The 57,671-nt window shown below is 60.7% G+C and carries 45 protein-coding genes; 18 read left to right on the top strand and 27 right to left on the bottom strand.

Translation table 11 applies throughout. The features are described 5' to 3' along the window. Positions 1–627: 627 nt before the first annotated feature. Both NZ740_06610 and NZ740_06605 read right to left on the bottom strand, forming a co-directional pair. Positions 628–1,059, bottom strand: a complete 432-nt coding sequence (locus NZ740_06610) for a DUF721 domain-containing protein (GenBank protein ID MCS6771683.1) — start codon at positions 1,057–1,059, stop codon at positions 628–630. Between the two features lie 10 nt (positions 1,060–1,069). Beyond that, positions 1,070–1,285, bottom strand: a complete 216-nt coding sequence (locus NZ740_06605; GenBank protein ID MCS6771682.1) for a DUF4032 domain-containing protein — start codon at positions 1,283–1,285, stop codon at positions 1,070–1,072. Between the two features lie 186 nt (positions 1,286–1,471). Between NZ740_06605 and NZ740_06600 the strand changes: the two genes are divergently transcribed. The 4 genes from NZ740_06600 to NZ740_06585 all read left to right on the top strand — a co-directional run bounded on the left by NZ740_06600 (position 1,472) and on the right by NZ740_06585 (position 6,997). Next, positions 1,472–4,429, top strand: a complete 2,958-nt coding sequence (locus NZ740_06600) for a hypothetical protein (protein ID MCS6771681.1) — start codon at positions 1,472–1,474, stop codon at positions 4,427–4,429. Further along, positions 4,426–5,124: a prepilin-type N-terminal cleavage/methylation domain-containing protein gene (locus NZ740_06595; GenBank protein MCS6771680.1), complete on the top strand. Its 699-nt coding sequence runs from the start codon at positions 4,426–4,428 to the stop codon at positions 5,122–5,124. The genes NZ740_06600 and NZ740_06595 overlap by 4 nt, the downstream gene beginning before the upstream one ends. 96 nt (positions 5,125–5,220) lie before the next feature. Further along, positions 5,221–6,156, top strand: coding sequence for an AEC family transporter (locus NZ740_06590; GenBank protein MCS6771679.1), 936 nt, complete (start codon positions 5,221–5,223; stop codon positions 6,154–6,156). A 64-nt stretch (positions 6,157–6,220) separates the two neighbouring features. Continuing rightward, on the top strand, positions 6,221–6,997 hold the full coding sequence (locus NZ740_06585) for an HD domain-containing protein (protein MCS6771678.1): 777 nt from the start codon (positions 6,221–6,223) through the stop codon (positions 6,995–6,997). Positions 6,998–7,113: 116 nt separating this feature from the next. On the opposite strand, the gene NZ740_06580 is transcribed toward NZ740_06585, so the two are convergent. After that, on the bottom strand, positions 7,114–10,113 hold the full coding sequence (locus NZ740_06580) for a vitamin B12-dependent ribonucleotide reductase (GenBank protein ID MCS6771677.1): 3,000 nt from the start codon (positions 10,111–10,113) through the stop codon (positions 7,114–7,116). 407 nt (positions 10,114–10,520) lie between these two features. Here NZ740_06580 and NZ740_06575 point away from each other — a divergent pair, with 407 nt between their 5' ends. Further along, a complete protein-coding gene (locus tag NZ740_06575; protein MCS6771676.1) occupies positions 10,521–11,336 on the top strand; it encodes a hypothetical protein in 816 nt (271 codons plus the stop codon). Here NZ740_06575 and NZ740_06570 read toward each other — a convergent pair. The 4 genes from NZ740_06570 to NZ740_06555 all read right to left on the bottom strand — a co-directional run bounded on the left by NZ740_06570 (position 11,314) and on the right by NZ740_06555 (position 16,436). Continuing rightward, on the bottom strand, positions 11,314–13,023 hold the full coding sequence (locus NZ740_06570; protein ID MCS6771675.1) for a glycosyltransferase family 39 protein: 1,710 nt from the start codon (positions 13,021–13,023) through the stop codon (positions 11,314–11,316). The two genes, NZ740_06575 and NZ740_06570, sit on opposite strands and share 23 nt — an antisense overlap. Before the next feature lie 90 nt (positions 13,024–13,113). Further along, positions 13,114–14,496, bottom strand: a complete 1,383-nt coding sequence (locus NZ740_06565; protein ID MCS6771674.1) for a sigma-54 dependent transcriptional regulator — start codon at positions 14,494–14,496, stop codon at positions 13,114–13,116. Then, positions 14,493–15,698 carry an ATP-binding protein gene (locus NZ740_06560; GenBank protein MCS6771673.1) on the bottom strand — a complete coding sequence of 402 codons (1,206 nt, stop codon included), beginning with the start codon at positions 15,696–15,698 and terminating at the stop codon, positions 14,493–14,495. The genes NZ740_06565 and NZ740_06560 overlap by 4 nt, the downstream gene beginning before the upstream one ends. A gap of 66 nt (positions 15,699–15,764) precedes the next feature. Continuing rightward, a complete protein-coding gene (locus NZ740_06555; GenBank protein MCS6771672.1) occupies positions 15,765–16,436 on the bottom strand; it encodes a hypothetical protein in 672 nt (223 codons plus the stop codon). A 170-nt stretch (positions 16,437–16,606) separates the two neighbouring features. Between NZ740_06555 and NZ740_06550 the strand changes: the two genes are divergently transcribed. The 6 genes from NZ740_06550 (at position 16,607) to NZ740_06525 (ending at position 22,152) form a co-directional block, all read left to right on the top strand. After that, on the top strand, positions 16,607–17,041 hold the full coding sequence (locus NZ740_06550) for a hypothetical protein (GenBank protein ID MCS6771671.1): 435 nt from the start codon (positions 16,607–16,609) through the stop codon (positions 17,039–17,041). Further along, a complete protein-coding gene (locus NZ740_06545; GenBank protein ID MCS6771670.1) occupies positions 16,999–18,195 on the top strand; it encodes a hypothetical protein in 1,197 nt (398 codons plus the stop codon). The genes NZ740_06550 and NZ740_06545 overlap by 43 nt, the downstream gene beginning before the upstream one ends. 129 nt (positions 18,196–18,324) lie before the next feature. Beyond that, a complete protein-coding gene (locus NZ740_06540; GenBank protein MCS6771669.1) occupies positions 18,325–18,963 on the top strand; it encodes a hypothetical protein in 639 nt (212 codons plus the stop codon). Between the two features lie 14 nt (positions 18,964–18,977). Continuing rightward, complete coding sequence (locus NZ740_06535) at positions 18,978–19,871, top strand: thrombospondin type 3 repeat-containing protein (GenBank protein MCS6771668.1); 894 nt, start codon at positions 18,978–18,980, stop codon at positions 19,869–19,871. A gap of 90 nt (positions 19,872–19,961) precedes the next feature. Further along, positions 19,962–21,227 carry a bifunctional phosphopantothenoylcysteine decarboxylase/phosphopantothenate--cysteine ligase CoaBC gene (coaBC, locus tag NZ740_06530; GenBank protein ID MCS6771667.1) on the top strand — a complete coding sequence of 422 codons (1,266 nt, stop codon included), beginning with the start codon at positions 19,962–19,964 and terminating at the stop codon, positions 21,225–21,227. Positions 21,228–21,714: 487 nt separating this feature from the next. Beyond that, entirely contained in the window at positions 21,715–22,152 is a 438-nt protein-coding gene (locus tag NZ740_06525; protein ID MCS6771666.1) for a hypothetical protein, read from the top strand. 144 nt (positions 22,153–22,296) lie between these two features. Here NZ740_06525 and NZ740_06520 read toward each other — a convergent pair whose 3' ends face one another. The 8 genes from NZ740_06520 to NZ740_06485 are packed head-to-tail and all read right to left on the bottom strand — an operon-like array spanning position 22,297 to position 30,192. Continuing rightward, positions 22,297–23,319 carry a phosphotransferase gene (locus tag NZ740_06520; protein MCS6771665.1) on the bottom strand — a complete coding sequence of 341 codons (1,023 nt, stop codon included), beginning with the start codon at positions 23,317–23,319 and terminating at the stop codon, positions 22,297–22,299. Next, on the bottom strand, positions 23,316–24,569 hold the full coding sequence (locus NZ740_06515; GenBank protein ID MCS6771664.1) for an aminotransferase class III-fold pyridoxal phosphate-dependent enzyme: 1,254 nt from the start codon (positions 24,567–24,569) through the stop codon (positions 23,316–23,318). The genes NZ740_06520 and NZ740_06515 overlap by 4 nt, the downstream gene beginning before the upstream one ends. Then, a complete protein-coding gene (locus NZ740_06510; GenBank protein MCS6771663.1) occupies positions 24,566–25,267 on the bottom strand; it encodes a cysteine hydrolase in 702 nt (233 codons plus the stop codon). Before NZ740_06510 ends, NZ740_06515 begins: the two co-directional genes overlap by 4 nt. Before the next feature lie 8 nt (positions 25,268–25,275). After that, on the bottom strand, positions 25,276–26,052 hold the full coding sequence (gene fabG, locus NZ740_06505) for a 3-oxoacyl-ACP reductase FabG (protein ID MCS6771662.1): 777 nt from the start codon (positions 26,050–26,052) through the stop codon (positions 25,276–25,278). 31 nt (positions 26,053–26,083) lie between these two features. Further along, the gene (locus NZ740_06500; GenBank protein ID MCS6771661.1) at positions 26,084–26,905 is read right to left on the bottom strand and encodes an ABC transporter permease; all 822 of its coding nucleotides are present in this window, start codon (positions 26,903–26,905) and stop codon (positions 26,084–26,086) included. Next, positions 26,902–27,897 carry an ABC transporter permease gene (locus NZ740_06495; GenBank protein ID MCS6771660.1) on the bottom strand — a complete coding sequence of 332 codons (996 nt, stop codon included), beginning with the start codon at positions 27,895–27,897 and terminating at the stop codon, positions 26,902–26,904. Before NZ740_06495 ends, NZ740_06500 begins: the two co-directional genes overlap by 4 nt. Next, on the bottom strand, positions 27,894–29,003 hold the full coding sequence (locus tag NZ740_06490) for an ABC transporter ATP-binding protein (protein MCS6771659.1): 1,110 nt from the start codon (positions 29,001–29,003) through the stop codon (positions 27,894–27,896). Before NZ740_06490 ends, NZ740_06495 begins: the two co-directional genes overlap by 4 nt. Positions 29,004–29,016: 13 nt before the next feature. Beyond that, positions 29,017–30,192, bottom strand: a complete 1,176-nt coding sequence (locus NZ740_06485) for a PotD/PotF family extracellular solute-binding protein (protein ID MCS6771658.1) — start codon at positions 30,190–30,192, stop codon at positions 29,017–29,019. 291 nt (positions 30,193–30,483) lie between these two features. Between NZ740_06485 and NZ740_06480 the strand changes: the two genes are divergently transcribed. After that, on the top strand, positions 30,484–33,432 hold the full coding sequence (locus NZ740_06480) for a PD-(D/E)XK nuclease family protein (protein MCS6771657.1): 2,949 nt from the start codon (positions 30,484–30,486) through the stop codon (positions 33,430–33,432). Further along, on the top strand, positions 33,422–36,508 hold the full coding sequence (locus NZ740_06475) for a UvrD-helicase domain-containing protein (protein MCS6771656.1): 3,087 nt from the start codon (positions 33,422–33,424) through the stop codon (positions 36,506–36,508). Before NZ740_06480 ends, NZ740_06475 begins: the two co-directional genes overlap by 11 nt. A gap of 710 nt (positions 36,509–37,218) precedes the next feature. On the opposite strand, the gene NZ740_06470 is transcribed toward NZ740_06475, so the two are convergent. The 5 genes from NZ740_06470 to NZ740_06450 form a co-directional block, all read right to left on the bottom strand. Beyond that, the gene (locus NZ740_06470) at positions 37,219–39,138 is read right to left on the bottom strand and encodes an O-antigen ligase family protein (GenBank protein ID MCS6771655.1); all 1,920 of its coding nucleotides are present in this window, start codon (positions 39,136–39,138) and stop codon (positions 37,219–37,221) included. Further along, positions 39,107–39,838, bottom strand: a complete 732-nt coding sequence (locus tag NZ740_06465; protein ID MCS6771654.1) for a polysaccharide export protein — start codon at positions 39,836–39,838, stop codon at positions 39,107–39,109. Before NZ740_06465 ends, NZ740_06470 begins: the two co-directional genes overlap by 32 nt. Before the next feature lie 4 nt (positions 39,839–39,842). Further along, positions 39,843–41,975 carry a polysaccharide biosynthesis tyrosine autokinase gene (locus tag NZ740_06460; protein MCS6771653.1) on the bottom strand — a complete coding sequence of 711 codons (2,133 nt, stop codon included), beginning with the start codon at positions 41,973–41,975 and terminating at the stop codon, positions 39,843–39,845. A gap of 91 nt (positions 41,976–42,066) precedes the next feature. Continuing rightward, positions 42,067–43,257, bottom strand: a complete 1,191-nt coding sequence (locus NZ740_06455; protein MCS6771652.1) for an outer membrane beta-barrel protein — start codon at positions 43,255–43,257, stop codon at positions 42,067–42,069. Between the two features lie 72 nt (positions 43,258–43,329). After that, positions 43,330–43,980, bottom strand: coding sequence for a hypothetical protein (locus tag NZ740_06450; protein ID MCS6771651.1), 651 nt, complete (start codon positions 43,978–43,980; stop codon positions 43,330–43,332). Between the two features lie 204 nt (positions 43,981–44,184). Here NZ740_06450 and NZ740_06445 point away from each other — a divergent pair, with 204 nt between their 5' ends. Further along, positions 44,185–45,108 (top strand): ParB/RepB/Spo0J family partition protein, encoded by a 924-nt coding sequence (locus NZ740_06445; GenBank protein ID MCS6771650.1) that lies wholly within the window; start codon positions 44,185–44,187, stop codon positions 45,106–45,108. Positions 45,109–45,121: 13 nt separating this feature from the next. Here NZ740_06445 and NZ740_06440 read toward each other — a convergent pair whose 3' ends face one another. Next, positions 45,122–45,967 carry a ParA family protein gene (locus tag NZ740_06440; GenBank protein MCS6771649.1) on the bottom strand — a complete coding sequence of 282 codons (846 nt, stop codon included), beginning with the start codon at positions 45,965–45,967 and terminating at the stop codon, positions 45,122–45,124. Positions 45,968–45,982: 15 nt separating this feature from the next. Continuing rightward, entirely contained in the window at positions 45,983–46,924 is a 942-nt protein-coding gene (locus NZ740_06435) for a KTSC domain-containing protein (GenBank protein MCS6771648.1), read from the bottom strand. Between the two features lie 209 nt (positions 46,925–47,133). On the opposite strand from NZ740_06435, the gene NZ740_06430 reads away from it, so the two are divergent. Together NZ740_06430 and NZ740_06425 are read left to right on the top strand one after the other, a co-directional pair. Beyond that, positions 47,134–48,828 (top strand): FHA domain-containing protein, encoded by a 1,695-nt coding sequence (locus NZ740_06430; protein MCS6771647.1) that lies wholly within the window; start codon positions 47,134–47,136, stop codon positions 48,826–48,828. Beyond that, positions 48,828–49,412: a shikimate kinase gene (locus NZ740_06425; protein ID MCS6771646.1), complete on the top strand. Its 585-nt coding sequence runs from the start codon at positions 48,828–48,830 to the stop codon at positions 49,410–49,412. The genes NZ740_06430 and NZ740_06425 overlap by 1 nt, the downstream gene beginning before the upstream one ends. Before the next feature lie 102 nt (positions 49,413–49,514). Here NZ740_06425 and NZ740_06420 read toward each other — a convergent pair whose 3' ends face one another. The 3 genes from NZ740_06420 to NZ740_06410 form a co-directional block, all read right to left on the bottom strand. Further along, positions 49,515–49,859 carry a CBM20 domain-containing protein gene (locus NZ740_06420; protein MCS6771645.1) on the bottom strand — a complete coding sequence of 115 codons (345 nt, stop codon included), beginning with the start codon at positions 49,857–49,859 and terminating at the stop codon, positions 49,515–49,517. 83 nt (positions 49,860–49,942) lie between these two features. Next, complete coding sequence (locus tag NZ740_06415; GenBank protein ID MCS6771644.1) at positions 49,943–50,965, bottom strand: metallophosphoesterase; 1,023 nt, start codon at positions 50,963–50,965, stop codon at positions 49,943–49,945. Between the two features lie 27 nt (positions 50,966–50,992). After that, entirely contained in the window at positions 50,993–51,862 is an 870-nt protein-coding gene (locus tag NZ740_06410) for a hypothetical protein (GenBank protein ID MCS6771643.1), read from the bottom strand. 224 nt (positions 51,863–52,086) lie between these two features. Here NZ740_06410 and gcvP point away from each other — a divergent pair, with 224 nt between their 5' ends. Further along, positions 52,087–54,978 carry an aminomethyl-transferring glycine dehydrogenase gene (gene gcvP / locus NZ740_06405; GenBank protein ID MCS6771642.1) on the top strand — a complete coding sequence of 964 codons (2,892 nt, stop codon included), beginning with the start codon at positions 52,087–52,089 and terminating at the stop codon, positions 54,976–54,978. A gap of 211 nt (positions 54,979–55,189) precedes the next feature. Here gcvP and NZ740_06400 read toward each other — a convergent pair whose 3' ends face one another. Next, positions 55,190–55,852 (bottom strand): hypothetical protein, encoded by a 663-nt coding sequence (locus NZ740_06400; protein ID MCS6771641.1) that lies wholly within the window; start codon positions 55,850–55,852, stop codon positions 55,190–55,192. Continuing rightward, positions 55,821–56,540 carry a prepilin-type N-terminal cleavage/methylation domain-containing protein gene (locus tag NZ740_06395; GenBank protein MCS6771640.1) on the bottom strand — a complete coding sequence of 240 codons (720 nt, stop codon included), beginning with the start codon at positions 56,538–56,540 and terminating at the stop codon, positions 55,821–55,823. Before NZ740_06395 ends, NZ740_06400 begins: the two co-directional genes overlap by 32 nt. Positions 56,541–56,562: 22 nt before the next feature. Here NZ740_06395 and NZ740_06390 point away from each other — a divergent pair. Next, positions 56,563–57,671: MBOAT family protein (locus tag NZ740_06390; protein ID MCS6771639.1), on the top strand; the 1,109-nt coding region annotated here is incomplete at its 3' end.

Here is a 57,671-nt window from a genome sequence, read left to right as displayed (position 1 = left end):
CATATCCGAGAGCCATGTCAAGAAGGCTTTCTGCTTTGTCATGAGCGGTATACGCCGCTCGCGGAGTGGCGATACATACGCGCCCGCAGAGGGTCTGACCACATCGCCTCTCGCTTCGCACTTTAGCGGTCGAGGTGAACCAGATAAGGACGACTTGGCGGGCACGGTTCCATCCGGGCGATAGGTGGCGGGCGCGGTTCCACCCGCGCCCCTCGTGAAGGGTATTGTCCTATATAGGATTTGCGGACGCCGTGGAAGGCGTCCTTCCAGTCGGAATGGAGGGCACGGTTCCACCCGGGCCGTTTGTGGAGGGCGCCGTTCCACCGGCGCCGTTGCGTGCGGTCGGGGTGGAATCCTACCAAGTAAATGTCAGATCGGTCGGAGTGGAACCCGAGCCTCCGGATGGGACTTCGTCGGGGTGGAACCTGTCACTCCAAAATCGTGGCTTAACATGGGATAACAGGCTTCCCGGGCCTTCTCGGCATTTTCAAGTGATCTCGGCCAAAACGAGTAACGCGCGAGCCTACGGCGTAAGAAACGCCGGCAGTGAAGTGGGTCGAGTGGGGCGGACCTGCAACTTCGATTTCGCCAAGGAAATCGTAGCGCCAAGATTGCGGGAGCTGAGAATCAGCAATCGCCACGTTTCGAACGATCAGGACCGCGGAGGTCCGGGTCCGGCGCAAAGCGGATTCTCGTGATACGGCCGGCGCCAAACCGTGCCTGCAACTTTTTGAGCAACTCGGCCTGGCCGAACCGCTGGAGCTCCTGCTGCCACACGGCATTGCTGACAAAGACCGTCAACACGCCCTTTTCGAGGGAGCCGGGCCGGGCCCTCCGGGCAATCGCGGGCCCCACCAAGTCGGCCCACTCATTCAAGAGAGCATGAGACCACATACGGGATTCGAGGCCCGCCTCCGAAAGCACAGCGGCGGTCAGATCTCCAATGGAGACGGCTTCGCCAGCCTGAACAGGTGGACAATCGGGCGGCAATTGAAAGCGTTCCCGCTCCACCTGCCATCTGCCGGGCGACAGGCGGCGGGTCCGACCGAATCTGTTCATGCCGGCGTGTTCAGGAGGAGGGCGGAAGATGGCGCCGGCAACCGTAGCGCACCAGCCAGTCCACTGAAGCGCGCTCCCATCCAATGTCGTAACCGGCGCGTTCGCTTTCGTACCACTTGTGCAGCAGGATTTCCTGCTTAATCCGCTCCCATTGCTGGACGACCAAGGTCCGACGAACCCACGCCTCAACGTCCGATGAACAATGATTAGGGTCCTGATTCGCCATATTCAAAAGTTGCCGCATCGTAAGCAAACGATTTGAAAAATGTCAAGCGGCTTCAGCTCCGCCCCTTTGCCATGCACCCCTCATGCAGCAGTCAACCGTTTTATACGAGAAATTTCTGCAAAAAAGCTAGCTAACGCGTAAAGATTATGTAAGCTAATTAATACGTTTTTATTCAAAGGAGTCATCATGCCGACCAAGTACCAAGAATTGATGGCCGCTCTGATCTTCAGTGGGTTTTTCATGTCCGTCGCATTAGCGACCCCACCGCTAACGCCATCGCTGGATGGTCGTATTCTCGAATATGACGACGAAGATGTGCGTGCTTCGTACACGGGCGGCGGGGGTGCATTCGGCCCCGGCAATTCGATTTCCAACCTTATCGTGACCTGGGATGCAGATTTTCTGTACATCGCGCTGCAGGGCGCTGAGGTCGATAACAAACTCGTCGTGATGCTCGACGTGGATCCGGGTAATGGAACCGGCGCCCACACGACGACCAACTGGTCGGGCGTCGGACCGTCCTACATCGAATACAATGATGTCGGCTGGCGGAAATCGGCTGCGACCGGCGCCGTCGCATTTGGACTCGACTACCAAATTGCATCGGAAGGCTTCTTCAACAACGTGATCCAAATTCTGTACGACGGCGTGGCCGTGCCGAATTCGAATACGGTCGTCTCACTGTTCGACGCCGGAAACGGATCGTCGCCGCTAGGCACTCCAGTAGACATGGCCGTCCGCGGCGGGGCCCCGGCCTGCGCGCTGGTGGGCTTTGAAGCCCGGATTCCGTGGTCGGTGCTATATCCCATGACGGGTCCGGCGTCGAATCGATTCGGGACGGTCTTGCCGGGCGAGAAGATCCCTCGCGGCGCCAAGCTGAGGATGTTCGCGAATATCCACAACAACAACCCGGCCAGCGCCTATAGCTCGAACGACGCCATTCCGCAACAGACCAGTCCGAACGCCTCGTGGACAAACGGGCTGCTCGTGACCGACACCTATCTCGACATCGAGTTGGATCTAAATAACGACGGATTGCCCGATCTCGCTTCGGGCGATGTGAACGCGCCGTTCATCGAATACGCGGCCGGACGGCAGAACTCCTTCACCGTCTTCGTTGGCCTCAGCGAGTCGGTTGCGGCAGCGTGGATGACCAACGCGCAACACTGGCGCATCGGCGGAGTCGCGCCGGCTCTGGTCACCCCGTTGGACTCCAAAAGTGCTCTGCTCACAGCTTCAACACCGCTGCCATCCGCCGGAAACGTGGTCCTCGTGACCGCCACGAATCTTCGGGACTCCGCCAACAACCACCGCCTGACCGCCTATTGCCTGGAAACCACCGCATCCGGACTGACCAATCCGCTGACCGTCCGGTTCGTCCTCGAGACGGCCTCAGGCTTGGGTATTTCCCCGGGGGCATCGAACTTCTTCGTCAATGGCGGCTCGTATCCGCTTTCATTCGGCTATCCGCCTTCGACGAACAATCCCCTCGCTCCGTTGAGCGGCACACTCTATTACCGCGACGTGACCTTCCCACCCGGCACGCCTCTCGAGTTGTTCTACAAGTACAGCGGCATTCTCGCCTCCACGGGCACCAACACGTATGAGGCGGTCCGACTTGTCGACTTTGCGAATGCCGCCCGAAAACTGACGCTACCGACCAATGTGTCTTACCTTGTCGTTACCGACCATCTTGGCGCGGCGGCTGCCCCTTACCGTGCGCCGGGCAATTCAGCCGACTACATCTCTCTCTACACCGATCCTCGCCGCGGAGATGCCGGCGTCCGCCAGCGGACGCTGGTCACCTTCCAACTCGATTTGTCGGCGAGGAACCGCTCGGGCGTATCGCGCGTGCTGGTGCAGGGGTCCGATCCGCTTCGCGGCTTCAATTACGACGGTTTTGTGTCCGACTGGGCCGGCAGCGGAGCCGTGGGGTGGAACGTCGGCGGCATCGAGCTTTTTGACGATGGCACACGCGGCGACCTCGTCGCCAACGACGGAATTTATTCTCGAGCGTGGGCGTGGACGGAGGACGGCACGGACTCCGCCATCGTGCCCGGTTTCCCCTACTCGCTCGTCGGCGGAGACCTGGCCACGTTACCCTACGCGGGCAACGGCTGGCTCGATGGGCGGTCCCCGCGCAGTGTCATCTACAAATTTTATGTCGTCAAAATGGACAACACGGCGCTCGAAAGCCCATCTTCGAACCTCGAGCTTTTCCTCGAGAATCCATCCGTCACGAACCTGATCTTGCCGCCCTTTGTTTGGGACAATAACGATCTGCCCCCGCCTCCGCCGTCAAACGCACCATCCATGTTGGCCGCGGTTCGGCTAACGGGCAACCTCGTACGAGTAGTCTTTAGTAATCAGCCAGGCGAAACGCAGCACGGCCTGCTGATCTCGACGAATCTCGTCCACGGCTGGATGGATTTCGGCCTCCGTGTAACCAACGGTGCGGGCGGCGTTTGGACGAGCATAGTCCAAGGCGCCAACCCTTCCCACGAGTTCTATGCCGCCTATGCCGGCCCCGCCAAAACCAATATCGGAATTTGGTTCACGCCTAACCCGCTTCCTGCTACCGGCGGAGTCCTGCGCGTCTGGTATCGGCAACACAGCCGCTCGCTTGCCGGTGCTCGCGATGTTGGGTTGACAGGAAACTGGAACAGTTGGGGACCCGGGCTGCCTATGACCTTTGTCGGCGACGGCGTATGGTATTATGACCTGGCCGTTTCCCCCTCCGCCCCTACCGCCATCATCTTCAAGGCGCGCACGGTCTCTGAGAACTGGGACAACGGCCCTGATGTGTACGCCTACAAAGGCAATGGACGCGCCACGTGGACGCCGAATTCGCCGACGAATGGCGGGCTGCTAACCATCACGTACGATTCGTCGACGGGGCCGCTCAACGGCTCGCCCACTGTGAGCGCATGGGTGGGCTTTGACGAACCCTGGCATGGCGTCTCAGCGATTCCCATGACGAATATCGGCCCGAATCTGTGGCAGCTCGCGATCACGGTCCCGACCAATCGCGTCTTGAGCGTTAACTGGGTCTTCCGCAATGCGGCGGGCACCACCTGGGACAGCGAATCGACTCCCGGCGGGCGCCAGTACCGGGCCTTCATCAGTCCACCTCCGTACCCATGAAACAAATCAACCGCATATCATCGGGCTTCACGCTCATCGAGCTGCTCGTGGTGATCGCAATCATCGCGATCCTCGCCGCGCTGCTCACGCCGATGGCCTCTTCGTCCATCGAAAAAGGGCGCCGTTCCGCCTGCCGCTCGAACATTCGCGACCTCGGTCTCGCGTTCATGCTGTGGGCTCGCGATCATGAAGACTGGCTGCCGCTGAAAGACAACTACCCCGCGTACACGGGCGGGAATCTGACCGGCGAATGGCCGATGCGGAACCATGTCCTCAAGCTCGCGTCAAACCAGTACGTGCGGTCCACGAAACAATGGCTCTGCCCCAGCGACAAAGTCGACGGACCGGGCGGCTCCATCCAAGTCCGTGATCCCAAAACTTTCTTTGGAACCGGCGCGGACACGTACAACACACGCGGGCATTGCAGCTACATGTATGTGGCCGGCTACAATCTGATGTCCACGCCGGAGGTTCTGTCCACCGCACCCGTCCTCGCGGATGAATCGAACGAAATTGAAAACGGCGCCGCCACACCCGGCAACATGCCGCCGATCGGTCCGAGGGACAACCACGGCGCCAATTATCGGAATGTGCTTTACCTCGACGGCTCTGTCCGCGCGCACGAAACCGCAGACGCGGCCAATTCGATCTTCAACGCGCTGGTCCAGCCCAACCGACTTCAGAGCGTCGACTGAATATCGCCCCGGAGCCGTCGCTGGGGCTCGACGCCGCCCGTGTCGTGCCGTACAACGCGTGGAATGACGGCCAGCGGATGGGAATTGGTTTCGCGCATGGGGATTCTAGTCGGCATAATCGCTGCGGGCTGGTGGTCCCGCAGGCGCTTGATTGTGGGCGATGAGTCGACCCGACTGCTGAGCCGCTTCTGCACAGATATTTGTTTCCCCGCGCTGACGTTCACGCAAATGCTCCGCATCATCGGCGAATGGCCGGCAACGCTACAGGCAACGTTGATCGGCCTCGGCGTTTTCCTTCTGGCTTTGTCCATCGGGGCCGCCGGATGGCTGACCCGAGGCCTTCCCGCAGACGCACGCCGTACGGCCTGGCTCTCTGCAGCCATCCCGAACTGGATATTCCTCCCTTTGCCGATTGCGGGCTTGCTCCACGGGCCGGACGGCGTGGCCACTGTTCTCCTGGTGAATGTCAGCGCGCAAATCCTGCTGTGGACGGTCGGCGTCGCCATTCTCCGCGGCTTTCGCAAAACCGCGAGCTCCGGCGTCGCGGCGATCGCGAATCCCGGGCTGGTCGCCACAGTTCTCGGCGTGGCGGTGGCCGCGGGGATTCCAGAGAGCCGGGGCTGGTTCGATCAGCCGGGTCCTGCAGGCTCCGCCCTCCGGCTGCTGGCGGCGTTTGGCGGACTCACGATTCCGCTGTCGATGTGGGTCACGGGCGCCCAGCTCGGCGCGATCGCCGCGCCATGGCGAATGGACCCGCCACTGCGCCGCGTACTATGGGCGCGGCTCGTACTCATCCCCGCGATCACTACCGCCGCACTCGCCACGGCCAGCGCCTTCCACCCCCTCTCAACCGCCGTATTCCAGACGTCCGTCCTTATCGCCGCGATGCCGACGGCGATCTCCTGCGGGGTACTGGTCGAGCGGTACGGCGGCGATCGCGACCTCGCGGGTCGGGCGATTTTTGCATCGACCCTGCTTGGGCTCGCCAGCGTCCCGCTGCTGCTAGGTTTGACCCACGCATTATTCCGCTGATTGGCCCCGACCGCTCGCCGGAATCAAGTTGTCTGCCGGCGACTCGCAGAGTAGCGTTGCGATCATGAGCTTTCACGTTCCCGCCAGAGACAATTCCAAACTCAAGATGCTGCTGGAACGGATCAACGCCGACGTCGAGCTGAAGCAGCTCTGGAAATGCGCGAATGTCAACGCCGTCGATCGAAGCGGAATCAGCGATCATGGCGAAGTACACATTCGGATTGTCGCGAATGCGGCGTTGAAAATCCTACGGCTGCTCGTCGACGGCGGCATCGCGCCGAGCGTCGTTCGGAACCACGGCCTGACTCGAGACGATGCCGAGGTGATCGTCGTGCTGGCTGCATGCCTACACGACATCGGGATTTCCGTCCACCGCGATGACCACGAGAAATATTCGCTCTGGCTCGCATACCCGAAGGCGCGCGCGCTACTGGCCGGCATCTACGAGGAGCCCGCCCTCACGATCGTGACGCAGGAGACCCTGCACGCGATCATCGCGCACGACGCCGATCAGCGCTGCCTCACCATCGAGGCAGGCGTCGTCAAGGTCGCCGACACGACCGACATGACCGAGGGGCGCTCGCGTATCCCGTTCGAGGCAGGCCAGGTGAACATCCACTCCGTCTCGGCGCTCGCGATCAAGGACGTCAAAATCGACAAAGGCGAGTCACGACCCGTCCGCATTTCCGTCACGCTCTCCAATTCGGCCGGGATCTTTCAACTCGACAACCTCCTCAAGCACAAGCTGAAGAACTCCACGCTGGCGCACCTCGTCGAGGTGGTTGCGCAGATGGAGGAAGGCACCGCGGAGAAACGACTCTTCGAGGTGTACACGCTTTAGCGGACTGGAAGAATCGGTCAGCCTGCCTCGCATGGCTGAAAATGGAGGAGGCGGGACGGAGATCCCTCCGGCCCGCCTACCTGCACATCAGAGCCCGATTCCGCCCGTTCAGCGGGTCAGGAACAACCCATCGAATTGCCGCAATTGTAGCACTTGTAGCATGCGCCACTTCGGACGGTGATGGCCCCGCAGTTGTCGCAGGCGGGCGCGTCGCCCTGGAAGTGCTCGAACTGTTCGTCGAGCCGCTGGAGAGCGCCCGATCGGGACTCGCGTGTGGGCGTGGAGGCGGGAGCAGCAGCGGGCGCACTTGTGGTCTGCGGGACCGCCTGCGCCTGCCGAGGCTGACTGGTCGGCGGCAATTCGCCGTGGTGCGTATCGCCGGAATCAAGGGTCAGCGGGCGCGCCGCCGCCGGCTCCTTGTATCCGTCGAGGAAGGTCATGCCGAACCAGCGGAAGATGTAGTCGGGAATCGACTTCGCGATCGGAATGTCTGGGTTTTTCGTGAAGCCGCTCGGTTCGAAGCGGGTATGCGCAAATTTCTCGACGAGCGATTTCACCGGAACGCCGTATTGCAGGCACATGGAGATGGCCGTGCCAAAGGCGTCCATCAGGCCGCCGACCGTGCTGCCTTCCTTGGCCATGGTGATGAACAGTTCGCCGGGCGTCCCGTCGTCATACAGGCCGACGGTGAGGTACCCTTCGTGGCCGGCGATATCGAATTTGTGGGTGATGGAGCGGCGCGTGCTGGGCATGCGCCGGCGAAGTGGGCGAACCTTGGCTCCGTTCCCGCCCTGAGCCGTTTCGGCGGGGGCGGCCGCCCGGACCGCATCCGCTTTTTTCTCCTCCTTGCCGGTGCTGACCGGCTGGCTTCGTTTGCATCCGTCGCGATAGATGGCGAGGGCCTTAAGGCCGAGCCGCCACCCCTCAATATAGGTCTGCATGATTTCGTCAACCGTCGCCTCATTCGGCATGTTAACGGTCTTGGAGATCGCGCCGGACAGGAACGGCTGGACGGCTGCCATCATCTTGATGTGAGCCGGATAGGGAATGAATCGCTTGCCGTTCCGCGGCTTGAACGCGCAGTCAAATACCGGCAGATGCTCTTCCTTCAGCCCGGGCGCACCCTCGATCGTGTCGTTCTGATCGATATATTTGACGATGTCTTCGATGGTTTTCGCGTCATATCCCAGTTTGCGCAACGCCTGGCTGACCGTTCGGTTGACGATCTTGAGCATGCCGCCGCCGGCCAGCAGCTTGTATTTGACAAGGGCGATGTCCGGCTCGACGCCTGTCGTATCGCAGTCCATCATGAATCCGATGGTGCCCGTGGGCGCGAGAACAGTCACTTGCGCATTGCGGTAACCGAACTGGCGGCCGAGTTCGAGCGCCTCGTCGGCGCAGCGCTGCGCGGCCTCGCGCAGGTAGCCAGGGCAAGAGGGCCCGATTTTACGCGTCGCCTCGCGGTGCATCTCGATCACGCGCAACATCGGTTCTCGGTTGCGGGCGAAAGCTTCGAACGGACCCATTTTTTCCGCAAGCCGCGCGGATTGGGCATAGGCATGGCAGTGCATAATGGCCGTGATGGCCGCGGCCATTGCACGACCCTCCTCGCTGTCGTAGGGGAGGCCCTGCGACATCAGGAGGCTACCGAGGTTGGCGTAGCCGAGCCCGAGCGTCCGGTAAATGTGGCTATTCAGCGCGATATCGCGAGTCGGGTAACTGGCGTTGTCGACGATGATTTCCTGCGCAGTGATAAAGATTTCCACGGCGGCCTTGAAACGTTCGATATCGAACACGCCGGCCTCATTCATGAACTTCATCAGGTTCAGCGACGCGAGGTTGCACGCCGTGTCGTCGAGGAACATGTATTCGCTGCACGGGTTCGAGGAATTGATTGGCCCGTCGTTTTTGCATGTGTGCCAGAGTTGGATGGTGTCCTCGTACTGCACGCCGGGATCCCCGCAGATCCATGTGCCCTCGGCGATCGCCCGCATGAGTTCGCGCGCCTTGTATGTGGGGCCTGCCTTTGAGGGGTCGGTGACCCAGTGCGTCGTCCAGTCGCGATCCTCCAGAACGGCCTGCATAAACTCATCCGTCACGCGCACACTGAGGTTCTCATTCTGGAATGCGACGGTCGCATAGGCCTCACCGTTGAAGCTGCCATCGTAGCCGGCTTCAATGAGGGCCCATGCTTTCTTTTCTTCCTTCGCTTTCGCCTCGATAAATTCCTTGATGTCCGGGTGCCACACCTTAAGTGTGTTCATCTTGGCCGCGCGCCGGGTCTTGCCGCCGGACTTGATCACGCTGGCCACGGCGTCGTAGACGCGCAGAAATGAGAGCGGTCCGCTCGGTCGCCCACCGCCGGAGAGCTTCTCGCGCGTGGACCGGAGGGTCGACAGGTCCGTCCCGCTGCCCGAGCCGTACTTGAACAACATGGCCTCGGAGCGTGCGAGCTCCATGATGTCCTCCATTGTGTCCTCGACGCGCTGGATGAAACAGGCGGAGCATTGCGGATGCTCATATTGCGTGGGCGCCACCTCGACCTGGCCGGTCTTGCGGTTGTAGAAGAAATTGCCCGGCCCGCCATCTTTGCCGACTCCGTACTGCTGATAGAGCCCGCAGTTGAACCAGACAGGTGAATTGAACGCGCCGTACTGGTTGAGGCAAAGGAAGACGAGCTCGTCGTAAAAGATCTCCGCGTCTGCCTTTGTCGCGAAATACCCATCCCGCAAACCCCAGTCGGCGATCGTTCGCGCCACGCGGTGAATCAACTGGCGGACCGAGAATTCGCGTTCATTCGGCTTAGTGGGATCGCCGTAGAAATACTTGGATGCGACCACATTCGTCGCCAGCATCGACCAAGTGGCCGGGACCTCAACGTTGGGCTGCTCAAAAATGACCTTACCCTTGTCGTCCGTGATCGTCGCCTTTCGGCGCTCCCATTGGACCTGGTCAAATGGGCTGATCCCGGCTGTGCTGAACACGCGCCGCATCGTCAAACCCGCAGGGGATGCTTTACGGTGAGGGCCCTTTTTCCGGCCTGGCCTCCGAAATTCAGAGCCAGCTTCCGCGCGCTTCCGCTCGCTCACACTGCCCGCCGTTCGACTTTCCAGCATGTCTCGTGTTCCTCCTGATCAATCCTAGTCTTCGTTGTCCGTTGAGAGTGAAGTGGATGCGGTTTCCTATCTTTCAAGTACAACCACTATATATAGCGCACCTTCTAACAATATTCAAACAACTACCTCTAGGGATTGTGGAGCGCAATAAAAAAAAGACATCAATCCAATCAATTGTCGCCCAAGCGATTACAGCTCCGGTTTTCCGTTCTCTGTAAAATCGGCGCAGGCCCTTTTCCATTTCCTATAAATTTCATGTCGTTGAAATCCAAGCGCTTGCAAAATTTTTAGCGCCGCAGTTCGCTCTTTGAGGTTTTTCTTGCCGCCCCGATCAAAAAATTTTTCCGAGATGCTGGCTTTTCGCGAGCGGGAGGCAAAAACTTTCCGTGGTGATGAGGACGGGACGCTTGTGGATCGCTTTCGCGTTTGTTGCCGGCACGCTCTGCGGAGCCTTAGGCTACCGATGGCTTGGGCCGCTGGCTGTTCCTCAACATGCGAAGGAACGCGGCGATAACGAGCAGCCGGTCCCGAACCCCCCGGAGACGCCGCCGTCGGGGTCGACAGATGCAAACCAGACATTGGCGGTTGTGCCGATTCGAAATGCCATGCCCGCGGCGCAGCCGCTCTCGCCGAATGCGCGCGCGCCCGGCCGTGGTTCCGGGATGACCCCCGACAACTCGCTGGCAAGAGACCAGCTGACGCGAGATCTTGCGCTTGAACCGCCTTTTGCAGCGGAGTCGGAATGGCCCGAAAGGTCTCCGCGCCTATCGGACGAGTCGGCGCGCGAAGCGTGGTGGGCAAGGCGGACGGCTGAACGGCTACGGAACGCTGAGCGGATGCGGTCGAATCTCGTGGAACGGGCGCGACTGGACCCGTGGCAAACCACGCGATTTGACGTCCTCGTGGCGGCGATGAACCTTCGGCTGCGCCGACATGCGGAAGAGTTGCGCGCCGCGCTCGAGAGGGGAGAGCTGAACCCGCACGAGGCGCGCGCGCGGGCCATGAAGGAGATCGGCTCAGCGGTGGCGCTTACATACGATGAGTTGGACCGAAACATGCCGCCCGGCTGGCGAGCGGCAACGACGAACGACCCGATAGATTTGTGGAGCTTTGTGGAGCCCGATGTCTGGCGCGAGCTTCGCGCCCTGCGGGGCCGATCGGGACGCGGCGGCACGGATCCGACCCGTGGTGGACGCGAGGCTACCAGCGCTTCCGGTCGGTGAGGAAGAGCTGGTCGAGGTTGCCGAGCGGGAAACCCTGAGTCAGCGGGAAATCCGAAGGAATCCGGCCCTCTAGGAGGGGAAACCATGAGCGGTACGGACCGGCCAACAGGGTGCGGACATACTCGCGGTCGCGTGTCAGCGTGGTGAAATAGAGGCCGCTGACGCGCCGCATATAATCGTGAATTTCATAAAATTCATCGATGGATGACGGCAGCAGAAGCGAGTTGCGGTTGCCGTACCATGCCGTCGCCCAGGGCATGTCCGTGCACATCAGTTCGTCCTGCGTGAGCATGTTGCTGACGTGGATGATGTAGGGGGGGTAATACGGCGGATAGGGGGCCCCTGCGCGCGGCGGCAACAGACGGAAGACCATCGGCAGCGCAGCCAAGGCCACAAACATGGTGATCACACTCATTCGGAGAATCGGGATTCGCAGTTGCAATCGGTCGAGAAGGATGAAGAAGAACGCCACGCAGTAAAGGACCACGAAGGGGAAGAACAGGTGCAGTAGGCGGTAGGTGGGTTGTCCGTATAGGGCGGCGACCGGCAGAAGCAAAAAGATGCCGGCGGCGATGCACCAGCGGAAGCGGCGAACCGGCTCGCGGGCGAAGGAATAAAAATAAGTTGTGAAGAAGATGCCGGACATTACACCGTCGCCGAGCAGCCGGAGGTGCTGGTTGTACAAGTCAGCGAGTCCGAGCATCAGTTTTGGGCGCAGCGCGGCGATGACATTTGCGACCTTGATGTCCTGGGCGAGCGTTCGCTCGAACAGATTGTCCGCTATCGGGTCCACGCCATTGAGCGCCAGCCACGGGGCCAGTCCCAGGATTCCCCCGCTCACCTGTAGGTTACGGTAAAGCCACGGCGCTGCCACCATGGCAAAGGCGATGGCAAAGGCGAGCGCGACGCGAAGGCCGATCGGCCGGGCCGCCCAGTAGAGGCAAAGCAGAACGGCAGGGGCCACCGCAGCCGTTCCATATCGCGTGAGGAACGCCAGCCCGCACAACAGGCCAGCCGCGAAGGCGCCCAGGACCGCGGCCATCGGCCGTCCTGCCGCCTGATAGCGGGAGCTCGTCCACAGCGCAACCAGCCAGGCCGCCGCCATGAAAAAGGTCGCGGCGGGCACCGCGGTTCCGCGAATGCTCAGCCCCCAGACGGAATCGCTCAGATAATAGACGGTCAGCGAGAGCAGGGCAACACGCTGATCGAACAAGTGTCTGGCGATTAGAAACAACACCACACCGGTCAGCAGGCTGAAGAGATGGCCGAGCGGCACGACCACCCACTGCTCGGGCGGGAAGACGCGAGCAGGACGTGACTGCGTGAAGGCGTTTTCGAAGAGCTTGAAGCCGGCGGCCAGCAATGCGGGGTAGAGGGGCGGGTGGACGATGTCCGGATGCTCGCGCAACTGCGGGTCACCCGCCGGCGATTTTTCAATGAGGTACCACATGCTGGCCGGGCGGATGTTCTGGGTGACGTAGCGACCTTTGAACAGCAGGTTCCGCCCGAGCTGGGCGAGGTCCATGGCCTCGGCGTCTCGAAGGCCCCGGAACTGCGTGGCGGTGTAGAGGACGACGATCGAGAACAGGATCAGGACATACAACAGAAATTTGATCAGACGGAGTCCAACGCCAACGTCGACGTTGTAAACGATATCCTGGATCGTCGCTTCAAATGGACGGGCCATAGAGAAATGCGCACTATAGTACCCCGCGTACGGGCGTGACAATGTTCAACGGCAAAAATGTTGCGGCGGTCGGCAGACAAGCGGGCCACATTAATCGGGAGCCGATGCGCTCTGCGGATTTTCGGTTTCTGATAGGCGGAGTCCGTATTCGTTGAGTTTCCGATGCAGGGTTCGGCGGCTGATCCCAAGTTCCTGTGCCGCCCGGGTCACATTGCCATCGTGAAGTTTCAGCGCGCGCTGGATCAGCAGCTTTTCATTCTCAACGAGGGATAACGTCCCGCCGCGGGGCGCGGCGTCCGCTTCCCCCCGGATGTGGGGAGGCACATCCCGCAAAGTGAGCCGGTCGCCGCGCGCCAGCACGACCATCCGCTCGATGACGTTGCGGAGTTCCCGCACGTTGCCGGGCCAGGAATAAGACTGCAGCGCTGCGAGGGCTTCGGGGGTAATGCCGGCGACCGGCTTGGCATTTTCCTTCGCGAACACCTGTATGAAATGATTCACCAGCAGCGGCAGGTCGCCCGTCCGTTCGCGAAGCGGAGGCAGCCGGATCGAAACGACGTCGAGACGGAAGAACAGGTCCTCGCGGAACTTTCCCTCCTCGACGAGCTTCTTCAAATCGCGGTTCGTCGCCGCAATGAGTCGGACGTCGACATCGATCGGCTCCGTGCCGCCCACGCGTTCGAAGCGGCGTTCTTCGAGAACTCGGAGGATCTTCACCTGGATGGCCGCATCGATTTCACCGATTTCGTCGAGGAAGAGCGTGCCGCCATCCGCCAGCTCGAACCGTCCGCGCCGTCGCTCAGTGGCGCCGGTGAAGGCGCCCTTCTCGTGGCCGAACAATTCGCTCTCCAGGAGGGTCGACGTGAGCGCAGCGCAGTGCACGGCGACGAAGGGCCCTTTGTTGCGGGGGCTGAGCTGGTGAAGGGCATGGGCAACCAGCTCCTTGCCCGTTCCGCTCTCGCCAAGCAAAAGCACCGTCGCACGCGACGGCGCCACTTGCTTAACCGTGTCCAACACCTCTTGCATTTCGGGCGACTGGCCGATGATGTGCTGCAGGCCATACCGGGCGTCCAACTGCTCGCGAAGCGCCCGGTTTTCCGCCTCGAGGTCGCGCGCCGCCAGCGCGCGCTTCAGCACGATCTCCAGGCGGTCGAGATTGATCGGCTTGGTGAGGAAGTCGTAGGCGCCGCGCCGCATGGCCTCGACGGCGAGCTCGATGCTTCCGTAGGCCGTCAACATGATGCACACCGGCTGCGGCGATCGCGCCATTGCGCGCTGCAGCAGGGTCAGGCCATCGATCCCCGGCATGCGGACATCGCTGATCATCACATCGACCGGATTTTCCGCCAGCAGGGCGAGGGCTCGGGCGCCGCTTTCAGCAAGGAGCACATCATACGTCTTCTGGAGCGCGCGAGCGAGCCCCTCGCGGGAGTTTTTTTCATCGTCGACAATCAGTACCACGGGCTTTTTCATGGAGCGTCTCCCGACGCGGCTGCGCTGTTGGCGGTATCCGGTTCTCGTGCCCGAAGCAGGCGGATGCGGCGCTCGTCGCGGGGCAGAAACACGGTGAAGGTGGTCCCGCTGTTCGGATCGCTGTGGACCTCGATTTCGCCGCCGTGATCGCGCACGACGCGCTGAACAATCATCAGGCCCAATCCGCTTCCTTCAGGTTTGGTGGTGAAATACGGCTCGAAGATCGAGCCGAGGTCCGACGCCGGTATGCCAGGCCCGCTGTCCTTGAACGAGACCCAGACGAACCGGTCGTCGCTGGAGAGCGTGATGCGCAGCACGCCGCCATGCTGCATCGCTTGGATCGCGTTTCGGATGATGTTGAAAAAAACCTGTTTTATCTGACCGCGGTCCACCAGCGCAAAGGGGGGCTCGCCCGAGACCTCCACTTCGACAATCACATCGCGGTCGGCGATCTCATGCCGCAAAAAATCCAGTGTCTCATCCAGCAGTTCGCGCAGCGACGCGCGTTCAAAGGCGGGGCGGCTGGGCCGCAGAGCCTTCAGGAACTGCGTGATGATCTGGTCCAACCGCTCCACCTCGCGCCGTGAGATGTCCAGCAATTCCTGGAGCGGCCGGCGCGACTCCTCGGGCAGGGCGGCCAGCTCGCGATCGAGCAGTTGGAGGTGGATCATCAGTGAGTTGAGCGGGTTACCGATTTCATGAGCGACGCCGGCAGCAAGGAGCATGATCGCCTGCAGCCGTTCGGACTCGATCGTCCGGGTTTCACTTTCCCGGTCCCGGGTGACATCGCGGAGCATCAGGACCGCGCCCCTTTCACGCTCGTTCACTGCGCGCAAGGGCACGATGTAAAAATCGAGGAATCGCCGCTCGGGGTAGCTGATCTCAATTTCCCGACTGACCACACGCGACCATTCATCCGCGTCGAGGTCGAGAACCCGGTCCCATTCGACTTCGCGGAAATATCGTTTGATCGGCTGGTTGGCGGCCTGTTCGGCAGAGAAACCCAGCAGTTTTTCCGCGGCGCGGTTTGCGTAAGTGATCCGCCCTTCGCCATCCAATACAATAATTCCTTCCTGGATGGCATGAAAAATGGTCTCCAGCAATCCCTTTTCCTGGGCAAGGCGGAGGAACTGCGTCTGAAGGCTACCGGCGTCCAACCGGTCCAAACGCTCGATCAATTTTTCGAGGAATCCGCTCTTCATTACTGCGCCCAGCGTGACAGATTGTCGCAGGCGAGTACAGCTCGATCCGGACTTGTGTGTGAACGTTTAGCTCTCACGCCCCCTGAAGATCAATCGGAGCCATTCAGTCTGTCGATGGAAGTCGACGACCGGGTGCGAAGAGGTCGATGACAACACAGGTTGTCCGCGATGCCGCGAATAATCGTATCTTGCGAACGAGACCAGCCAGTTCGGCGTCGGACCGACTTCCTCGACGCCTGAGAAGGGAATGAGCGCTCCGATCCGCCAGCGACGAGATCGCGGATCCGCCCACACCCTGGAGTCAAACCGAAGCTCGCGCACTAACCAGTCCGGAGGGATGATGCCCTGGCGGCGAACCTGGGCGAATTTCTCTGCGGATGGAATCCGAAGTTGCATCCGCTGATTGGCAGGCGAAACGTGAAATTCATAGTAAGCGTCTTGGTTGGAGGGCCGGATAAATATTTCAAAAACATCCGTTGAGTGGAAAATCATGGCATTAAAACGGTTTTCGCGAATAACGAGGTCGTCGTCCTCAAGATCCGCCCAAACCAGCAGACCTGATAGACACCAGGCTAACCGTACTTTCCCGGGTCTCCAGTCCGCCTCAGGCTCCGATCGCCAAGCCTGAATCAGCGCAAGCGGTTCGGCTCGCCGAATGGTTCCTGCGTCCATCCATGCCGTCAGCGGATAGTCGTTCCCCTCGAAGAATTCACATTCAATCTGGCGGAATTCAGACATGCTTAATCAGTTCGAACCGCAAGGGAAAGACCCTCTCGAGTCGGGGTCAAAGACTTGGCTGCCGTACCCCAAGGGTGCCAGACCCGAGTTTGACTCGCGTCTCCCTCGTTTAGCATAGGTTAAGCGTTAAGTCATGGTGGGCGGTTTGAAAATCCGCCCGGCCAACCTTGATGGAACCTTTCACACGAGTTTGGGTCTTTTTCTGCGTCGGATACGCTCTACTCGTTTTCCTCACTCTTCACAACTGCGGGGTTGGCCTGTCGCCCGATTCCGCAAACTACATCGCCGCTGCGCGCCACCTAAATATGGGCGATGGATGCAGGTCCTACGACGGGCTGCCCCTGACGGTTCAGCCCCCGCTCTATCCGCTGTTGCTGGCCCTGCCGCAGATGATTGCCGGGATCGATCCCCTGAATGCTCTACCCTTTCTCAATGCGGTATTGGCAGCCGGGATTCTCGCGCTGACAGCTTACCTTGCGCGGCCGTGTGTCTCGAATTCAGTTTGGGGGCTTTTGACCATTTTGGCGGTCGCGGCCAATCCGGCTTTCTGGAGATTTGTCTCATGGCGTGGAGCGAACTTCTGTTCATCCTGTTTTTGCTGCTGACCGTCACCTTTCATCAGCGACTGATCAGCTCGGGAAGAACCTTGGGCACGGGTGCCTTCCTCGCACTGAGCGGCGCTACGGCCGCCGCTTGCCTGACCCGCTACATTGGCCTTTTCCTGATTCCGCTCGGAGCCGTCTACCTACTGCTGTTCGAACCGGGGACATTCTTAAGACGGTTGCGTCGCGCCGCGATCTTTTCTGTCCTCTCGGCCGGACCCCTCGCCGCGTGGGTCGTTCGAAATCTCTTTGCCGACGGCACCCTATTCGGACCGCGGGGATCACCCATCGCATCTGTATCCATGCATGTTCGCCACCTCCTCGAAACCTTGATCCACTGGTACATCCCGGAGCCGTTGGGCCTGGCTTCGTTTTTCCTCAATCTCGCGATGCGCCACACCATGACCCTCGCAGGCCTCGGCGTCGCATTGGCCGCTATCGCCCTTGGTTGGTTGTTTCGCAATCGATGGCGAAGTCCATCCACCCCATTTGCCATTGTCGTCGCCGCGACATCCTACACCGCGTTTCTGCTTCTCAGTGCGAGCCTTTCCGGGTTTGACCCGCTCGGGGATCGTCTGCTGTCACCCGTGGCTCCACCCGCGGCTGTCTTGTTGGGTTTTGCGGGCTCCTCCATCCTGTCGAATACCCGACCTGGCCGGAAAGCTCATCTGTTGAATGTCATCGCGGCTTTTCTTGTGGCCGGATGGCTGTTTTTCCCGACGAAAGTCAAGATCGATTGGATTATCCACAACAGCGAAGAGTGGCTCGAATACAATCACCCCGCCTGGCGAACCAGTGAACTGGCGTTGTTTCTGCGCGATTCGCCTTCATTCCGGGCAACTGACATGCCGCTCTATTCAAACGGCCCAGATGCTCTTTACCTGATTATCGGACGGCTCTCATTGTCCAGCCCCCAGAAGACGCACGTCTATTCAAATGACCTGCTACGAAAGCTCGAAGACCTTCAAGGCCGCTGGCCCGAACGTTCGCCCGCCTTGCTCGCGTGGTTCGACCGCTTGCCAAGGCCATTCCTGTATTTTCCAAACGAGCTGGCCTCCGCCGCCAAGCTCCAGCTCGTCAAGCGTTTTTCGGATGGAGCGCTTTACCATATAGAGAGACTCGGGGATGGAGTCGGCCCTGCGTCGGAGGCATTGTAAGGGGCCGCGATCAGTCCTGTGGCGGCGGGCCGATTTCCGGAACTCGGCCCGCCGGAACACGATTGAGAAGCCCAACTTTTCTCATTTCTCTTTACGGGTCGGTGGGGTAATATGATGACAGGGTGTTTTATGGGCAGAGGGCGCCTTCGAGAAATGTTTCAGATGGGGATTGCCACGGTGGGCCGCCGAGGGTTGCTGGCGGGGGTGGCTGGTGTTTTTCTTTTCGCCACCACATCCTTTGCTCCGCCCGTTTCGCTCGATGCCTATGTGCTCAACCCGATTTACGGGTGCGACGGCGTGACACCCCTAGCGGATGGATCGTGGGTCATGATCATCGGGAGCGGAGACAATGTCATCAACCCCATGCAAACGTGGGGACCGGGATATTTCATCGCGGATTCCGTAACCGGGGACGACATCATTCTCGCCATCGTTCCGATCGACAGTTTGTTCGGCTCCGGCACCTTTGGCGTCACGATTACATACGATTCCAGTCTCGTGAATTATGTCTACATCCGTTATTTTGACACAACAAACTGGCCCATTGGGGGTACAGTATGTTGGGGAACATCGAAAATTTTTGCGCCGACGGTGTATTTGGGTGTTGCAGAGGTCCGATTTGATCCAGATGGCTCGTTATACTCGACGAATGTGAACAACTTCGTTGCCATACCTGAACCCAGCACCGCGAATCTGCTGGTCCTTGTAGGCGGAATGATCCTAGCCATCCGAGCCAGCACGAAGCGTCAAACGGGGGTGAGTTCGTGAGTCGAGGGCTGACCATGAAATCGAAGATTGGATGGATCACATTGGTGGCGGTATTGGGGTGGACGGCTCCACTGCGGGCGTTGCAGGTACCTCTCAATTTTGCAATCACAAACCAAGTTTTTGATGAATTCGGCAATATCGTGCCGGGCACATCCGCCGCCGCGCCAGATTTCGGCATTCCGTATGTTGAGGGGGCAATCGTCCAGATCCTAGGTGCCTCCGCGGGTGTCTTTCCTCCAGGCACCAATGGCACCCCTCACCCGGACAATCCGGTGATCAAAACCTTCCGCATCGGGCAGGGCGCCTCTCCGGAAGAGGCCCAACCAGGGACTTGCAGCGGTAGCATTGATACGTTGGACCGATCCGTTTCGCCCCCCACAAACGTGTTCATCATGGCTCGCGTCTTCAATAAGCCATCTCTTGATGAAGCATCGTTTTATGCCGATTCCCAATTGTTCCAAGTACCTTTTTACGGGGCTCCATCGTATCAGGTCTTCTTTGCAGAGGTCGGAGCAACAACCAACCAACTTGACCCTACCGATCACGACGGCGACGGTCTGACTCGGTCTTGGGAAAAAAGTTACGGAACCGACCCCGACAATCCCGACACTGACGGAGATGCCATGATTGACGGCCACGAAATTCGTGCCGGTACCAATCCCCTCGATGTTGAGTCCCTCCTGATCATGGTTCAGATCGAGCCGCTCGCGGGCGACGATCTCCTGCTGACCTGGGATGCTGTGCCCGGCAAACAATATCAACTTCAGTACGTAGAAGCCCTTACTAACGGAGCAGAGTTTGTCAACCTCAACGACCCTGTCATGGCCATTTCCGACACGGCTTCAACGGTCGTCACCAATGGCACGCTCAACCCGAACGCAGTGTACCGCGTGAAGTTGGTCGAGTAGCAATTTGGCAGTCTACGTAGTTGCTCTTTCGCGGTTTCTCCCCGCAGATTGATCGAACGCCCTGAATCTTTTGGGGCCACGTCCCCGATTGTGTCTCGCAGCCCTCAGCTTGCGGACACACTCTCCGACCGCCACAATGTCGACATGAAACCGAATCCGGCCATTTTGCTTGGCATCTGCGGCGGCATCGCTGCCTATAAGGCGATCGAGGTCGCCAGCCGTTTCAGGAAGCAGGGCTGTTCAGTGCACGTGGCCATGACGGACGCGGCTCGCGCGTTTGTCGCGCCGCTCACTTTTTCAGCAATCACCGCAAACCCGGTGCTGGACCGCATTCTGCCGGATGGCGCTGCGGCGGGCGAATCGGCCTATCCGCACCTGTTTCCCGCAAGCCGGGCGGATGTCTTTGTCGTCCTGCCCGCCACTGCTAATACCATCGCCAAGCTAGCCCTTGGCATCGGCGACAATTGCGTGACCACCAGCGCTCTCTCGCTCCCTCCCTCATGCCTGCGCGTTTTCTGTCCGGCCATGAACGTCGAAATGTGGCGAAACCCTGTCGTTCAGGCGAACGTGCGCCGGCTCGAAGAATCGGGCTGGATCCGGATCGGACCTGAATCGGGCGCCCTCGCCTGCGGCATGGAAGGCGAGGGGCGGTTGGCAGATCCATCGAAGATCGTAGAGGTCGTCTGGCAACGGCTTCGGGCGCCCCGGCCGCTTTCCGGCAAGCGTGTTCTGATCCTGTCCGGCCCAACTCGCGAACATCTGGACCCCGTTCGCTTCCTCAGCAACGCCAGCTCCGGCAAAATGGGCCGAGCGCTCGCTTTGGCGGCCGCAGATGCAGGTGCGGAGGTCGAGTTCATCACCGGACCCGTCCCGCCGGAAAACCTCCCTCAGGGCCCCAGCATTCACTTGACTCACATTATCAGCGCAGCAGAGTTGATCGAAGCCGCAAAATCTCGCTTCGCCGTCGCCAACCTCATTCTCCACGCGGCAGCCGTCGCGGACTTCCGCCCGGCCGGTGGCGCGAACCCGATCAAACTCCCCAAAAGCGAATCCACTATGAATCTGCCGCTCGAACCCGTGCCCGACGTGGCCGCCACGCTCAACGCCGAAAAGCAACCGGGTCAAATTTCCATCGGTTTCGCGCTCCAAACCCATGATGGCCTGAACCAGGCCGCCAACAAACTTGTCCAGAAGCGGTTCGACGCCATCCTCCTCAACTCCCCGGAAGCACTCGGCAGCGATTCCGCCACCTACACATGGATCCAGAGCGGTCAACCACCGGAAGACTGGGGCCCATTGAGCAAAATCGACTGCGCCCGACGAATCATCGACCGCGCTGTCTCACTGCTCGGCTGACTGATTGAGCAGCGACTCGCATGTCGATCGATTGGGGTTCATGCGCTGAATGGTCCAGATTAGCCATAGCGCGAACGCACTAGGCCAGCTCGATGGCAACGAAATCGGTGAATTTGTTCGCACAACCTCCTTGGGTAATTATCAGCGACTCGATTGTAGACGAGCCATCAGCTTGTAATTTTCCGTCATCTCATATGTTCAGTTCGCGCCAGCCTTGGAGTAATGGAGATTCATGCCCTCCAGCCAATCACGTCGATTCAAGCGTATTACGACGTTTGACGCCATAACCGGTGCCTTCGGCTCCTCGAATTCCGACACCTCACCCGCCGATCCGCCTAAAGGCGAATTCATACCCCTTGGCAGAGCGTTGGACGCTCCCACGCGACCTTACAGGGTCATCTTGATCCATCGCCGTTTAGTTCAACCCCGCCATCCTGCTTACTCGGCTGGTTGAAGACTAACGCGACTGTGTGCTAAAATAGCCCGCGTGAAACGAGTCGCCCTCAGCCTGCTGTCCGTCGTGGTGTTGACCGTCGGAGGCTGCGCGACCCCAGAGGCCCGCATTCGGGCCAATCCCGAAGCGTTCCAGGCGCTGCCTCCCGAAATTCGGGAAAACGTACGCCAAGGCAAAATTGACCTCGGATACCCCAAGGAAGCTGTCCGCATCGCTTTGGGTCCTCCGGACCGTCAATACCGACGGCGAACCGCCGACGGAGAGTCCGAAGTGTGGTCCTATATCGCCGTTCGCAGCTTTTATGAACGGCAGCGGGCGGATGCTCGCGTACGCGTCTATGATCCCGACGGACGACGCCGAGTGGTCAATGACTGGGTCTGGGTCGACGTGGAGCGGCGCCAAGAATACGACCGTATGCGCGTTGAATTTCGGGACGATCGCGTCACCGCCATCGAGACCGTCGATCGTTGACGGTCCCGCCCCGCGCCGTGCCGAGTGAAAATTTTCCATGTCATGGAAAAAATTTTTTTCGAATTTCCATGCCATGGAAATTCTGCCGCGAACAATTCGGCTCGTCGCAAAGTTGCCCGCCTCAGACGGCGCGAAGCAGCCGCATCAGACAGGCACGCCCTCTTCTGCTAGGTAGCGCTCCGCGAGCTCAACCGTCCGGATGGTGAACCCCTCTCCAAGGGCACGCGGATATGGCGACTCCTGGTGCGACCCCACCCAGGCCACCAGCAGCAGTCGGCGGGCAAGGATAAAGGAGGGGATCATTTCCTCGTCGGAGGTCGGCAGGTGCCGCACGTCGCGATAGCCGCGGAGCCACGCTTCAATGAGAGCCGGCACCTGCGGCTGGTCTTCGATGAAGCTTAGTGCCGCGGCAAGGTCGTACATGTACCAACTGAAGCCGCAGTCGTCGAAGTCGATTACCTGGACACGGTCGCCGTCGAGCAGCAGATTGGCGAGGCGCAGGTCTGCATGGATGAGCCCAAAGCGCTCGGGATTCTTGCCATAGGCGCCGATCCGTTCCCGCAGTCGCGCGGCGAGTTTTTCGAGCACGCGCGCCCTTCGACCGGTGACGCCGACCCCGTCCTCCCACCGGCCCCACAGCGGCTTGGGTCCAAAAAACATGGAGTCCAGATCCCATGTATGGCGGACTAGATTGCGGCCCGGCGTCCAGTTTCGCGCATGCTCGTGGAGATGAGCGGTGATTCGGCCGAGCTGCTCGAACGAGCGGACGTCCGACGGGTCCGGCTCTCGACCGGGGAGGAACTGAAACATGACGACATTTCTCGGCTCGGGGACTGAGGGGTGTTCAAAGGTTTGGACGATCTCGCCGTTGCGGCCGCGGATTGGAAGCGCTGTAGAAATGTTCGGATGTGCGCTGAGCGCGCAGATCCATTCAATTTCAGATTTGATTGCCTCCTTCGAGTGGTACCCGGGGCGATGCACGCGCAAGATACTGCGGTAGCGCGAGGCTGGCGCCTCCACGAGGAATGTGGCGTTTTCTGAAAGGTTTAGCAGCCGCACGCCGGCACCCGGCGGCAAGTCATAGAGCGACAGCGCCGCTGAGGCGAAAGCGGCTAACCGTTCTTCAAGGGTCTCTGGACTGTCAGATCGATTGGGATCTAAAATCATTTTATCACCTCCTTCCGCGCGTCGCGGATGCCAAGTTCAAGGCGGTTCAAAATGTCATCGCACAGGTCGCGGTCACACAGAAGACCGGGCTTGAATTGGAGCACCCTCGGGTCGAGCGCACTGAAAATGGCCCAGACACCGTGCCGATAGAGGTGCTTCATGACGGGCATCGCGCCCTGAGGGTGCACACCGAATTCGAGACCCATCACCAATCCACACTGGCGAATACCGGTGAAGAAATCCGCGTTGTCGGCACGGATGCGGTCGAGCCCCGCGCGCAGATATTCCGCTACAAAGCGAGCGTTTTCCCGTACGGCAGGACGGGTGATGATTTCGATCACCTTCATCGCGACGACGCACCCCAATTCGGCGCCGCCATAGGTGGCGATGTGGGCGAAGCCGCCGTCCTCATTCATCCACCCCGCCGCGGCGGGAATCATCACCGTGGCGGTGATCGGATAAATTCCACCGCTTAAGCCCTTGGCGGTCACAAGGATGTCCGGCACGACGCCAAACGTGTCAACGCCCCACATGTTGCCAGTGCGCATGAGGCCGGTCTGGACCTCGTCGGCGATGTAGAGGGCGCCGTATTTCGTGCACAGCTCGCGAACGCCCGGGAGATAGCCGGGAGCCGGCATCGGGAAACCATAGGTGGCGGGGATTGTTTCGAGGATCACGCACGCGACATCGCCCGGAGCGAGAGCGGCCTCCATCGCATCGAGGTCGTTGTAGGGGACGTGGATGAATTCATCCGGACGCTGCATCAGAAATGGCGCGGCATACTTCGCGTCGGCCGTGCCGACGGCCAGCCCAGTGTGGCCGTGGTAAGCCTTGATGACGGAGACGACCTTTTTCCGCTTGGTCGCGTAGCGGGCGCACTTGATCGCCACATCGATGGCCTCGCCGCCGCTGCTGCCGAGGACGGAATATTGCAGGGGCTCGGGCGTGATTTCCGCCAGGCGCCTGCACAGGATCGACCGCATGATGGCGGGGAAATGGTGGTTGCCGATGTCGAAGTCTTTCGTGCCCTCGATGAGAGCCTGGATTACCTCCGGATTGCGGTGGCCGACGTTGTATGTGCCGCCGTTGAGGTGGCAGTCGATTAGACGGTGGCCGGTGAGGTCGTAAATGTAATACATCTCGCGACGGCCGATGACGAGGGGCACGCCCGCCTCCTGCCAGAAGCGGGTCTTGCCGGGATTCCAGTACCGGATTGCGTCGTCGAGGATGGCTGATTTGTCGAAATTCATGATTCGCCCTTCGCACAGGCCTCGAGCACCTCATCGGCGGTGAGGACCTGGCAGTAGATGTTGTTGATAATTTCGAGTTCTTTCTGGTGCAGCTCGTCGGTGCCGGCGGCGCAGCCGTCGTCAACCACGATCACGTCGAAACTCTCGTCGGCAAGGCTGCGGACGGTTGAGGAAACGCACTGGTCGGTGAAGATGCCGGTGACGACAACGTGCCGGATTCCGAGGTTGAAAAGCAGCAGGCGCAGATTTGTTCCCGTGACGGCGCTGTCGGTGGTTTTGCAGAGGACAATCTCGTCGGGAGCCGGAGCAAGTTCGGGAATGATTTGCGATTCTGGCGAGCGGTGCGGAAGGAGCAGGTTGTTGAAGCCAGGACGGCGCTGGCTGAGGGACCGGTCAGCACCGTCCGGCGTTAGGCAAGCGATTCTCGCGTACAACACGCGTCGACCACTCGCACGGAAGGCGTCGATCAAACGCTGGATAGTAGGGATCACGATGCCGCGCATTCGCCGGTAAAACGGCAGCCACCGCTCATACTCGGCGAGCTGTTCGGGCGTACGAATCGCATGGGGGTCGTCCTGCAGATAAGTGTTTTGGACGTCGATCACCAGCAGGCACGTATCGGCGCGCGGCAGGACGATGTCGGGCGCCTGCGACGGCGTGGGGTAGTAGAACGAGCGATATGCGTCGCGCCAGCCCATTGAGCCTATCAGGCAGACTCCAGCGCCTGCAGCGATTCCGGCAGCACTTGACCGCCGTCCACCACGAGTGCCTGGCCGTTGATGTACGCGGCCTCATCCGAGGCAAAAAAGGCCGCCGCATATCCGATTTCCTCGACGCGGCCCAGCCGCTTGAGCGGAATCGATGCCGTCATAGCGCTCAAATATTCCGGACCGATGTTTTGGAGACCCTCCGTGAGGATGTTGCCCGGCAGAACGGCATTGACCGTAATGCCGTATTTCGCCAGCTCGATGGCCGCCGTGCGCATGAAACCAAGCATTCCGGACTTTGTGGCGCCGTAGTGGCTCCAGCCTGGATAGCCCGTGATCGGGCCGGTGATCGAGGAGGTCAGGATGACGCGGCCCGACGGGCTCTTTTTGAGCCAGGGCAGACACGCTTTGACGCTGAAGAACATCCCCTTGAGATTTACGTCGAAGACGGAGTCCCAGTCCGCCTCCGTCATGTCATCCAGCTTGCATGCGGGAAAAACGCCGGCGTTCGCACACAGAATGTCAATCCCGCCATATTGTGCGGCGATCTCCGTGGCAGCCATTTCCAGATCGTCCTGTTTCGTGACATCGGCCCGGACGAATATCGCCCGCCCGCCCGCGGCGCAAATTTCCTCGGCAACGGCTGTGCCTTCAGCGACGGATCGGCCGATAAGGCCGACGTTGGCCCCTTTCGAAGCCAGAACTCGAGCGATGCCCTTGCCAATGCCGCGAGTGGCGCCCGTAACAACCGCGGTCCGACCCTTCAACGAACTCATGGCTTCACTCCTTTTCCTTCATGAATCCCGACTAAACCGCTGCTGCGAGCCGCCGTGCGGCAAAGCGACGCCGGATCCCGAGTACCGCAGCGCCCGCCAGCACGACAACGATCGCAGCCGCCACGGACAGCGTCCCCACCGCCGGAATGATCGGCTGGTATCCGCTTGTCATTCGCGCATACAACCATTCAGGCAGGGAGCTGTCGGCACCCGTCGTGAACAGCGAGAGCGCAAAATTGCCCCAGGACAACAGGATCGAAAAACAGGCGGCGGATACGATTCCCGGCGCCATCAGTGGAATGGTGATCCATCGGAGAATTTGCCAGCGCGATGCGCCCATGTCGCGCGCAGCTTCCTCGAGGGATGGATCCAGGCCGTAGGCGCGAATTGACATGATTAGCGTGGCGATCGGCGCGATCCAAACGGTGTGCGCAATCACTGCCGTCCACCACGAGGGTTTTACACCCAGGAAGTTGAACCACATCAGAAGGGCCAACCCGAGCACCGACTGCGGGAAAAATAGCGGGAGCAACACCAGACGCTGAAAGGTGCGGCGACCGCGCCATGCGTATCGCGCATAAGCCAACGAGGCGAAAAACCCGATGAGTAGGCTTAGTATCGTTGTCAGTGCGGCGATTCGAAGGCTGACGCCCACAAACTGAGCCACCTGAGCGGAGGAGGCGGCCTCTACATACCATCTCGTCGTCACGTCCGCCCACGGATAGGGAAAGGAAAAGTACCGCTTTTTGGAAAACGAGGCGGCGGCGAGGCAGAAGATCGGGAAATAGAAAACCAGCAGCACCAGGCCGGCGTAAACCGAGAGACCCACCCTCTGAGCGCGAGTGATGATCATGGCTCCGCCTCCAGCCTGCGACCCAGAAAGCGCTCAAAATCAATTTTCCGCAGAAGCGCAAAGACCAGAACTGCCGTGATGCCGATAAGCATCGTCGCAAGCGCCGAACCCAGCGGCCAGTTTTGACCGAAGGTAAACGCCGTCTCGATTTCCGCCGCGATGGTCACCACTTTCTGGCCTCCAAGAATTTTCGCCTCGGCAATAGCGCCGAGAGACAGAACGAAAACCAGCACACTGCCAATGACGATGCCGGGCATCGAGAGCGGCACGTCAATCATCCGGAATACCTGCCAGCGACTGGCGCCCAGGTCGAACGCCGCCTCTCGCACCTGTTCCGGCACCATCTGCAAGCCCAGCGCAAGAGGAAACAACATGAACGGCAGATAGACATAGACCATGCCGAAAATGATCACCGGGACGTTGTAGAGCCACGATTCGACCTCGAGGCCCAACTGGCGCGAGATACCGGCGAGCACGCCGCCCTTCATCAGCCCGATCACCCAGCCAAATAGGCGGATGTTCTCGGAGACAAATAAGGATGACGCAATCGCATAGGTAACCAACGCAGCGCCGCTCCGAAAAACTTTTGCCAGCGCAAACGCGAGGGGGTAGCAGACGACGAGGAGGATACCGACTGTCGCAAGCGCCAGCGCTACGGATTTGGAGAGCGACAATAGGTAGCCCTGCTCAAAAATGATGCGGTAATTGGCCAACGTCGGGATCTGCGCCAGAGAAAACGTTCGCGGCGGCATCAGGCTGAACGCGCAGACGCAGAGGAGCGGGACAACAAAGCCCGCCAACATGAGAGCGAGAAACGGAAACGACGACGCCATCCCGAACGCGCGAGAACTGATTTCGCCGAACGCGCTCTGCTGGCGTACGGCTTCAATGGCCGGTTCGATCCAAACCACTCTCACCCCACCGGACGCGTCGCGCAACAGCACTCGCGCATGGGGCGGCGAGGCAAAAGCACTGGCCGGGGCTTCGCTCATGTTTCCAGAAGCTGGCTGTCGGCCAGGTTCCAACCCACCTCCACTTGGACGCCCGGCGGCGACACGTCGGACGGGCACTCTACAACCAGTTTGCTTCCGCCAAGCCCCTCTACATGAAACTGTTTCCGCGAGCCCATCAGAAACTCGTTTAGGACTCGGACTCGAAGTCGGTTGTCCGCAGCCTCATGCGGTCGCAGAAAACGCAGCGCCTCGGGCCGAACCAGAAGCTTCCGCTCCTCGCCGGCCTTCAGATCCACGGGCAGTCGGAGCGGCAGACGATACGCGCTCACCCGCCACTCGCCAAGGTCACCCCCCAAGCCTGTGACGGGCAGCAAATTCACCTCCCCCATGAACTCCGCGACGAAGGCGTTACGCGGCGACCGATAAATCTCCGCGGGCGTGCCGACCTGCTCAATGGAACCGGCGCGGAGAATTGCCAGGCGGTCGCTCATCAACATCGCTTCCTCGAGCGAATGTGTGACATAACAGAACGTCTTGCCCGTGTTTCGCTGAATATCCTTCAGCTCTTTCTGCAAAATCTTGCGCAGTCGGGCATCGATCGCGGACAGCGGCTCGTCGAAAAAAAGGATTTCCGGGTCGTAGGCCAGTGCCCGAGCGAGCGCGACTCGCTGTCGCTCGCCGCCTGAGCACTCCGTGACGCGCCGGTTGTAGAACACATGCGGGTCGAGGTGGAGCAACCGGAGCAGTTCCGCGGCCCGGGTCCGTCGGTCCAACTCCCAAATGTTCCGGATGCGCAGCGGGAATTCTACATTCTCGCCCACGGTCATGTGCGGAAACAGCGCCAGGGATTGAAAAACCATACAGGTCGGGCGGCGATTCGGCGGAAGATCATTGATGCACATCCCGCGCAGCAAAATTTCACCGGACGTAGGCTTTTCCATGCCGACCAGCATGCGAAGGAGCGTCGTCTTCCCACTCCCGCTCGGACCGACGATTGTGAAAAATTCTCCCTCCGCAATTTGGAAGGACACGTCACGTACCGCCGTGAACGATCCAAATCGCTTCGTGAGCGATCGCGCGTAGAGTAAGGCCGAAGAGCGGGAATCTGGCTCCGCCGGAGCCTGGACGACCAAAGGGGCTACCATTCCTCCAACCCTCTTAAACCCGCTTGCGCTTAACCTTGTTGTAGATGTCCGTCAATTCGTCATTATTCGGGCAAATCTGGTAGTCCGCGCTCCGAGCCATCTCCTCTTCAAGCGTATCCCACTGGATCGCCACCAGATCCTCCTTGGAGAAGAGCTTGAACACCTCCGGATTCGACATCTGGGACACAGGGTTGTAGGTCCCCTCCGCAAAAGCGACCGCCTTGCAAATCTCCGGGCGCTGGACGAATTCGAGGAAATCTTCAGCGCGGGGCGACAAATTGGGATTATTAACCAGCGATGTGATTTCGAACCACTGAAGCGCTCCCTTGCCGTCGATCGGGCCCGATTTCGGCGAAATGCCGAGGACCTCAAGTCGACCCTCATGCCGCGCAGGCGAACTGGTATAGGTCCCACCCGTGAAATACAGGTCAATTTCCCCATTAATCAGCGCTTGGTTGAGCTGAACGAGGTCGGACGAAATCATCTTGGCGCCCTCAAAGACCTTCTCTGCAGTTTCCTCGAACTTGGCCAGCTGGTCCGCATTGAGCTGAGTGAACGGATTTAGACCGGCCGTAATGCAGAGGTGCATCACATTCCAGTTGTCATAGGCCAGAATTCCATATCGACCCTTCAGGGCAGGATCCAGGAACATGGGAAACCCCTGATCCTCGGCCGTGGTTGCGGATATTTTGTTCGTATTAATCACAAACGAGAACGGACCGAAACGCTGCATCATGCCAAGCAATTCCTTGCCGTCCGGCGAAAGGGCAAACGGATTAATTCCCGTCTCGGGCGAATAGAACCACTTCATCATTTTTTCGATGTAGGGCTCGAAACGGGCCCGATTCAACGGCTTGATGAGCTTTTCGGGCCAGAGCATGTCGCGCGCCCAACATTGGTTAACGTTGATGAGGTCCCAAATTTTGGTCTCGCCGGCGCGCAGTTTGTTGATCATGCTCGGATCGTCCGTGCCGGACTCGGCTTTTACCGTAACGCCCTTGAAAGCCTTTCGAAAGGGGCCGAGAACATTTTCGGTGTTGTAACCCTCCCAACAGAGAATATTCAACTCGTCCTCTCGAGAGGCCGCGAACGACCGAAGAGTGGAAAAGGGTCCTGCTGCAACTGCTGCTGTGGCAACGGCGGCCGTCTTCAGAAACGATCGCCTGCTCAGTCCATTCTTAGAATTCATTTTCATGTCTACTGTTTGACCACAGAATGAATGAGCAATCGATGTGCCAAAACGCCGAACGGACAAGAGATCATTTCAACATATTGGGTACTAGCCAATTATGAAAATCCGGTTTCGGAGGATTTGCATGTTTATTATACATAAACGTATCTTATAAATCCATTTAAATACATATTTGTACTAATATACGGGTTTTGATTATCGTTTTTATCGCATGATGTTTTGTCCGCATGCCTTTCGGAATCCTTTGCGGTTGCGCGAGAATCAGTGGCCGAATCACACTGGAGAACTGTGAATGGCCGGGTCGATGTTTTTCTGGGTGCGGGATCCGCCGGGTTGCGGCAGATCGCGCTGTCTTGGCTCGTAGACTCTGCCTCATCGGCCGTGCGGGCCGTGCGGCCGTGGGCCGTACTGGCGCCCAGCCGATCGTATGCGCACGCACTCAAGCAGATGGCGTCAGCCCGGAGCCTCTCGCTCGCGGGCGTGCGCTTCCTCACGCCGGGAGATGCCCGCCGCGAATTGGGTCGAATCCTGCTCGGCGAACGACTTCGCTTGGTCCCAAGGTCCAACCTCGCTTTGCTCATGGCCAGTATTCTCGAGGAGAAGGGGGCGCCCATCCGCGAACCGGCGCGCCTTCTGCATGCCCTCGACCAATTGACCGCCAGTGGATGGGGCGTCGACCGGATTGGATTCGAGCCGGTTGAGAAGGCAGCGCGTGCGTTTGAAGTCGCGTTACAGGAGCTGGGCTGGGCGTCCGTTTCCGGATATGACCGGGCTGTGGCGGCAGCCGAGCCCGTCGAGTTTTTCGACCGACTGCTCGTGGTGGGTTTCGACGCAGCCCACTGGGAGTTGTTCCACCTGTTGAATGCGGCCGTGCGCTGCGCCACGAGGGCGACCGTGCTGCTCGCGGCGCCTCGGTCCCGCGCGGAATGGCTCGACCAAGTCTGGATTGGCTCCTGGGAGGACGCCTTTGGCGAGGCCGAATCCATCGAAACCGTTGAGGCGTCCGCCCCATTTGCCGCACTGGCTCAACGGATGGAGAATCCGTTCCATTCGAATCAGTCGAAGGGGCCGCCGCCTTTCTTTCTCGTCGGCCAGACGATTCGAGACCAGGCGGAGGCGGCGGTGCATATGGCGGTCCGATTCGCGGCGGATCCGGAATCGGATCGAATCGGAATTCTGGTACCCGGGCCGGGCCCACTTGCTCATGAGATTTCGCGCGTGTTGCGCCGCCTCGGGGTCCCCCATTTCGATCCGTTTGGCCGGCCCGCGCAGCCGGACGGATCGACAAGCCGGTGGTTGTCGTGGACTGCATTTCAGCGGCAACCGACTTTTTCAAGGTTCCTGCATGCTACCCGATGCGATGCGGGCGGGTTTTTGAATATTTCGGAACAACGGGCTGCGTTCCTGGCACAAGGGGAGGCGATGTCGAGTGACTTGGCGATTCTCCGTGCGCTTTTGGAAACCTCCGGCGACCTGGTCGCTGCCCGTCTCGCCGCACGGATGGCGCCGTTCCGAGCGCTCACAGGACCCAAGCGGATCGCTTCATTCGCGGAGGAAACGCGCGCCGCATGGCAGGAGCTTGGCTGGCAGGACATAATTCCCGCACTCGATCACGCCGTGCGGTCGCTCGGTCCAATTGTAGAGCGAACGGTTCCGCTTGCCGCCTGGCTCGACTGGTTGGACGCGGTTGCGCCGCGCCCCGCACCCTTCCGTGACGAGCTGGCTTCCAATCCTTTCGCGCGGATCCATTTGGCCACTTATGCCCAGGCCGAGGGTCTCCCTTGGTCACACCTTATCCTGACCGGCCTGAATCAGGGTGAGTGGCCTCCCTCGTCCGACAATGCCGGGCTCCTCGATGACCGCTGCATAAGTAAGATGAATCAGGAAGCTCTTCAGCAGGGCGCGCAGGGGCAGGGTCATCTTTCGGTGAAGGCAGGTCATGCGCTGATCCTGGGCGATGCGGATCGACGGGAGGTGCTCAGGCGCCAATTCTATAACCTTGTCGAGACGCCAACGCGAGGTCTGGCCCTATTGTGTTCGCTCGACCGTGGCGACGGTAGTGGACGACCGGCTTCCCCAAGCGACTTCCTTTCGCATGCCTACCATTGTGCCTGTGATGCGCCTTTGGACGAAACGGCGATGAGGTGGCTTGCCGAACGGACCACCGAATGGCTCGCCGACAGCTACAAGCCGGCTGCTCTCCCGCCATCGGTACAGCCTGCTCCGACGGATCGTGTTGAGCGGGCCCGGCGCGCACGGTTATCGCGCGAACGATTCGGCCCGTTTGAATGCGCTTTCTCGGGAGATCCCCCCAAGCCGGCGTTGTTGAGCTGCCAGGAGTGGGAATCGGCAATTCGGAATCCTATGAGTGCTTGGTTCAAATGCTATTTGAAGGTCGAGCCGCCCCCGGATTTCCGGCGAGAAGATCCGTGGCCGTTGATGCGCGGGATCTGGGTCCACCGTTTCCTCAACAAGGCGATGGGAGACACTAACGCTGCCTGGGTCGAGGTGCCGACCCTCGCAACTCTCGTCGAACGGCTTGGCCGCGCCTGCGAGGAGGTCCGAAACCGGATCGAAAACGCCTATAAGCAAGCGGGCCGGGGGCCGCCGGACTGGTGGCACGTTCGGCTCGCCCAAGCCCGGTGGACCGCCCGATCGATGATTGAACAAATCGCGTCGGTCAAAGACTGGCCCCTTGCGGCCTCGGAATGGTCGTTGAGCCGGGAGATTCCGATCCCGGTTGGCGCAAGCACGGCGTTGCGCATTCGCGGCCGTATCGATTTGCTGTTCGCTCGCCAGCTCGGCCCGGATGAAATTCCTCGGGAATGCTGGGTGGTCGACTTCAAAACGGGAACTCGTAAGAGGGCGCTTAGGCGGAACCGCTATCTCCGTGATCTGGCCAATGGGGACGGAATACAGGTTGGCCTTTATGCCCTCGCGCTGGCCGAGTTGGGCGCCGAGCGGATTTCCGCAAGTATTTGGGAAGTCAATGCCATCCCAGAGGAGCAGGTGACCCTCGATGAAATTCGATCTGCCAGCGCCTTCTGGAGTGGACTGGCGCGAATGCAAGAGACAGGAGTGTTTGGCATCCGTGGGGATGTCCGCGCAGAATTCGGAACTTCAGTGCGCGCCCCACTGGCAACCCTCAGGCTGAATCCGGCTCTGTTGGAGGACAAGTGGGCTCTAACGCACCCCAACCTAACCGGCGCAGAGGGGGAGTCGGATCATGCAACCTGACCTTCCGGTGGACGCCCAGACCCGCGAGCGTTTCGCCCGTGAACTGGACCGCTCCTTTTCTCTGATCGCACCGGCGGGCGTCGGCAAGACCCGGTCGATTACGGATCGGATTCTCTCCATCGCAACAGGTAGCGAGGAACGCGCCCTGGACTGGCTCCCCAAGCTGGTTGTCGTCACCTATACCAACAAGGCAGCGGACGAGATGCATGAGCGGACGCGGGCTGCCCTGATCGCAAAGCGAGCCAACCTCACGGTCCTCTCAGCGTTCCAGCGAAGCTTCTTTGGAACGATCCATTCATTTTGTGTCCGGCTTCTGAGAACGTACGGACATTTCGCCGGGCTTTCGACCTCCTTCGAGCCAATCGAAAATGACGAAGAAGTTTGGACCGAATTCCTCCGCCAGACGAATCGCCTGTTCCCTTACATTTCGTCGGAAACGACCGCGAAAATTCTCCGGGCAGTCGACATCGAGGATTTGTTTCATTTGGCGCGGCAAATGCCGCCCGAATTCTGCACCGCGGCCTGCACTCCATCCGAACCGCCCGAGGTCTCCATTAATCCGATCCTCGAGCTGGAGCCGAAACAGTCGCGAAGCCGGGCCAAATATGCGCTATCGAAAGAGGCGGCCCGCCGATGGTGGAACGAATGGAAGAGCGGGGCCGGATATGCGCCGCCGCCACGGTGTTTGAGCGAGGCAAGAGAGTTCTCCGGGGTCTGGCGGCAGGTGTTTGAGCCGTTTCACGAATGGCGCCGCACTGCTGCGATCGCGGCCGCATGGGACATCGCCCGCGCTTACAAGGAATTTCGCCGCGCTCAAGGTGTGCTCACCTTCGAGGATCAAATCTCTCTGGCGTGGGAGCTGCTTCGCCATCCCGAAGCCGGGCGGCGCATTCGCGCGGAAGGGCTGCGCGTCATTCTCGACGAAGCGCAGGATACGGACCCGTTGCAATTCCGGATTCTCTTAGAAATTGCCCGGCCTCCGGATACAACTGGCGATTGGCTCGCCGACGATTCCGGTTTGCTTGCACCTCCAGATCCGGGCCGATTTTGCATGGTTGGCGATCCCCAGCAGTCGATCTACGGGGAGCGGGCTTCCCTCGACGTGTACAAACGGGTGCGCCAAAAACTGTCCGCCGCGCCTGGTGGTGAAGAATTGGTGCTGAGTGTCACCTTCCGATGCGATGTCCGGATTATTGAAACGACCAACTCGCTTGTTGAACCGATGTTCGCCCGCACGCCCGGTCAGGTGGCGTACACGCCGCTGAAACCGCGTCCGGGCGCGGGTCCTGGCATGGTCCTGCGGTGGCAGATCCACAGACCGGAAAATATGGAACCGGGCGTGGGCCCCGCCACGCGGGAGGTCGGTCGTCAACTTGGGCAGCGGCTATTGCAGCTCCGCCCCGAAACACTCGGCGCCGCCAGATGGGCCGATGTGGCCATGCTCTGCCCGCGGAACCGATGGATGGACGACCTGGCGCTGGGCCTGCGAGAGGTCGGGGTAAACGCGCAACTTCACACGGTGCGCGAGATTCGGGGCGGCAGGCCTGCGTACGCCTGGGCAACCGCACTCGTTCATGTCCTCGCGAACCCGGACGACGAATTTGAGGTCGTCGGCGTCTTGCGCGAAATCTACGGGTTTTCCGATGAAGAGCTCGCTCGCTGGATCGCCGGGCCCGACCGATGCTGGAGTCTTCACTCGGAGCCGCACGGTGACGATGAAGTGTCACGAACTCTCCGCATGTTGTCTGGACTCTGCCGCGAAGTATCCACCCTTCCGCTCATGGATGCTCTCGAATGCATCTTCGAGCGGACAGCTCTTGTTGAACGGCTGGTGGCACTTCAACGCGGGGATCCTCTTGCGCGCGGCGCCGCCGCGGCCATTTCCCCGGAAGTTGAGTTGGAAGCGCTTTTCCTGGAAGCCTCGCGAGCAAGCGGCGAAGGCCGGTCATTGGCGGACTTCGCGCAGCAATTGCGGGAGAGAATGCACGACGAGCTCGCGGCCGCGCCTGTGGAGGAGGGCGCGATCCAGCTAATGACCATCCACAAGGCGAAGGGATTGCAATGGCCCATCGTGGTTCTGCCGCTGCTCTACCGCGAGATCTCCGAATTCCATGATTTTCCCTCCTTGCTGCGCGTCCGGCCGGAAGATGAGCCGCGGGCTATATTGACGAGCGAGGATCTGGAGCCCCATCGCGAAGCCCTTGCCGCCAAACGAAACCTCGAGATGCAGCGCCTGCTGTACGTCGCGCTCACGCGCGCGCAACGCACACTAATTTTGACTGACGATCGCGCCCTTTTTCCGCAGTCCGCCAAGTTGACATTCGCCAACCTTCTCGGTTTGAGGCGCTCGGATGAACAGAGCCCGGCACAACAGATTTTTGAGGCCCTTTCTGAGTGTCCACTGCTGGATACGACCTTGCCGTGCCATCAGACCGGTGCTCCCGCAGTAGAGATCGTACCGCCTGTGAAGACTGAAGAATATAACATCGGCGTGACACGTCTGATGTCCTGTCCCCGCCGGATCCTACCCTACACATTGAGCGAAACTCAGGCGCGGGCCGAATTCATGCTCGTCGACGCGGAGGCCGATTATTCGCCGGCCGCCGAAATCGCCCGTACATACGGCCTCTGGTGGCATGAAACCATGGAGTCTCTGCCTTGGGGCTGCGCTATAGACGAATTGCGCAGGCTTGGAAATGCCGCGTTGCATGCCTGCCCGATTCCCGAACGCGGTCGTCGTGAGATCGACCAGTTGCTTACGTCGGAATTTTTTCAACGCCTGAACAAGACCAGCCGGGTCTTCCATCGCGAAATGCCAATCCTGTGGAAGCGGTCGGAAGAGGAGATTATTGAGGGCGTGATCGACCTTGCGGTGCTGTTGCCGGATGGCGAGAACTGGCTGATCGTCGACTGGAAAACCAACGATGTTTCGCCCGAAAACGCGGCGGCCCTTTTGCGAGAATTGTACACGCCGCAGTTGAGCGCCTACGCGGAAGCGCTCCGTGCCATCACGGGAGGGAACGTTCAAGCAGGCGTGTATTCCACGGCCGCCGGCTTATGGATACCGATCGGTTGATTACAGAAATCGATTTCGCCGAACATTTCGCGTAGCGTCCGCCCGTCGAGGATTCGGTCGAGCTGAGCCTCAGCAGTTCGGCGCTCGTCGGCGTTACGTCCAAGAGCTCGATTTCCTCCAAAATATCTCTGCTGGCCGAATGCCCCACCCAGCAGCATTACAACCAATAATCTCCTCCTAAAAAGGCGGATATGCCTCTCAGCGAGAGTGGGTGATTCGGCTGTCCTCTATGTCCAGAATATCTTCCTTGGCCAGCATGGCGTTCGGCACCGAAGCCGCGGTCGCAAATAAGGATCAAGGCGGTCCTTCTCAAAAATGCTCGCTAGGCGAGCCACCTGCCGCAGCCGCCCGATCAGCGGGACCGGTCGCCGAATCACTTCACGTGAGGCTTCAGCGACGCATCGCGCTTGTGAGATACCTTTTTGCTCTCGACGAGATGTACGGAGATCCAATTAGGACGATTGCCGCCTGATAATTTCCATCGCCACTCCCGTGAGGAAAGCATCGTGCTGTGCTACGTCTCCCTTCATGCCGTGCCATCGCCCGCGGCTAACCGAGGACGAGTTCGAGGATATCAGCCGTGGCATACCGCGAGAAAGCGCGTCCCGACGATTACGTTGATGGATGCCAAGATATTCCCAATGTCGGCATCGCCGAATTTCTGAGCTGAATCGGAAACCCGCAGCTCGCGCGTAAACGAACAGGGGACGTCAGGGCGACTTTTGGGACTCGGCGAGGCGTCGCCGAACCGCCTGAATGTTGAGGTCGATGCGTTCGGAAGGCTCCAAGGAGCGGGCGGTTTCAAAAGCTTGGAGCGCTCCGGCATAATCGCGCATGGACCGCAGGTGGAGCCCCAGCTCGAACCAGTAGCCGCTATGATAAGGGGCCTGTCTGACCAAATCACGGAGGCGCGCGAGCGCCTCGTCTGCCCGCTCGCGCATTTGGGCAACTCGGACAAGCCCGAATTGGGCATCCAGATCGCGCGGATTCAGCTTGAGTGCGCGCTCAAATCGTTCGATCGCTTCGTCCAGTTGACGGGTCCTGCTTTCGGCATCGAGATTCCAACGCGCCTGGGCGATTCGGACCAGGCCGATGCCGCGATGGGCAGCCCCTTTCCTCGGCTCCACCCGCAGAGCCGCTCGGTACGCAGCTACCGCTGACTCGAACCGCGCCTTTTGGCGATTTCTATCCCCGCGAGCCGTAAAGATTTCCGCCGCTGAAGCCCGGGCCGACAGCACTGCAAAGGCAAGCATGACAACAGCCGCTGCCAAGGCCGAAATCTTCCCCGACCCGATGCATGGGCGGGGCCTCAGGTGGCCACCACCGACCAGCGTGGCGCACGTAACGCCGCCCAACGCGGCCAGAACCTGGACGTTGCCGAAAAGATGGAAATTGTAATCGAACATCGCATGCGCCGCGCTGGCAGCACATGCTCCAGCGAAACCGGCAATAAGAGCGGCGCCCCGTTCGGAGTCGCTGTTTTGGATCACGGCCACAAGGCGGATCAGCGCCCAAGCGAGGGCGCTCAGCAGTAAAACGGCACCAACGGCCCCGAACTCGGCGACGAGCTGGAGATAGTCGTTGTGGGCGTGTTCAGGATCGATGTGCATTTTGAGAAAGTGCCAATATTGGGGATAAATCCAGCGATACTGGCCCGGTCCCCACCCGAACCACGGGTTGTCCCGGATCATCGTCCACGTGTCGCGCCAGAGGTTCAGACGAACGTTCCCTCGTAGAGCATCCGCCACCCGTTCCTGAACCAGCGGAGAAAACGCCCACACTGCAACCCCGACAGCCGCCAGCGCAAGCGGCGTGACGAGCAATAACACGATGGCGCGGCTCCGGCTCTTGCGCAGCCCCAACAACGCGAGCGTGACCGTGATCCCTGCGCCGAGCCCGATCCACGCGCTTCGGGAGGCCGAGAGGTAGATCGGCGGCAGGAGGACCACGGCGCTGTAGACGGCAAGAATGCGGAGCGCCGCGCCCGCCCCCCGCGCCGTCATCAGCGCGATCGAGGTGGGGACGAGCATGGCCAGAAAATTGGCGAAATGATTGGGGCAGATGAAGGCGCCGCTGGCGCGCATTTCATACTGGGCCGGCCGCTCGACGAGAAGCACCATTCGCGATCCGTTGGCATGTTGAACGATGGCATACCAGGCCATGAGCGTCCCGCTAAGAAGAAGCAGGGCCAACAGGATCCGCCAGCGCCCCTGCTCGCGAGCGAGGCCAAACCAGAATTGAAACGCGAAAACGTGGCAGGCTAGTTTTAACATCTCGAGAAAGGCTTCATAACGGGCCTCGGAGCGGAGAATCAGCAGAGCTCCGTAGGCGAGGAAAAGGGCAAGTCCCCCGAAGGCGGGTGGACATTGAGCGGGTTCGGCTCTGTCGAAAAACAAAGGCCGTGCCCAGTACAGAGCACAGCCAACAAACGCAAGCGCCATCATCGGGCCATAGGCCCATAACGGGATTGCGCCATAGAGCCAGATCCCCGCGATCGGACACAGGCCAACCAGCGCCAAGGCGGCCCACTCGTAAATGGAGCGGCTCCGTGGGAGAGGACTCCTTCTTCGACGTTTGGGGGACGGCCCGGCTTCCGGCTCAGAAGATGCTGCGAGGTACCCGGATGACATCGCCAGGCTCTATGACGACATCGAGCCGCGGATCGCGCTCGATCTCGCGCATATTATAGGATCGGACAACGCCGCCTCGGGTCAATGTCACGCGGCGCTTGTCGGCATACTCCGTATAGCCGCCGGCAGCCGCGATGGCCTGCATCAGCGTCATGCCCGTCACCATTGGATATCGCTGCGGAACTCGCACCTCGCCCTGAACGAAAAAGCTTTGGGAAGGGACAATCACATTGACGGTCACCATCCGATAGATATCCCGCTCAATATAGGTTTTTTGGATTTCGCGCTCGAGTTCGGATGCCGTCTTGCCCGCCGCGATGATCTCGCCAATGAAGGGCAGGGCAATTCCTCCACGTTCGTTAACAATCAGTTGAATCTCCTCATCGCGGGGCATGATGCCGCGGAGATAGATCACCAATGGATCGTTGGGGCGAATTCGATAAGCGACCGCTGTTACGGGCCGCTCTTCGGAGGAGGGTGAAGGGGGCGTAGACTCGACGCGCGGTTCCGATTCAGGACTGTGGACCGCCTGAGGCGGCCCTGTTTCTTCAGTTGCAGCCGGTTGGATCTCCTGCGGCGCGACGACGTTCTCCGCCGTCTCCACGGCCCGGTTTCCGCGCAACCGCGCACATCCCGCGGACGCCCATACGATGGCAACAGCCGCGCCAAGCGCCGCAGCGATGCGCAAGAGGGTGGCCATGTGATCAGATTTTGTCTTTGTTGCCCGTGCCGCTGGCAGCAAACTCTTCGGCTGGAGTGGCTTCGGGTGAACGCTCATAATACTGCGAATAGTAGGAGTGATAGTAGTAGTAGTTGTCATCGCGCAAAATATTAATGTTGTTCAAGACCACGCCCAACACGTTCGCCCCGACATTTTCCAGCATGCGCCGTGCCCGTGCCGAAATATCCCGCGGGTATTTGCGGTACTGAACGATGAACAGAACGCCATCGACCTCGCTGGCCAGAATGGACGCATCGCTCACGCCCACAATCGGGGGTGAATCAAACAAAACGACGTCATATCGGGCCTTTAGCGTACGCACAAGATCCCGCATGCGCTGCGAGTCGAGAAGCCCCAACGAAGAGCGCGGCAGCTTCCCACTCGGCAGAAAATGAAGATTCGGCAGGGACGTCGCCTTGATCGCTTCCTCCACTGACGCCTCTTTTAGCAACACGTTCGTGAGCCCAAAACGGTTGGAAAGCCCCAAAAACGTGTGTAAGACTGGCCGCCGCAGGTCGGAGTCCACAATGATCACTTTGTCGCCCAACTGTGCGCACACATAGGCGAGGTTGAAGAGCGTCGTCGACTTGCCCTCTCCCGCGCCGCCACTGACCACGGCGATGGAGCCCACCGGCCCTTCGATCTTTCGTGCGAACTGAATATTGGTTCGCAGGACACGATACGCCTCTGCGTGGGGACTGTCCGGCCCCTCTTCCATCAGGGAGCGGACCTTCTGGGGGATGATGCCTATGACCGGCAGTCCTAGATGCCGTTCGACGTCCTCGACAGTCTTCACAGAAGTGTCCAGATATTCGATGAAGAATGCGAGGCCGATACCGACGAGCAACCCGATGACGCCACTCAGTGCGATATTTAGTGCATATCGCGGACTGACGAATCGATTTTCAGGCGGAGGTTCGGCCGGTTCCACGACCTCCACCGGCGTGCGGGGCACCTCAAGTTCGATGCCCTGCTGAGCAATTCGCGCGCGCAGAGCGGTCAGGATCTCGCGCTGAATCTCCACATTTCGCTGAGCGCGCTCAAATGGCAAATATTGTTCCCCCTCGGCTTCGATATCCGCTTTCCGGACTGCCTCCAACTCTGCCTCCAATGCGAGATACTTGGCGCGTGCGACCTCGTAGTCGGCCCGGATGCCTTTCTTCAATCCATCCAAAGCCGCATTGAGCTTGTTGCGGAGCTCATCGAGGGCGGCTTGGACACGGCGAACCTCCGGGTGCTGGGTGCCGAGGTTTTCGAGTAGAAGCTTGAGCTGGACTTCCGTATCCGCGATTTGGCGCCGAAGCGACAGAAGCGTCGGATCGTTCACAATGTAGGCCGAGGCGTTCAGAAGCTCATCGCCGTCCAGCGCTTCGAGCTGGTTTTTTCTCGCCTCCCGAACGAGCATGTCCACCCGTGCGGCAATCCGATCAGCCTCGAGTTGCTGGAGCCGGACTTTGTCAACGCGCATGCCGCGTTGAATGAGCGCAACGCCGCCCTCGCGTCGAATCCGCTCGAGTTCCGCCTCGGCAGCATCGACTCGCTCCTGCTGCTTCTGCAGTTCGTTCTCCAACGCCTCGACCCCCCGTTTGACCTCACGCCGCTTGACCGACAAACGCTGCTCCCTATAGACGTTGGCGATCTCATTCGCGATGCGGGCCGCCTCCTCGCGGTCCTCACTGTAAACCTGAATATCGATCAGGCTCGTGTCACGAAACTGCGTGACGCGGACCATCTTTGACAGGATGGCATACGCATCCTCGCGTCGCAGCATCCCGCCCTCGGCCCCAAATTTAGCGGCCCATTTCCGCTGCAGATCGAGGTTTTGAATCACCTGATAAAGGATGGGGCGCGACTGGATGATTTCGTACTGGGTTTTGAGGAAAAAAGGATTGTAGGGAGTGCCGAACTGGCGTTCAAAGACCGGCACGTCCAACATGTCCTCGCGCACGGAGATGCGCGCGTTGGCTCTGTAAATTTTGGGCATCGTGAGGGTGTAGAAGATGCCCGTCAGCACGACGAGAAGGACAACGGCCAGAATGATTTCCTTGCGGGATTTGATCACCCGCCAATAGTCCAAGAAATGGAGCCTTGATTCGCTCTGAGGATCCGTAGCCATTTCCAATTACGCCTCCATCTCTGTCCCTAAACGCGAACCGGGTCCGTCCGCGATGCGGAGCGGACCCGGTTTCAAAAAGCCGCCGAGCTGTTTAGAGCTGCGTTCTCCAACCCACCTCGACGCGCGTACGATCGAATTCATCACGCAGGTCAGTGCTGAAATCGAGGTACTGGACGCCCAGTTCGAGGTAGTTCTTCCGGTTAATCATGTAGCTCACGCGCCCGCTGGCCTGCCAGACGGTCTCCTCGCCGTCCATCTTCCGATACCGAGGATCATCCAGCGTCTGGTCCTGGCTGTAATCGCTCAACTGCAAGCTTGTGGCAAGGAACAGCTGCAAGCGGGCGGAGATGTCGTGACCAATCGTAAGATAGCTTAGCAGGCGGTCTTGGCTTGCGAAAGGAAAGACATCCGGTTCAAACATCGAATAACCTGCACCCAATGTAATTCGCGTTTTCGGCGAAGGAAGGTACGTCAGCGAGAGGTCTCCGAAAGGATTTTGTTCATCACTGATTTGCGCGGAGTCAAAGGACTTGTCCTGAATGCCGCCCCGGACCGACCCAACTAAGTTTGGAGAGAAAATCTGCTCCAATCCCACCCCGTAAAAAACACTCTCGGAGCTGCGCTCTTCCGTATCGATGTATTCGGTATTTTCCAGTCGGAGATCTGCGGAGACTGCCGTGTCCTGCAACCACTGGTGCCGAAGAGTGACACCGACAGCGGTGATGTCGTAGTCGTCGGTTTTAGCTCGTTCCTCATTCTCATCATAGCGGAGGATCGTGTAACGCCCACCCAGCTCGACGCGTGTTGCTTCTGTAATGCGGTATCCGATCACCGCATCGGTCAAATTATACGTGTAATCATCATTTTCGCGCACCACCGAACCCCGGTCGATCAACTCAGGAATTTCAGCTAGGCGCATGGTATTTTTGGCATTGAGCGATAGGCGGGGCGTGAAATTGTGCGCGAGGACGAGATCGAGTTCATGATGGAAATCGGTGTCATCTGGCTCGCGATCAGTCCACCAAACAAAGGAGGGTCGATAGCGGAGACCGAAAAATGACTGCTCAAAATCAAAGTTCAGTAACAACTCAATTTCTTCAATCAGTTTGAAGCTTTCGTCACGATCCTCTTCGCGCTCCTCCTCATACACATTATTGTCCCAGCCCACGCGCAGGCGGTTTTTCAACTGTATGTTTTGAGCCGTTTCCGTAAGTGCAGCCGCAAAGTCGCACAGGATTGCCGCCGTCAGCGAACCGGCGATCACGGACTTGATCCATTTCATAGGGATGCCTCCACCATCAATTTTTTTCAGTGGGTTTATGCCAAACACTTTTTTTCGTGGTCGAGCAAGCCATCATGGGGCGTTCGGCGTCATCGGCGGACGGCGCGGCGGCGCATCTGGACGGGAGATCCTCTCCTCAATGACGGGCAGATCAACCTCACGCAGTACGCGTTCCGAAATCGGGGAGGAAACGCGTCCAAGTGTGCCGAAGTCTGCGCCCCCCTGCTGATCGTCCGGCGGATTGATTCGGGCTAGCTTCGAGAGAGGGTCAGTAGCGGTCACGACTGCTTCCGCAGCCACCGGCTGGGGCAGGGGCTCCAGATTCTCCATGGCCTCGCCGATTGTCCCGAAATCGATCCCGGCGCTCTTCAGAAAACTAATCCAAGACTCATCGTCGTCAGGATTTTCGATGTCGCCCTGCTTGCCGAGGGCAAGCACGAGTACGCGTGCCAGATTGCCCATCGTCACGGGGCGATTGGATTGCCAACCATCTTTGGGCATAATGCCATTTTGCATCAGGATTTGGAAGCACTCCAGATCCGTGGGCGCCGCCGGAAGAAACCGAGAGAGGCCAAGTACGCGCACCAGCCACTGCGCCAGTTCGCCCTCAGTCACAAGTTGAGCCTGTCCTTCACCGCCGACATCGCTCTGGGCTCGAACCACCCCGACAAAACTGCAGATGGATAGCCCTGCTAACAGCATCGCCACTATGAATTTTTTCATGAATCCACCTCCTGAGGGGACAATATTTCAATAAATTCTTCATGTATAATTACACCCGTTTATCCCAAATGGTCAACGAGAAAAATTTTTCCAATTTTTCATGCCAGAAACGAATTTCAACCTCCGCCCTCGTTCTTGACCCAATTTATTTCATCATATACACGCGAGGTAAGCGATCGTAAACGACGAAGGAGAGGTATCGACATGCCGGCTAAATCAGGCGGGCTTGGCCGCGGTCTCGGGGCGCTGATTCGGGACACTCAGGCGCCTCGTTCGGAAATGAATGATATCCCCGCCGAACTCAACCAACGCCCGGGCCCCACCCGCGTAAAGCTTTCAGCGATCCGCCCGGGGCCCTGGCAACCGCGCCGATCTTTTGACGAGGCCTCTCTTGAAGAGTTGGCCCAATCGATCCGGGAACACGGCGTCCTGCAACCGTTGCTTTTGCGCCGGACAGGCCCAGAGACGTTTGAACTCATCGCGGGGGAGCGGCGGTTCCGTGCCGCGCAACTGGCGGGGGCATCGGATGTGCCAGCCATTATTCTTGACGCCACCGACCAATCGGCGCTGGAGATCGCACTCATCGAAAACCTACAACGCTCCGACCTGACGCTTCTGGAAGAGGCGGAGGGTTATCGCGCGCTGGCTGAAAAATTCAACCTTACGCAGGACCAGATTGCCGCCCGTGTCGGCAGGGCGCGATCCACCGTGGCTAACGCCCTGCGCCTGCTCGACCTGCCTGTATTCGTGCGCCAGCTTATCGCCGAGCGAAAATTGTCGCCGGGCCACGCCAAGGCTCTTCTCGGCTTGGAGCAGCCGCGCGACCAGGAGGCGCTCGCACAGAAATGTGTCGAGGGGGACTGGTCGGTTCGACAACTCGAACGGGCCGTAAACCGCCTGAAACGCGGAGTTCGCCGCGCAAGGTCCCGCTCGTCGGACATTCCGGAGAGCCACCTCCAATATGTGACCGACCAACTGCATCAGAAACTCGGAACGGCGGTGCGCCTCACGCCATGCCGCACCTTCGCAAACGGCCGAAAAGCGAAGGGCACTATCGAAATCGATTTTTATTCACCGGACGATCTGGACCGAATCCTGGTGGTTCTGGGCATCGCCGGCGAACTGTGAAAAGAAAGTTGCGCTACTCAGCCGGCGGAGTCGGCTCCGTATCTGGGATGGCCGGGGCCCTGTCTGCGCCAGCCCCTCGATGTCGGGCCTGATCGCGCGCTAAAAATTCCCTCGCCAGTTGCCGATAGGCGAGAGTCCCCGTGCAATTTCGATCGTAGAACAACACCGGCTTGCCGTGGCTCGGCGCCTCGCTCACTCGGACGCTTCGGGGAATCAGTGTCTCATACACCAGGGATGGAAAATGCTCGACGACCTGTTGCACCACCTGGTTCGCCAGATTCGTCCGCTGGTCATACATCGTGAGAAGGATGCCCTCGATTTCCAAACGCGGATTCGCCCCGCCATCCCGAATCTGATCGACCAATCGAATCATCACACTCAAGCCTTCCAGCGCGTAATATTCGCACTGAATGGGCAATAAAATGGAATCTGCGGCGGTCAGTGCATTCATCGTCAGGATGCCGAGTGACGGCGGGCAATCGATGAATACGTAATCGAACCGCGTGCTCTCGGATACCGGGCGTAGCGCGTCCTGCAACTTGTGCAGATACCGGTCCATTTGCGGGATGTCGACCTCCGCGCCGGCCAGATTCACCTCTGAAGGCACGATTGCGAGGCGCGGGACCGAGGTCTCGACAATTTGAGACTCCAAGGGCGCCCGCCCCAGCAACACAGGGTACAGGCTCCGCCCGGGCCGCTTTTCCAGACCGAGACCGCTGGTCGCGTTGGCCTGGGGGTCAAAATCCAGAATCAAAACGCGGCGACCGCGCTCGGCTAGACCGGCGGAGAGATTCACCGTGGTGGTGGTCTTCCCAACCCCGCCTTTCTGATTGGCGACGGCGATGACCCGCGCGGCCATGGAGCAACGCGCGATTTAAGGGCGGCCGAGCTCGCGGACAGCGGCTTTGTCGTCGATCGAGGCCGGATACCGGCCGAGAATGTGGATGCGATAGAATGTTTCAAACACCGGAGACGCAATCAGACTATCATAGGCAACCTTCGGCACGTTCGAATACCGAATTTCGACGCCGTCCACAAGCGTGACGATCAGCGTTTTGCTCGCCTCGAGGTAGGCCGCCGACTGGAGGAGCTCCCGTCGGTTGGGCGGGAATGTGAAGCTCAACGCGTCCTTCGCAGCGGGCGCAGCCACCGGTTCCGGCGCAGGCTCTTGAACAGCCACCGTGTCCTCCGATACGGGCTCGCCGCCGGTTTGGGGAACGGCAACTGGGGCGGCAGCTTCCAATTCCGCGATGCGCGCCCGAGTTCGATCCAGCGCCTTTTTCGTTTCTCCAAGCTCTTTCTCCAACTCCTGAATTTTTTTCTGCGAGGCCGCCTGCGCGTCGTCCAACTGCTTCTTCAGGTCCGCCACCTGGATCGCCGCCTGCCTTGCATTCGACTCGGCCGTCTGGAGCGTGGCCCTCAAACGCGCCGCCTCGTCCACCTCCGGCTCGAGCTCCTTCACTCGCGCGCGTAGCCGTTCGGCCTCGTTGCGAAGCGCTGTCAGAGCCGCGGTCACCTTCTCCCATGACTGGCCCGATAGAATCTCATTCGTGTCGACCGAAACATTCAGCGCCTTTGCAAGGTCCACCGCCGCCGACCGGTGAACCTCATTCTCCGAGCCGAGAGAGGCCGACCTCGCCAGGAAAAATCCGGCTGCCCCGAGGCCCAGAACCGCCACTCCGCTGACCACCGCAACCGCGATCGTCAACCCTTTCGATTTTGCAGGCGCCGATTTCATCGGCGGTCGCGTCTGAAATCGTATCGCCGCTCCAGGCGCAGGATTGGATGGGGTTGGCTTGGATGAGGTTGCAGTCATGTGTCTCTCCTACTCCGAATTGCATGCTAATGTCGAGCACCGGCAATTCAAGCCCTTTAGTGATCTAGCCGAAACGACCCTGAAACCATCCCCCCGCCGCGACAACGCCGCGCTGTAGCAACCCCGCCGACGCGTCGTCTCAGTTTCACAGCTTGTAACTTGGCGTTGAGGCGCCGGGCGAGCGTTTATATGCTGGGTATCTTCAGCCCATGTACCGTTTGGTGTTCCATAACGGCCGCTACCGGGGCCGCCGAATTTCGGTCCAACAGGGCGATTTACTGATCGGACGCGATCCCTCCTGCCAGATCGATCTAGCTGACGATGAAGCTGTTTCCCGCCGGCACGCCATCCTAGAACAACGCGCCGATGGCGTGTGGTTGCGCGACCTGGGCTCGCTCAACCCGCCCACGGTAAATGGCCAGATTGTCCAGGGCGAGGTCAAATTGCGAGCGGGGGACCGCATCGAAATCGGCAGTACACTAATCGAATTCCAACCTGTTGAAATCCACTTCAATACACCGAAGCGAAGACCAAGCCGCCTGCAGCGGCTCGCTATTGCATCTGTGCTTGTGATCCTCGCGCTCGAGGCGTACTTCATCTTCGTACTCCCGATGCGCCATCGACCGGCGCAACAGGCCGCCGCGCCGTCAAAACCCTCCGAGGCCGCCACGCCGTCAGCGCCGGCCATTCAAACCGAATCTCCCGCCGGGGCGCAGGGCCGTGAGCCGCAAGCGGCCACACAGCCCCCGGCAACGGTCGAAAGGCAATCGGCTGAGCCCCCGCCAGCCGTTCCGGATCCGATCAAGCGTGAAGTCGAGGAAATCAAGCAAGTGATCAGCGGCCTTCGCGAAGAACTCTCTGCAATTTCAACTCAGCTTCAAACCGCCGCAGTTGCCGCCCCCGCCGCTCACCCGACCCCGCCAGCAAGCCGCGAACAACCCGAGCGGGCAACGCGGGAGTCCGCGCAAACCGCAGAACCGCGTGCTCGCGAGCCCGAAGTGCGGACAGAAACTGCCCAACCGCCCGCCACCCCGGCCGTGCCGCAGATCGCGATCCCCGAGCGGCCTGCCGCCGAAGACCCGTTGGCGGCGCGCATGCGGGAACTTCTCCAGCTCGCCCGACTCGAAGCGCAAAAGGGCAACTGGCTCGCCGCCGACCAGGCGCTGGAGCGTCTCCTCATCCTTGCTCCGGACAATATCCCCGCCCTGGTCGAACGCGCGCGCCTCTACGAGCAGCGCGGCTTACTCAAGGAGGCGGGCGACGTCTGGGCGCGACTGATGGTCCTCGCGGCCGGCACCCCACTGTACACCCAGGCGGCCGCCGAACGCCAACGGCTCGCCCGGGAGGAGATCGTCCAATCCATGCGCCGCCGCGCAACGCCCGAACCCGCGCAGCCCGCGCTGCCACGCCGCATCCGCATTCTGGCCATCGAACGCGAACGGTTCCCCGGCACCAAGGAATTCGACGAAATGCGCCTCGCGCGAATTGTGATGCGCCCGCGCCTCGGCGAGGGGCGTATCGACGTCGACGATCTCCGCGTGTGGGTCGTCTTCTTCGACCGCATCGTCGGCACGGATAGCGTGACCCCCACGCGCGCGCGTGTGCCTGAAACGCCGCTGCGCATCGAATCCGCCTGGGGCGCCGGCGAACAAAAATCCGTGACGGCCACCTATATCGTTCCCAAAAACTTCCGCGATGAGGAGGAGACTGAAACGGGTCAACGGCGGAGCTATGAGGGCGTCCGCGTGCAGATCTGGTACAAAGGCGTCTTGCAGGATGAAGACGCGATCCCGAAATCGCTTCTCAAAGAGGAAATGCCGCCAATGCCGCCGGAAGGATCCCCGCTCGCGCCCCGACCGGTCGCAGCCCGGCCTGCCGACGCCACTGTTCCCAGGGGCCGCTGATGGATATGGCCAATTCTTATCACCTATTGGGAGACGCGAACATTGTCCTCGTCGGTTTTATGGGGACCGGCAAGACCAGCACCGGCCGGGCCCTGGCCGCCAGACTCGGGCGGGAATTCGTCGACATGGACGCGGTCATCGAGGAGCGGGAACGCCGCTCCATCCCGCGAATCTTCGCGGAGTCCGGCGAGCCGTATTTCCGCGCGCTGGAACGCTGCCTCACGCGTGAACTCGCCGGCCGCCGCAATCTCGTTATCGCACCCGGCGGCGGCATCGTCCTCAACCCCGACAACATCCGGGATTTCGCTGCCGGCGGTTGGGTGGTCGCCCTTCGCGCCTCGCCGGAGATGATCCTCCAACGCGTCGGCCAAGACACCTCCCGACCGCTTCTGCAAACCGACGACAAATTGGGCCGAATCCGGGAACTTCTTCTAAAACGCAGGCCCTTGTACGACGCCATTCCGATTCAGATCGACACGGACGGCAAAACGCCAGAAGCAGTAGCCAACGAAATCCTCGATCGCCTCCTGCGGCTGGCCGCAGCGGGCAATTTTCCCTCCGGCCATACTCCGCGGGCCTCTTGAGCCGCGCCCCCGCCGGCACGCGAGCCAGCGCAAATTCAACCGGATCGGCGCGTTCAAACTCCACCTCGCGCCGAGAAACGTGTCACGTGGCCGCTGCGCCGATCAGGATCGACCGGACTTCCAGGCCGTCACCACGTGCCGCACGGTGATGTCGCCGCCCGGTTTCAGGACATGGTTGCCCGGGACCGCTCCGTTCTCATCGAGGGCTTCGTTCTCCCAGTCGCCCAGCGTGATCTTGTATTCCACGGTGTCGCCAACCGGCAGAATCGCATAGCCTGACCAGAGATTTTCGCCCATCCGCGTCAGCGGCAGACCATCGGGCCGCCAGTTTCCGAGCACTTTGGAATCTCCCGCAATAAACACCTGCTGACCGACCGGAAGCGGGTGGACAGTCTTTACCTCAAACGTGACCGTGCGCTCCGTCTTACGTTGCTTTGGCGCAACCATACGCTCTCCTCTCCGAAATTGATCCGGCAATCGCCAAAATCAATGTACTGCAGACATGATCCTCGTCCAACCCAAAAGCCGAGTCACGCTCTCCCCTTCGACGCCTTGTGTCTCGAATAATGGCGCCGGTGCACGCGCACGCGCTGGGCGACAAGGCGCCCCTCATCATTCGGCTCAATCCATAGCAGCCCACCGGCCACGTGGTGGCCGGTCCCGAACGTGGAAGGGCAGACCACCGGCTTGAATTGCGCCCACGAGCGTGCCCCCTCCAGGCCTTTGGCGACGATTCGCGCCACCGGATACCTCGGCCGAAGCCCGCTCAAACGCGCCGCATAACGGGCAACCCGCAACAGCGTCGGACTGTGTAAATGCCCGACCACCGTCATCTCAATCTGGGTCAGCCGCCGCTGGATCACCGGCAATCCGGCGAGCACTGCCAGCGCGCTCGGATCGTGGCAAAACAAGATCACCCTCGCCTCTCTCGGAAGAGATTCAAAGCTTTCGGCCACCTCGCGCAGGTGCTCGGCCCGCCGCCTGTGCCATTCGGGTACCTCTTCCTCGAGCGCCTCCGGCAAGAAGAAATCAAGAGTCAGCAGCGAGGAGTTGATGCCGATCAGGTGAAAGCCACCGGGCGCCTTGTCGTGCCAGAACGACGGAATTCGCAGGTCCCGCTCGCCCGCCTCCAAGCTGGCCAGTCGAATGCCCCCCTCCCGTAACGTCGTGCTGTATTTTCCAATGTCGTGGTCGCCGAACACAAATCGGCATTTTCCGGGGAACCGGTGCCGCAACTGCTCCACAACCAACCGCGCGCTATCCAAGGTCGCGCGATGGCTCAAGCCGACGCCACCGAGGTCGCCCCCATAATCGCCGTTCACAATCACCCAGTCGGGCTGTCGCGCGGCGACCTCGTCCATCGCGCGCAGAAAGGCCGTGTGGCGCCAACGCAGATGCCCATTCCAAAAGCGCCGACGCACATGGTAGAGCCCTTGTCGCCAGAACCGCTCGATGGGGTCCGGATGCCGCCTTATCCGACCGTATCCGTCCTCGGCGAGCGCAAGCTCCGCCGGTCCGACCAGATGAATATCGGATAGGACCGCGAGCCTCACAGCGCCACCCCCCCTTACTGCCGCCCTCTACAGCGCCCCTCCAACGCCGATTCGCACGAACCAGGCGTCCTCGACGTCGCGCGCGGGCGCCTCGCTCTCAAAGTCTACCTCACGGTTGAAGGCGAGGCCGACATCAACCTGAATCCGCAGAACCTCGGTCGCCGGCCACGCTCCGCCCACATACGCGCGCGTCTCGCGAAACCCGATCAGTTCCCGCGGGTCACCGTCCTCCAGCCGAAACTCGTTCACCGCCTCATGCCGAACACCGCCGAACACTTCCCATTCCGCCGGCCGGTAAACCACGCGCGACTCGGGATACATAAGGTCGACGCGCACCTCTGGAACCGGTGCCACCCGAACGCCAAATCGAGGATCGAAAACGCGGTCAAACCCCGGATAGATCGCCACGCCGATCACGCCCGAGATTTGCGGGTTGAAGGTCTGAATACCGAGCACCTCAAAGGGGAAATACAAGGACTCGAACGACACGTCTTCGAGCGTGGTGTAAAACCCCGGCTTGAACCCGACGCGCACCGCGCTGCCCGCCCACGTGCGATAGGTGTAATCAGCCTTCAACCGCAAAGCCGCTGTGAGGTCCGGCAGGTCAATGCCGCCATCGCCCTCCCATGCCCAAAGGTCATATAATCCGGACAGGTCCACATCTCCGGCCTGAGTCCGCCAATAGTAGAGACCGCCCCCGCCGAGAAAGCGCCATATCGAAATATCGTCTCCCACATCCGCCTGCACGCGGGCGCTCGCCGTGTAATCAATAGCCGCCTGCCACGCAGGCAGTTCCGTGCCGTCCAGGATCTGACAAAACGGATAAGGTTCCTGCGCCCACGACCCGGCCGCCAACAAGGAGGCCACCCATGTACTCAACCCAGCTCGTCTCATCATCTCACGCTCCTTCGTGTTGCGCTGCTGCTCGCCCGCCACCTGACCGGCTCCGTCACCAGCCCGCGGGCACCCGTGCTAATCGCAATGCGAAATCATGCGCAACCGCTCGGAAATTTTCCAGTCCATAGACGGATCCACCCTAGGAACCGAACACAGGGCGTGAACCCCGCCGACTTGTAAGCGTACATTCTTGCGATATAGTCCAACTCGACTAGGAATACATCATGTCGGAACTGCCTTTTGTTCGCCGCCACATCGGCCCTCAGCCGGCCGACCTTTCGGACATGCTTGCCACCATCGGGGTGGCGTCCGTCGACCAGTTGCTCGATGAAACCATTCCGGCCGCGATCCGCCGTACACGTCCGCTCGACCTGCCGGAAGGCGAATCCGAAGCCGCCTACCTCGCCCGCCTTCGCGAAATTGCCGCCCAAAACCAGATTTTCCGCTCGTACATCGGCCTCGGTTATTACGGCACCGTGACGCCTCCGGTCATCCAGCGCTGCGTCCTTGAGAACCCGAGCTGGTACACGCCGTATACGCCCTATCAGGCCGAAATTTCGCAGGGCCGGCTCGAGGCGCTGATCAATTTCCAGACGATGGTCGCAGACCTCACGGGCCTCGAGATCGCCAATGCGTCGCTTCTGGATGAAGCAACGGCCGCCGCCGAGGCGATGGCCATGATGCGCCGCCTGCAGGACCGCCGCGGGCGGGAGGCCGCGCCCGACGCGCTCTTCGTCTCCGACACGCTCTTTCCCCAAACGATTGAGGTCCTTCGCGGACGCGCTGAGCCGCTGGGAATCCGTCTCCTCATCGGCTCCTTCCGCGAGTTTGACTTCTCCGAACCTGTCTTCGGCGCCATCGTCCAATCCCCTGACGCCGACGGCCTCGTCAGCGACCTCCGCTCCTTCATTCAACGCGCACACGAGGCCGGCGCGCTGGTCGCTGTGGCAACCGATCTGCTCGCCCTCACGCTGCTGACGCCGCCCGGCGAACTCGGCGCAGACATCGCGTTTGGCAGCGCCCAGCGCTTTGGCGTGCCGATGGGCTACGGCGGGCCCCACGCGGCGTTTTTCGCCGCGCGCCGCGAGTTCGTCCGCGAAATGCCCGGCCGCATCATCGGCGTGTCCGTCGATGCCGACGGCCGGCCCGCCTATCGCATGGCGCTCCAGACCCGCGAACAGCACATTCGCCGCGAGAAGGCCAAATCCAATATCTGCACCGCTCAGGCGCTTTTGGCCAACATCGCCGGCTTCTATGCCGTCTATCACGGGCCCGACGGACTCCGCGCCATCGCCCAGCGGGTCCACCGCCAGGCCCGAATACTTCGCCGCGCGGCCGAACAGCTCGGCTACGTCCTCCAAAACCCGTATTTTTTCGACACCCTCTCGCTCGCCGCTCCAGCCGGCGTCGATCCCGAGCGCATCCACGCCCTCGCAAAACAACAGCGCATGAACTTCGGCCGCCGTCCCCGCGGCATCCGGCTCGCGCTCGACGAAACGACCACCGCGCGAGACCTGGCAGACATCGTCCGCGTACTGGCGGAAGCCGCAGGCAAAACGCCCCCCTCACTCGAGGCGCTCGACCCGGGCGACGATCTCGAATTCCACGATGACCTCATCCGCTCGAGTGAATTCCTGACGCATCCGGTGTTCCACGTCCACCGGTCGGAAACCGCGATCATGCGCTACATCAAATCACTCGAGCAGAAAGACCTCGGCCTCGACCAGTCGATGATCCCGCTCGGCTCCTGCACGATGAAGCTCAACGCCGCCGCGGAAATGCTGCCGATCACCTGGCCCGAATTCGCTGCCCTGCATCCCTTCGCGCCCGCGGACCAGGCGAAGGGCTACGCCCAGATCTTCCGCGAACTCGAGGCCGCACTCTGCGAAATCACCGGCTTCCCCGCCGTCTCTCTCCAACCCAACGCCGGATCTCAGGGCGAATACGCCGGTCTGCTCGTGATCCGCGCCTACCACCGCGCCCGCGGGCAGGGCAACCGCAACGTCGTCCTCATCCCCGCCTCCGCTCACGGCACCAACCCCGCTTCCGCCGCGATGGCGGGCATGGAGGTCGTCGTGGTCGCCTGCGACAAGTCCGGTCATATCGACTTCGCCGACCTCTCCGAGAAGGCGGCCCGATATGCCGACCGGCTCGCCGCGCTGATGATCACCTATCCCTCCACCTACGGCGTGTTCGACGACAACGTCCGGGAGATTTGCGACCTCATCCACCGGCACGGCGGCCAGGTCTATCTCGACGGCGCCAACCTCAACGCCATGGTCGGCCTCACCTCGCCTGCACTTGTCGGCGCAGATGTCTGCCACATGAACCTGCACAAGACCTTCGCCATCCCGCACGGCGGCGGCGGTCCCGGCATGGGCCCCATCGCCGTCGCCGAACACCTCGCGCCGTTCCTTCCGCGCCACCCCTTCGCCGACGTCGGCGGCCCGCGCGGCATCCCCGCCGTCTCCGCCGCGCCCTGGGGCAGCGCCAGCATCCTGCTCATCTCGTACGGCTACATCCGCCTCCTCGGAGGATCCGGTATGACCGAAGCCTCCCGAATGGCCATTCTCAATGCCAACTACATCAAAGCCCGCCTCGAGCCGTTTTACGACGTGCATTATGTCGGCAGCCGCGGCCGCGTCGCCCATGAACTCATCTTCGACATCCGCCCGCTCAAGGAGCGCAGCGGCATCGACGAAACCGACGTCGCCAAGCGGCTCATGGACTACGGCTTTCACGCCCCCACCGTCTCCTGGCCGGTGCCCGGCACCCTCATGGTCGAACCCACCGAGAGCGAACCGAAATCCGAGCTCGACCGCTTCTGCGATGCGATGATCTCCATTCGCAACGAAATCCAAGCCGTCATCGATGGCGCCCTGGACCGCGCCGACAACCCTCTCAAAAACGCTCCCCACACCGCCGCCGCGGTCTCGGCCGACCATTGGCCTCATGCCTATACCCGCGAGCAGGCGGCCTATCCGCTGCCGAGCCTCCGCCAACGCAAATTCTGGCCCTCCGTCTCCCGCGTGGATAATCCGTACGGTGACCGGCACCTCGTCTGCTCCTGCCCACTGCCGGAATCCTACCAGCCCCAGGAACCCGCCAGCCGATAAACGGTTTGCCGCGCCGTTTCTGCAGACGGACCGCCGCCCAACGCGCGTCGCCGATTCGACAAATTTTCCATGGCATGGACAAATTTTTCGAACTTTTTCCATGGCATGGAAAAAATTTTTGAAAAATTTCCATAGCATGGAAAAACGCCGCGCGCCGATCGGGTCCAGCCCCGGCTCGGTTCACCGGACGCGGGCCGGAGCCGGTGACGGGTCAGGGGGTTGCAGGAAACGGAAGGTCAGCAGCGCTTCGGATGACACGCCCGGACGGGTAGCCGGCCTGCTCCACCACGGCGGCGACGATCCGTCCGCGCTCGAAGGCTGCGCGCCAGGCTCGCGCGTCCGGCACGGCGCGAAAGTCCGGCAGGTACAGCGCAAGCGCCGGCGCACGCGCGTTCGTCCAAAAGGCGGTCCGCTCAATGCCTTCGGGAACCCCGACAATACTGATGAACACCTTCGCGTCGGGTTGTTCCGCGGCGAGCCGGTCGAAGGCATCCGGCCGCATCAACGACGAGAGCGGCGTTCGAAGCGAACGGCCGGATAGAAACGACTCGGGGCGCTCCCACGCGCCCTCCTTCAGCGCGGGGAACACAATCTCAGCGCTGCGGATCTCCCGACCCAGCCCTTCGGACAGTCCGCGGAGCACGCTCTCGTGGTAACGGTGCACATCGGGCGGCGCGCCGGGCTTCTGGGTGAATGGATTGGCGATCACAAGGAGCGGTCCGCGCGACAATTCGGGTGGAAGCGCGCGGGCCAAATGAGCTGCGGCCGCCTCACGACCTTCGAGGTCCCGCCGCTCAGGCGACCGACCGCAGCCGACGCACGCCACCAGCGCAAGCAATACGCTAAAAATAGCCCGGCGTCTGGTCCTCGTCATACAGCGCCTCAATCCCCAGCGCCTCGATTCGCGGGCGCGGCATCGTCTCCGCGTGCCCGTCGAGAAAACCGCCGTTCGCGGCGCCGCCGTGCCGCGCATGTACCTCTCCAGGCACGGCAACATTAAACCCCTTGTACTGGCGCGCGCGAATCCCGTTGCGCCCCCGGCTGGTGGTGTCGGCGAGGATCAGGAAATCGGAGGGCCGCTCCACCGCGTCCGGGCGCAGCCAGAAGGTGTTGTCCGGGCCAGGCCGGACATACGACGCCGGCGGATCCTCGCGGATGCCGAAGGTCGTCAGCCAGCGGAACGAGGGATCAAAACGGCGGGGGGCGTAGTACGGACACAGCACGACATTGGTCGCGCCGTTGAGATAGCCGTTCACGATCTCGGAAGCCCAGGAACGGTCGCGCCCGTCGGCATAGCCGAACAGGTAGATCAGGTCCCGGTCGAACGCGGAACGCTGAAGCCCGGACATGCTTTGCCGGATGTTGTTCAGACAGCCCGCCGCGCGCCCGCGATTGAGTCCGTTCCGCACCGCCGGCTGGAGCAGGGCGGCAAGCACGGCCAGGATCGCCACCACCACAAGCAGTTCAATCAGCGTGAAGCCACGGGGGCTTCCATTCGCGCAGATTTGCGACCGGGAAGCATCGCCGATCTTGCCCGGCCCGGGCGCACTGGTAGCATTCACAAATCTATCATACACGTGGCAGATGTTGTTTCACCGCCCAACCTTCTGGATTTTTTTCGCGGCGTTCTGCGCGGCGTATTACATCGGGCGGCGCTCGATTCGGCTTCGGAACGCAATCGTGCTCGCGGGCAGCTACGTCTTTTATGCCGGCTGGGATTGGCGGTTTCTCGGACTGATCGTTTTTTCGACCGCATTGGATTACATGGCGGGACTGGGCATCGGCCGTGCGAAATCGCCGCGGGCGCGACGGGCGTGGCTGTGGGCCAGTCTGGTGGGCAATCTGGGCGTGTTGGGCTTCTTCAAGTACTGGAATTTCTTCCGCGACAACGCCGCCGCGCTGCTTGAAGCGATCGGCCTGCCCGCCGCGCCATTCACCCTCGATGTGATCCTGCCGGTCGGCATATCGTTCTACACGTTTCAGACCCTGAGCTACACGCTCGATGTGTACGCGGGGCGCATCGAGCCGACGCGCGACCTGCTGGCGTTCGCGGCCTACGTCGCCTTCTTCCCGCAACTGGTCGCCGGACCCATCGAGCGCGCGCGCTCGCTGCTGCCCCAGTTTCTCACCGTGCGGACCATCCGCGCCGATACGCTGCTGCGAGGCGCCGACCTGATCGTGTGGGGCCTATTCAAAAAAACGGTGATCGCCGATTCGCTGGCGCCCTTCGTGGATGCCGCCTTCGCGCTCGAGCGCGCGCCGCTTGCATTGACGGCCGCCGCTACGATCGCGTTTGGATTCCAGATTTACGCGGATTTTTCAGGCTATTCGGATATCGCCCGCGGGCTGGCTCGCGCGCTCGGCTTCGAACTGACGGTCAATTTTGACCGACCCTACACCGCAGCGACCCTGCGCGAGTTTTGGAGGCGCTGGCACATTAGTCTTTCCACATGGCTTCGCGACTACCTCTACATTCCGCTCGGCGGCAGCCGCGGGTCCGCCGCGAGAACGCTTCGGAACCTGATGACGACCATGCTGCTCGGCGGACTCTGGCACGGCGCCGCCTGGCACTTCGTGCTGTGGGGCGGATGGCACGGGCTGGGGCTTGTGCTGGAACGTCGTTTCCCAAGGTTGGCCGGCCGCGCGCTGACGCTGGGCTGGGTTTTTGCAGGCTGGTTTCTCTTTCGGGTCCC

The sequence above is a fragment of the Kiritimatiellia bacterium genome (assembly GCA_025054615.1).
Classification (GTDB): Bacteria; Verrucomicrobiota; Kiritimatiellia; order CAIVKH01; family CAIVKH01; genus JANWZO01.
This window is presented reverse-complemented; position numbering and strand designations above follow the sequence as displayed.

Bases quoted from the DNA above. Each gene is read 5' to 3' on its own strand.
- NZ740_06515 (MCS6771664.1), bottom strand. From the start codon at position 24,569: ATGAATTTCGACAAATCAGCCATCCTCGACGACGCAATCCGGTACTGG.
- NZ740_06510 (MCS6771663.1), bottom strand. From the start codon at position 25,267: ATGGGCTGGCGCGACGCATATCGCTCGTTCTACTACCCCACGCCGTCG.
- NZ740_06420 (MCS6771645.1), bottom strand. From the start codon at position 49,859: ATGGTTGCGCCAAAGCAACGTAAGACGGAGCGCACGGTCACGTTTGAG.
- NZ740_06430 (MCS6771647.1), top strand. From the start codon at position 47,134: ATGTACCGTTTGGTGTTCCATAACGGCCGCTACCGGGGCCGCCGAATT.
- NZ740_06610 (MCS6771683.1), bottom strand. From the start codon at position 1,059: ATGAACAGATTCGGTCGGACCCGCCGCCTGTCGCCCGGCAGATGGCAG.
- NZ740_06410 (MCS6771643.1), bottom strand. From the start codon at position 51,862: ATGATGAGACGAGCTGGGTTGAGTACATGGGTGGCCTCCTTGTTGGCG.
- NZ740_06535 (MCS6771668.1), top strand. From the start codon at position 18,978: ATGAAATCGAAGATTGGATGGATCACATTGGTGGCGGTATTGGGGTGG.
- NZ740_06460 (MCS6771653.1), bottom strand. From the start codon at position 41,975: ATGGCTACGGATCCTCAGAGCGAATCAAGGCTCCATTTCTTGGACTAT.
- NZ740_06465 (MCS6771654.1), bottom strand. From the start codon at position 39,838: ATGGCCACCCTCTTGCGCATCGCTGCGGCGCTTGGCGCGGCTGTTGCC.
- NZ740_06590 (MCS6771679.1), top strand. From the start codon at position 5,221: ATGGGGATTCTAGTCGGCATAATCGCTGCGGGCTGGTGGTCCCGCAGG.
- NZ740_06425 (MCS6771646.1), top strand. From the start codon at position 48,828: ATGGATATGGCCAATTCTTATCACCTATTGGGAGACGCGAACATTGTC.
- NZ740_06605 (MCS6771682.1), bottom strand. From the start codon at position 1,285: ATGGCGAATCAGGACCCTAATCATTGTTCATCGGACGTTGAGGCGTGG.
- NZ740_06400 (MCS6771641.1), bottom strand. From the start codon at position 55,852: ATGACGAGGACCAGACGCCGGGCTATTTTTAGCGTATTGCTTGCGCTG.
- NZ740_06520 (MCS6771665.1), bottom strand. From the start codon at position 23,319: ATGATTTTAGATCCCAATCGATCTGACAGTCCAGAGACCCTTGAAGAA.
- NZ740_06600 (MCS6771681.1), top strand. From the start codon at position 1,472: ATGCCGACCAAGTACCAAGAATTGATGGCCGCTCTGATCTTCAGTGGG.
- NZ740_06450 (MCS6771651.1), bottom strand. From the start codon at position 43,980: ATGAAAAAATTCATAGTGGCGATGCTGTTAGCAGGGCTATCCATCTGC.
- fabG (MCS6771662.1), bottom strand. From the start codon at position 26,052: ATGAGTTCGTTGAAGGGTCGGACCGCGGTTGTTACGGGCGCCACTCGC.
- NZ740_06595 (MCS6771680.1), top strand. From the start codon at position 4,426: ATGAAACAAATCAACCGCATATCATCGGGCTTCACGCTCATCGAGCTG.
- NZ740_06445 (MCS6771650.1), top strand. From the start codon at position 44,185: ATGCCGGCTAAATCAGGCGGGCTTGGCCGCGGTCTCGGGGCGCTGATT.
- NZ740_06560 (MCS6771673.1), bottom strand. From the start codon at position 15,698: ATGAAGAGCGGATTCCTCGAAAAATTGATCGAGCGTTTGGACCGGTTG.
- NZ740_06555 (MCS6771672.1), bottom strand. From the start codon at position 16,436: ATGTCTGAATTCCGCCAGATTGAATGTGAATTCTTCGAGGGGAACGAC.
- NZ740_06580 (MCS6771677.1), bottom strand. From the start codon at position 10,113: ATGCTGGAAAGTCGAACGGCGGGCAGTGTGAGCGAGCGGAAGCGCGCG.
- NZ740_06585 (MCS6771678.1), top strand. From the start codon at position 6,221: ATGAGCTTTCACGTTCCCGCCAGAGACAATTCCAAACTCAAGATGCTG.
- NZ740_06475 (MCS6771656.1), top strand. From the start codon at position 33,422: ATGCAACCTGACCTTCCGGTGGACGCCCAGACCCGCGAGCGTTTCGCC.
- NZ740_06490 (MCS6771659.1), bottom strand. From the start codon at position 29,003: ATGGTAGCCCCTTTGGTCGTCCAGGCTCCGGCGGAGCCAGATTCCCGC.
- NZ740_06570 (MCS6771675.1), bottom strand. From the start codon at position 13,023: ATGGCCCGTCCATTTGAAGCGACGATCCAGGATATCGTTTACAACGTC.
- NZ740_06440 (MCS6771649.1), bottom strand. From the start codon at position 45,967: ATGGCCGCGCGGGTCATCGCCGTCGCCAATCAGAAAGGCGGGGTTGGG.
- NZ740_06470 (MCS6771655.1), bottom strand. From the start codon at position 39,138: ATGTCATCCGGGTACCTCGCAGCATCTTCTGAGCCGGAAGCCGGGCCG.
- NZ740_06545 (MCS6771670.1), top strand. From the start codon at position 16,999: ATGGCGTGGAGCGAACTTCTGTTCATCCTGTTTTTGCTGCTGACCGTC.
- NZ740_06435 (MCS6771648.1), bottom strand. From the start codon at position 46,924: ATGACTGCAACCTCATCCAAGCCAACCCCATCCAATCCTGCGCCTGGA.
- NZ740_06550 (MCS6771671.1), top strand. From the start codon at position 16,607: ATGGAACCTTTCACACGAGTTTGGGTCTTTTTCTGCGTCGGATACGCT.
- gcvP (MCS6771642.1), top strand. From the start codon at position 52,087: ATGTCGGAACTGCCTTTTGTTCGCCGCCACATCGGCCCTCAGCCGGCC.
- NZ740_06500 (MCS6771661.1), bottom strand. From the start codon at position 26,905: ATGATCATCACTCGCGCTCAGAGGGTGGGTCTCTCGGTTTACGCCGGC.
- NZ740_06540 (MCS6771669.1), top strand. From the start codon at position 18,325: ATGGGCAGAGGGCGCCTTCGAGAAATGTTTCAGATGGGGATTGCCACG.
- NZ740_06485 (MCS6771658.1), bottom strand. From the start codon at position 30,192: ATGAATTCTAAGAATGGACTGAGCAGGCGATCGTTTCTGAAGACGGCC.
- NZ740_06495 (MCS6771660.1), bottom strand. From the start codon at position 27,897: ATGAGCGAAGCCCCGGCCAGTGCTTTTGCCTCGCCGCCCCATGCGCGA.
- NZ740_06565 (MCS6771674.1), bottom strand. From the start codon at position 14,496: ATGAAAAAGCCCGTGGTACTGATTGTCGACGATGAAAAAAACTCCCGC.
- NZ740_06455 (MCS6771652.1), bottom strand. From the start codon at position 43,257: ATGAAATGGATCAAGTCCGTGATCGCCGGTTCGCTGACGGCGGCAATC.